47 protein-coding genes, 1 tRNA gene and 1 pseudogene (1 of these 49 running past the window's edge) are annotated in these 50,534 nt (G+C 48.2%); 25 read left to right on the forward strand and 24 right to left on the reverse strand.

Translation table 11 applies throughout. The annotated features are described in order from the left end of the window. On the reverse strand, nt 1-863 hold the 5' portion of the coding sequence (pstS, locus tag AC5JLB_RS14320) for a phosphate ABC transporter substrate-binding protein PstS (RefSeq protein WP_495874501.1). It extends 250 nt beyond the left edge of the window; the window shows 863 of its 1,113 coding nt (coding positions 1-863); the start codon lies at nt 861-863; its stop codon lies off the left edge, out of view. A gap of 510 nt (nt 864-1,373) precedes the next feature. Between pstS and rbp the strand changes: the two genes are divergently transcribed. Beyond that, nucleotides 1,374-1,670, forward strand: a complete 297-nt coding sequence (rbp, locus tag AC5JLB_RS14325; RefSeq protein WP_495874502.1) for an RNA-binding regulator — start codon at nt 1,374-1,376, stop codon at nt 1,668-1,670. A gap of 94 nt (nt 1,671-1,764) precedes the next feature. Here the strand turns inward: rbp and AC5JLB_RS14330 are convergent, their stop codons facing one another. Next, nucleotides 1,765-2,283, reverse strand: coding sequence for a DUF937 domain-containing protein (locus tag AC5JLB_RS14330; protein ID WP_495874503.1), 519 nt, complete (start codon nt 2,281-2,283; stop codon nt 1,765-1,767). A gap of 229 nt (nt 2,284-2,512) precedes the next feature. Between AC5JLB_RS14330 and AC5JLB_RS14335 the strand changes: the two genes are divergently transcribed. Beyond that, nucleotides 2,513-4,156: a YcjF family protein gene (locus AC5JLB_RS14335; RefSeq protein WP_495874504.1), complete on the forward strand. Its 1,644-nt coding sequence runs from the start codon at nt 2,513-2,515 to the stop codon at nt 4,154-4,156. 334 nt (nt 4,157-4,490) lie between these two features. Here the strand turns inward: AC5JLB_RS14335 and AC5JLB_RS14340 are convergent, their stop codons facing one another. The 6 genes from AC5JLB_RS14340 to AC5JLB_RS14365 form a co-directional block, all read right to left on the reverse strand. After that, the gene (locus AC5JLB_RS14340) at nt 4,491-6,143 is read right to left on the reverse strand and encodes a heavy metal translocating P-type ATPase (protein WP_495874505.1); all 1,653 of its coding nucleotides are present in this window, start codon (nt 6,141-6,143) and stop codon (nt 4,491-4,493) included. Next, the gene (locus tag AC5JLB_RS14345) at nt 6,143-6,415 is read right to left on the reverse strand and encodes a hypothetical protein (protein WP_495874506.1); all 273 of its coding nucleotides are present in this window, start codon (nt 6,413-6,415) and stop codon (nt 6,143-6,145) included. The genes AC5JLB_RS14340 and AC5JLB_RS14345 overlap by 1 nt, the downstream gene beginning before the upstream one ends. 241 nt (nt 6,416-6,656) lie before the next feature. Next, nucleotides 6,657-7,580, reverse strand: a complete 924-nt coding sequence (locus AC5JLB_RS14350; protein ID WP_495874507.1) for a cation diffusion facilitator family transporter — start codon at nt 7,578-7,580, stop codon at nt 6,657-6,659. Nucleotides 7,581-7,614: 34 nt separating this feature from the next. After that, nucleotides 7,615-8,019: an ArsR/SmtB family transcription factor gene (locus AC5JLB_RS14355; RefSeq protein ID WP_495874508.1), complete on the reverse strand. Its 405-nt coding sequence runs from the start codon at nt 8,017-8,019 to the stop codon at nt 7,615-7,617. Between the two features lie 319 nt (nt 8,020-8,338). Continuing rightward, on the reverse strand, nt 8,339-9,646 hold the full coding sequence (locus tag AC5JLB_RS14360) for a S41 family peptidase (protein WP_495874509.1): 1,308 nt from the start codon (nt 9,644-9,646) through the stop codon (nt 8,339-8,341). 82 nt (nt 9,647-9,728) lie between these two features. Beyond that, complete coding sequence (locus tag AC5JLB_RS14365; protein WP_495874510.1) at nt 9,729-10,514, reverse strand: tetratricopeptide repeat protein; 786 nt, start codon at nt 10,512-10,514, stop codon at nt 9,729-9,731. 333 nt (nt 10,515-10,847) lie between these two features. Here AC5JLB_RS14365 and AC5JLB_RS14370 point away from each other — a divergent pair, with 333 nt between their 5' ends. Both AC5JLB_RS14370 and AC5JLB_RS14375 read left to right on the forward strand, forming a co-directional pair. After that, nucleotides 10,848-10,997 carry a hypothetical protein gene (locus AC5JLB_RS14370; protein ID WP_495874511.1) on the forward strand — a complete coding sequence of 50 codons (150 nt, stop codon included), beginning with the start codon at nt 10,848-10,850 and terminating at the stop codon, nt 10,995-10,997. 441 nt (nt 10,998-11,438) lie between these two features. Continuing rightward, nucleotides 11,439-12,422, forward strand: a complete 984-nt coding sequence (locus tag AC5JLB_RS14375) for an ABC transporter ATP-binding protein (protein WP_495874512.1) — start codon at nt 11,439-11,441, stop codon at nt 12,420-12,422. A 116-nt stretch (nt 12,423-12,538) separates the two neighbouring features. Here the strand turns inward: AC5JLB_RS14375 and msrA are convergent, their stop codons facing one another. Next, complete coding sequence (gene msrA / locus AC5JLB_RS14380; RefSeq protein ID WP_495874513.1) at nt 12,539-13,204, reverse strand: peptide-methionine (S)-S-oxide reductase MsrA; 666 nt, start codon at nt 13,202-13,204, stop codon at nt 12,539-12,541. A 617-nt stretch (nt 13,205-13,821) separates the two neighbouring features. Between msrA and cimA the strand changes: the two genes are divergently transcribed. Together cimA and AC5JLB_RS14390 are read left to right on the forward strand one after the other, a co-directional pair. Then, the gene (gene cimA, locus AC5JLB_RS14385) at nt 13,822-15,522 is read left to right on the forward strand and encodes a citramalate synthase (protein ID WP_495874514.1); all 1,701 of its coding nucleotides are present in this window, start codon (nt 13,822-13,824) and stop codon (nt 15,520-15,522) included. 289 nt (nt 15,523-15,811) lie between these two features. Next, nucleotides 15,812-16,030: a DUF4327 family protein gene (locus AC5JLB_RS14390; RefSeq protein ID WP_495874515.1), complete on the forward strand. Its 219-nt coding sequence runs from the start codon at nt 15,812-15,814 to the stop codon at nt 16,028-16,030. A gap of 278 nt (nt 16,031-16,308) precedes the next feature. On the opposite strand, the gene AC5JLB_RS14395 is transcribed toward AC5JLB_RS14390, so the two are convergent. Next, nucleotides 16,309-18,198 carry a serine/threonine phosphatase gene (locus AC5JLB_RS14395; RefSeq protein ID WP_495874516.1) on the reverse strand — a complete coding sequence of 630 codons (1,890 nt, stop codon included), beginning with the start codon at nt 18,196-18,198 and terminating at the stop codon, nt 16,309-16,311. Nucleotides 18,199-18,403: 205 nt separating this feature from the next. Between AC5JLB_RS14395 and gatB the strand changes: the two genes are divergently transcribed. Beyond that, nucleotides 18,404-19,909: an Asp-tRNA(Asn)/Glu-tRNA(Gln) amidotransferase subunit GatB gene (gene gatB / locus AC5JLB_RS14400; protein WP_495874517.1), complete on the forward strand. Its 1,506-nt coding sequence runs from the start codon at nt 18,404-18,406 to the stop codon at nt 19,907-19,909. Nucleotides 19,910-20,158: 249 nt separating this feature from the next. Here the strand turns inward: gatB and AC5JLB_RS14405 are convergent, their stop codons facing one another. Beyond that, the gene (locus tag AC5JLB_RS14405; protein WP_495874518.1) at nt 20,159-20,530 is read right to left on the reverse strand and encodes an NDH complex assembly factor CRR9; all 372 of its coding nucleotides are present in this window, start codon (nt 20,528-20,530) and stop codon (nt 20,159-20,161) included. Between the two features lie 6 nt (nt 20,531-20,536). Continuing rightward, the gene (gene sufR, locus AC5JLB_RS14410) at nt 20,537-21,181 is read right to left on the reverse strand and encodes an iron-sulfur cluster biosynthesis transcriptional regulator SufR (protein WP_495874519.1); all 645 of its coding nucleotides are present in this window, start codon (nt 21,179-21,181) and stop codon (nt 20,537-20,539) included. Between the two features lie 274 nt (nt 21,182-21,455). On the opposite strand from sufR, the gene AC5JLB_RS14415 reads away from it, so the two are divergent. From AC5JLB_RS14415 to AC5JLB_RS14450, 8 genes are all read left to right on the forward strand, one after another. Further along, nucleotides 21,456-21,818, forward strand: coding sequence for a ferredoxin thioredoxin reductase catalytic beta subunit (locus AC5JLB_RS14415; RefSeq protein ID WP_495874520.1), 363 nt, complete (start codon nt 21,456-21,458; stop codon nt 21,816-21,818). Between the two features lie 50 nt (nt 21,819-21,868). Continuing rightward, nucleotides 21,869-23,305 carry a Fe-S cluster assembly protein SufB gene (gene sufB, locus AC5JLB_RS14420; RefSeq protein ID WP_495874521.1) on the forward strand — a complete coding sequence of 479 codons (1,437 nt, stop codon included), beginning with the start codon at nt 21,869-21,871 and terminating at the stop codon, nt 23,303-23,305. A 229-nt stretch (nt 23,306-23,534) separates the two neighbouring features. Further along, nucleotides 23,535-23,684, forward strand: a complete 150-nt coding sequence (locus AC5JLB_RS14425; protein WP_495874522.1) for a hypothetical protein — start codon at nt 23,535-23,537, stop codon at nt 23,682-23,684. 26 nt (nt 23,685-23,710) lie between these two features. Continuing rightward, complete coding sequence (gene sufC / locus AC5JLB_RS14430) at nt 23,711-24,481, forward strand: Fe-S cluster assembly ATPase SufC (protein ID WP_495874523.1); 771 nt, start codon at nt 23,711-23,713, stop codon at nt 24,479-24,481. Next, nucleotides 24,481-25,812: a Fe-S cluster assembly protein SufD gene (gene sufD, locus AC5JLB_RS14435; protein ID WP_495874524.1), complete on the forward strand. Its 1,332-nt coding sequence runs from the start codon at nt 24,481-24,483 to the stop codon at nt 25,810-25,812. Before sufC ends, sufD begins: the two co-directional genes overlap by 1 nt. A gap of 66 nt (nt 25,813-25,878) precedes the next feature. After that, nucleotides 25,879-27,141, forward strand: a complete 1,263-nt coding sequence (locus tag AC5JLB_RS14440) for a SufS family cysteine desulfurase (RefSeq protein ID WP_495874525.1) — start codon at nt 25,879-25,881, stop codon at nt 27,139-27,141. A 55-nt stretch (nt 27,142-27,196) separates the two neighbouring features. Further along, nucleotides 27,197-27,772 (forward strand): Uma2 family endonuclease, encoded by a 576-nt coding sequence (locus AC5JLB_RS14445; protein ID WP_495874526.1) that lies wholly within the window; start codon nt 27,197-27,199, stop codon nt 27,770-27,772. A 131-nt stretch (nt 27,773-27,903) separates the two neighbouring features. After that, nucleotides 27,904-29,064, forward strand: coding sequence for a glycosyltransferase (locus AC5JLB_RS14450; protein ID WP_495874527.1), 1,161 nt, complete (start codon nt 27,904-27,906; stop codon nt 29,062-29,064). 60 nt (nt 29,065-29,124) lie between these two features. On the opposite strand, the gene AC5JLB_RS14455 is transcribed toward AC5JLB_RS14450, so the two are convergent. Continuing rightward, nucleotides 29,125-29,256 carry a hypothetical protein gene (locus AC5JLB_RS14455; RefSeq protein ID WP_495874528.1) on the reverse strand — a complete coding sequence of 44 codons (132 nt, stop codon included), beginning with the start codon at nt 29,254-29,256 and terminating at the stop codon, nt 29,125-29,127. A gap of 469 nt (nt 29,257-29,725) precedes the next feature. On the opposite strand from AC5JLB_RS14455, the gene AC5JLB_RS14460 reads away from it, so the two are divergent. The 5 genes from AC5JLB_RS14460 to AC5JLB_RS14480 all read left to right on the forward strand — a co-directional run bounded on the left by AC5JLB_RS14460 (nt 29,726) and on the right by AC5JLB_RS14480 (nt 33,131). Next, a complete protein-coding gene (locus AC5JLB_RS14460; protein ID WP_495874529.1) occupies nt 29,726-30,658 on the forward strand; it encodes a hypothetical protein in 933 nt (310 codons plus the stop codon). 77 nt (nt 30,659-30,735) lie between these two features. Continuing rightward, on the forward strand, nt 30,736-31,677 hold the full coding sequence (locus AC5JLB_RS14465) for a TIGR04168 family protein (RefSeq protein WP_495874530.1): 942 nt from the start codon (nt 30,736-30,738) through the stop codon (nt 31,675-31,677). Nucleotides 31,678-31,768: 91 nt separating this feature from the next. Further along, nucleotides 31,769-31,852: transfer RNA gene (locus tag AC5JLB_RS14470), tRNA-Ser, on the forward strand. Nucleotides 31,853-32,021: 169 nt separating this feature from the next. Then, a complete protein-coding gene (locus AC5JLB_RS14475) occupies nt 32,022-32,543 on the forward strand; it encodes a GNAT family N-acetyltransferase (protein ID WP_495874531.1) in 522 nt (173 codons plus the stop codon). Nucleotides 32,544-32,735: 192 nt separating this feature from the next. Beyond that, on the forward strand, nt 32,736-33,131 hold the full coding sequence (locus tag AC5JLB_RS14480; protein WP_495874532.1) for a DUF1824 family protein: 396 nt from the start codon (nt 32,736-32,738) through the stop codon (nt 33,129-33,131). A 207-nt stretch (nt 33,132-33,338) separates the two neighbouring features. Here AC5JLB_RS14480 and proC read toward each other — a convergent pair whose 3' ends face one another. From proC to pipX, 4 genes are all read right to left on the reverse strand, one after another. Continuing rightward, on the reverse strand, nt 33,339-34,151 hold the full coding sequence (gene proC, locus AC5JLB_RS14485) for a pyrroline-5-carboxylate reductase (protein ID WP_495874533.1): 813 nt from the start codon (nt 34,149-34,151) through the stop codon (nt 33,339-33,341). Between the two features lie 100 nt (nt 34,152-34,251). Continuing rightward, a complete protein-coding gene (locus AC5JLB_RS14490; protein WP_495874534.1) occupies nt 34,252-34,884 on the reverse strand; it encodes a cell division protein SepF in 633 nt (210 codons plus the stop codon). Between the two features lie 962 nt (nt 34,885-35,846). Further along, nucleotides 35,847-36,572 carry a YggS family pyridoxal phosphate-dependent enzyme gene (locus AC5JLB_RS14495; RefSeq protein WP_495874535.1) on the reverse strand — a complete coding sequence of 242 codons (726 nt, stop codon included), beginning with the start codon at nt 36,570-36,572 and terminating at the stop codon, nt 35,847-35,849. Continuing rightward, on the reverse strand, nt 36,569-36,838 hold the full coding sequence (gene pipX / locus AC5JLB_RS14500; RefSeq protein ID WP_495874536.1) for a transcriptional coactivator PipX: 270 nt from the start codon (nt 36,836-36,838) through the stop codon (nt 36,569-36,571). The genes AC5JLB_RS14495 and pipX overlap by 4 nt, the downstream gene beginning before the upstream one ends. A gap of 217 nt (nt 36,839-37,055) precedes the next feature. Between pipX and AC5JLB_RS14505 the strand changes: the two genes are divergently transcribed. Further along, on the forward strand, nt 37,056-37,577 hold the full coding sequence (locus tag AC5JLB_RS14505; RefSeq protein WP_495874537.1) for a dihydrofolate reductase: 522 nt from the start codon (nt 37,056-37,058) through the stop codon (nt 37,575-37,577). 143 nt (nt 37,578-37,720) lie between these two features. On the opposite strand, the pseudogene AC5JLB_RS14510 reads toward AC5JLB_RS14505, so the two are convergent. Next, nucleotides 37,721-38,332: pseudogene (locus tag AC5JLB_RS14510) on the reverse strand (DUF8166 family protein); the annotation flags it as partial. A 293-nt stretch (nt 38,333-38,625) separates the two neighbouring features. Between AC5JLB_RS14510 and AC5JLB_RS14515 the strand changes: the two are divergent. Further along, nucleotides 38,626-38,937 (forward strand): hypothetical protein, encoded by a 312-nt coding sequence (locus tag AC5JLB_RS14515; RefSeq protein WP_495874538.1) that lies wholly within the window; start codon nt 38,626-38,628, stop codon nt 38,935-38,937. Between the two features lie 200 nt (nt 38,938-39,137). On the opposite strand, the gene AC5JLB_RS14520 is transcribed toward AC5JLB_RS14515, so the two are convergent. Then, entirely contained in the window at nt 39,138-40,109 is a 972-nt protein-coding gene (locus AC5JLB_RS14520) for a hypothetical protein (RefSeq protein WP_495874539.1), read from the reverse strand. A gap of 721 nt (nt 40,110-40,830) precedes the next feature. Between AC5JLB_RS14520 and leuC the strand changes: the two genes are divergently transcribed. The 3 genes from leuC to AC5JLB_RS14535 all read left to right on the forward strand — a co-directional run bounded on the left by leuC (nt 40,831) and on the right by AC5JLB_RS14535 (nt 43,630). Continuing rightward, nucleotides 40,831-42,234, forward strand: a complete 1,404-nt coding sequence (leuC, locus tag AC5JLB_RS14525) for a 3-isopropylmalate dehydratase large subunit (RefSeq protein ID WP_495874540.1) — start codon at nt 40,831-40,833, stop codon at nt 42,232-42,234. 52 nt (nt 42,235-42,286) lie between these two features. Continuing rightward, nucleotides 42,287-42,943 carry a class I SAM-dependent methyltransferase gene (locus AC5JLB_RS14530; RefSeq protein ID WP_495874541.1) on the forward strand — a complete coding sequence of 219 codons (657 nt, stop codon included), beginning with the start codon at nt 42,287-42,289 and terminating at the stop codon, nt 42,941-42,943. Between the two features lie 186 nt (nt 42,944-43,129). Then, the gene (locus AC5JLB_RS14535) at nt 43,130-43,630 is read left to right on the forward strand and encodes a hypothetical protein (protein WP_495874542.1); all 501 of its coding nucleotides are present in this window, start codon (nt 43,130-43,132) and stop codon (nt 43,628-43,630) included. Between the two features lie 29 nt (nt 43,631-43,659). Here the strand turns inward: AC5JLB_RS14535 and AC5JLB_RS14540 are convergent, their stop codons facing one another. The 5 genes from AC5JLB_RS14540 to AC5JLB_RS14560 form a co-directional block, all read right to left on the reverse strand. Further along, nucleotides 43,660-46,965 carry an efflux RND transporter permease subunit gene (locus AC5JLB_RS14540; protein WP_495874543.1) on the reverse strand — a complete coding sequence of 1,102 codons (3,306 nt, stop codon included), beginning with the start codon at nt 46,963-46,965 and terminating at the stop codon, nt 43,660-43,662. A 32-nt stretch (nt 46,966-46,997) separates the two neighbouring features. Continuing rightward, the gene (locus tag AC5JLB_RS14545; RefSeq protein WP_495874544.1) at nt 46,998-48,428 is read right to left on the reverse strand and encodes an efflux RND transporter periplasmic adaptor subunit; all 1,431 of its coding nucleotides are present in this window, start codon (nt 48,426-48,428) and stop codon (nt 46,998-47,000) included. Nucleotides 48,429-48,981: 553 nt separating this feature from the next. After that, the gene (locus tag AC5JLB_RS14550) at nt 48,982-49,608 is read right to left on the reverse strand and encodes a precorrin-8X methylmutase (protein WP_495874545.1); all 627 of its coding nucleotides are present in this window, start codon (nt 49,606-49,608) and stop codon (nt 48,982-48,984) included. A 163-nt stretch (nt 49,609-49,771) separates the two neighbouring features. Continuing rightward, the gene (locus AC5JLB_RS14555) at nt 49,772-50,293 is read right to left on the reverse strand and encodes an aspartyl/asparaginyl beta-hydroxylase domain-containing protein (RefSeq protein ID WP_495874546.1); all 522 of its coding nucleotides are present in this window, start codon (nt 50,291-50,293) and stop codon (nt 49,772-49,774) included. Between the two features lie 61 nt (nt 50,294-50,354). Continuing rightward, nucleotides 50,355-50,534 (reverse strand): hypothetical protein (locus AC5JLB_RS14560; RefSeq protein WP_495874547.1); only part of this gene is annotated, 180 nt, incomplete at its 5' end.

Here is a 50,534-nt window from a genome sequence, read left to right on the forward strand (position 1 = left end):
GCCGGAACTTGAGCGCCGCCTAACGCTTTTGCGGCCGAATCAGGAGTCGGCGTGATGAAGTCGCCTGCCTTGTTCTGGATGGACGCCATTTTCAGCTTCGTCTCGTTGGCATAGGAATACTCGGTATAGCCGATTGAACCTCTGGTTTGCTGAATTTGAGCTGACACCCCTTCGTTGCCTTTTGCCCCCGTTCCAGTGGGCCACTCAACTGTTTTTCCTGCTCCCGCCTTCCAGTTCGGGCAGGCTTTAACGAGGTGCTTGGTAAAGATATCTGTGGTTCCACTTCCGTCTGAGCGGTGAACAAATGTAATCGGATCAGCAGGCAGATTCACCCCCGCATTGTCTTTGGTAATCTTGGCATCGTTCCACGTCTTAATCGAACCGTCCGTGATGCCGCAAAAGGCTTCGCGCGATAGTTTGAGATTATCGACGCCATCCAAGTTATAGGCGAATACAACAAATAAACCTGTTGAAGGGACTTGAACAGCTTGACCACGAGCAGCAGGAATCTTTTGACGCTCCTCTGCTTTTAGAGGAGAATCTGTTGCCCCAAAATTAACAGTTCCGTCTAGAAAGCGCCTGACACCCGCACCACTGCCCACAGAGTCATAGCTAATTTGAACCGCGGGGTTTTGTCTGTTGTATTCTTGGAACCAACGCTGATAGAGCGGATTAGGAGCAGTTGCACCCGCACCACTTACCGCTACCGTATTTCCTCCTGCCGCAGGTGCAGCTCCGGGGCTGCCGCCTGCTTGAGGGGGAGCGGTTGGGGTGTTGGGAGTACAAGAGGCAAGACCAACCACTAGCGCGATCGCAGAGGTGGAGAACAGCGTCCGACGAGTTTTGCTCACTAGAAAAGACATAAAAAATAATGCAGGGCAAGTGATATCCCTCTCAGGGTACACCGCGACCTTAAAGACAAGGTTAAGGCGGATTTATTCTTGCCTCAGCCTATATTTAATCTACAGTGTTTTCCTTGAGCTATATCAAAACTGCGGCTATTAACGATTCAATAGCTCCCGGCAGTTTTCACCAGAATGCCCTAGATCATTTGTGCTTTTTTTGAATGTTAAGGTTTCTAACTTAGGTTAAGTTTAGGTAAACACTCATTTTTAACTATGAAACGATTTCAACTTGAAAATTGTTCAGCATAAACACTTTAGCTTCTTCCATAAGAATCGATTGAACAGAAATAGGAATTCCTATTTTTATAGCTAGACGAAATGCATCGAGTATGCTTCTCAGGATCGAAAGAGTCAGTTATAATAATCTCCAAACCAAGAGTTCGGCTGGGCTATTTTGAGTAGTGCCAATGCCCCTGCTCCCACAGCTTTAACCGAGTTCGCCCTCACAAGATTTGTTTGGAGAGAAGCGTGACTATTTATATTGGAAATCTGTCCTTTCAGGCAACTGAAGAGGATTTAAAGGAAGTCTTTGCTGAATACGGTGAAGTCAGCCGAGTCAGCCTTCCCACTGACCGAGAAACGGGCAGGAAGCGTGGATTCGCCTTTGTTGAGATGGTGGATGATACGCACGAAGATGCGGCGATCGCCGCGCTGGATGGAGCCGAGTGGCTCGGTCGCGAATTAAAGGTAAATAAAGCAAAGCCGCGCGAACCTCGGGCAGGGGTAGGCGGTAGTGGCAGAAATTTTAGCCGGGACAACTACTAACACTCACAAAATGATGCGCGCCTATCTTGTTCAGATAGGCGCATTTACTATGGAGTGCGATAGGACTGAGACACTACTTCTAACGTCGCTGGTTCTAACGTCGCTGGTTGAGGAACTGTCCCGCTAGCCCCATCGCATCCCCCAAATCAACGTTTCCATCCCGGTTAGAATCCAAAAATGCATTCAGAACAGGGTTACCGGATTGCTGCACTCCTCCAGTAGAATTTCCGCTCTGCAACAGGTTTAGAGCTAAGGGTACTAAAACAGGCAGCATTGACAAAATTGTATTGGCGTCAAACCCGGTGCGCTGCGAAATATCTTGAGCAACTTGTTGCTGCTGTCCTCCTGGAAATAGAGACTGAACAGCTTGCGGATTGCTGCCCAGTCCAGCGAACTGATTGACAACATCTTGCGGATTATTGCCTTGCTGGTTTTGCAAAGACGATCGCACGTGTCCGCCTAAAATAGACATGATTGCTTGAGTTGCATTACCATCCATGCCATGATTGCCTGCAACTTGTTGGGCAACACCCAAGATGCTTCCCAATTGATCTGGAGAAGCTTGCTGCTGAGGATTGCTAACAGCGCCTAGAATTTGGTCGAAAAGGCCCATAGATCTTTATTCCAAAACGATTTTAGAGAGTGATTAACCTCTAAACGGTAAAAACTTTGCTTTGTAAAGTCAAGAGTGCTTCGTTACCATCACTTGGGCGTCCGAATATAGCAAGTCAGCCAGCATAATCAAGCTTTCATTCTCTAGAGGCTGTCGTAGCTGAAGGAATAAAGGAGAATAAGACAGTACATCGGGCGTTCCGATCTTTTCTCTGTGTTGAGTAGTTTCCATGCCTCTGTCACGACTTCTAACGCTAATTTTTGGGGTTGCGCTGATCTTAGGGCTGGTGATTTGGCTAATCGATTCGCTAAATCGCTTGTGGTATTTGTTGGCGTATTACCCGTTTTTGGGTGCGATCGTGATTCTGCTGATCATTGGCCTGTTGGGAACCTTGGTCGCGGCATTTATCTATTACTTTTTCTTATTGCCAAATCAGCAGCGCAAACGAAGTCGGCGACGAGTTGCGCCGAGGGTTTCACAAGACAAAGTTGAAGCGGCAGGAGAAAACCTGCAAGCGGTACGACAGCAGGTCGCTCAGATTCAAGATGAGGTGACGAAGCAAGAACTGCTGATGCGATCGCGAGAGATTGAACAAAATTTGGCGCGCGGGGAAGTCATGGTTGTCGTGTTTGGCACGGGATCATCGGGCAAAACCTCCCTTGTCAATGCGCTGATGGGCCGGATGGTCGGGCAGGTCGGCGCACCCATGGGCACAACAGAAGTTGGAGAAACCTATCGATTGAAACTAAAAGGCGTCGATCGCGAGATTCTCATCACTGATACGCCTGGAATTTTAGAAGCGGGAGTTGCGGGAACAGAACGAGAAAAGCTGGCGCGGCGATTGGCAACTGAAGCAGATTTGCTGATCTTTGTTCTCGATAACGATTTGCGGCAATCGGAATACGATCCGCTAAGGATGCTGGCGGAAATTGGCAAGCGATCGCTCGTTATTCTCAATAAAGCTGATCTCTATACCGAGCAAGATTTAGAAACGATTCAGGCGCGATTGAGAGAGCGGGTTCGTGGCATTGTCAATCACAATGATGTAATTGCGATCGCGGCAAATCCTCAACCCTTCCGGATGGAAACGGGCGAAACGCTGCACCCTGAGCCAGATGTGATGCCGTTGATTCGCCGACTTGCTGCTGTCCTGAGAGCTGAGGGCGATGATCTGTTAGCCGATAATATTCTGCTTCAGTCGCAGCGCTTAGGAGAAGAAGCACGGCGACTGATTGACGGACAACGGCGACGACAGGCCGAAAAAATCGTAGAGCGCTTTCAGTGGATCGGGGCGGGCGTAATTTCAGTGACGCCGCTTCCAGTGGTGGACTTGTTGGCAACAGCGGCGGTTAATGCTCAGATGGTAGTTGAGATCGGGCGAGTGTATGGCTGTGACATTAATATGGAGCGGGGGCGAGAGTTGGCGTTTTCGCTCGCAAAAACGCTGGTTAGTTTAGGCGTTGTTAAAGGTGCGATCGACCTTTTAAGTAAGGCACTTCAGCTTAGTGTGGCAGGTTTTCTAGCCGGAAGAGTGATTCAAGGCGTGAGTGCAGCCTATCTGACTCGGATCGCAGGTAAAAGCTTTATTGAATATTTCCGCCATGATCAAGATTGGGGCGATGGCGGTATTACAGAAGTAGTACAACGTCAGTTTCAACTGAATCGACGGGACGAGTTTATTAAGTCATTTGTGCAAGACGCGATCGCAAAAGTGGTGAAGCCATTGCAACTTGACATTCGTGGAGAAAATGAAGTTGATCCGGGTGAAATGGAACCACTAGAAATCCGGCAACCGATGAAACCGATTCAAGCACCGGAGCGGGTTGAGATTCGGATTGATTCAGATGAAGAAACGCTTGATGATTGGCAGTAATTAAAGTTGTTGTATCTAATTTTTTATTGTGTTGAGGCAGTACTTTACTTGCAAAACAAATCTCGACTCAGCTACATCGTGGATATGGACATTTGAGGTAATCACCATTGAGCTGCTGTAAACTCCATTGGTAAGGCACGCAGTCGAGCTTTGAGAGAATTTAAACAGAGTGAGATAGCCTGCCACGATCGCTCAGATCATTGGCAACATTGTCATGATCAGGCGTAATCAGCGTAAATCCGTGGGGTCGATCGTTTGCGGACATAAAGCTCCAAACCTCCTGAAAGAATCAATAGACTGAGCGCATTCGTCTCGGCCTGTTGCAGAAAGCATGTTACTTGACTACTCGGCTAGCGTTCAAAATGGCGAGGAGGGCAACCCCCACATCAGCAAAGACGGCTTCCCAAAGGGTAGCGACTCCCAACGCACCAAGCAGGATAAAAAACGCTTTGATCGTCATTGCCATGACAATATTTTGGATCACAATCTTATGAGTCTTTCGCCCAATTTGAATGGCTTCCGCAATCTTAGAAGGGGCATCGCTCATGATCACCACGTCAGCCGTTTCGATCGCGGCATCTGATCCCAATCCACCCATTGCCATGCCGACATCGGCTCTAGCAATCACCGGAGCATCATTAATCCCATCCCCGACAAACACAACTTTGCCTTTGCCTGCTTCGCGTAAAATTTGTTCGATAGCCTCTACTTTCCCTTCCGGTAATAGTTCAGCCCGATAGTCACTTAAGCCCAACTGTTTCGCAACTCCATCCGCAACGTTCTCATTGTCGCCCGTGAGCATGATCGCTTTAGGAACATTGATTTTTCTCAGCGATCGAATTGCCTCAACCGCATCCGGCTTCAGTTCGTCAGCAATGATAATTCGTCCAGCATATGTTCCATTCACCGCAAGATGAACAACGGTTCCATCGACATCACAAACGTCATGAGCAATGTTTTCACGATGGAGGAATCGATCGTTCCCTGCAATCACAATCTGATTACCGATTTTCGCTTGAATGCCATGACCCGCAATCTCCTTATAGTCTTGCACTTGAGAATCATCGATCGCTTGTCCGTAAGCCGTACGAATCGACTGAGCGACCGGGTGATTAGAATGAGATTCCACTTGCGCTGCAAGAGCCAGTAACTTTGCTTCAGTAAAGCCGTTTTGCGGCACAATTTGAGTGACTTTGAATATGCCTTGTGTCAGTGTTCCAGTTTTATCAAACATAACGGTATTCACTGCTGCCAGCGTATCCAGGTAAGTTGATCCTTTGACCAAAATGCCGCGTTTCGCCGCTCCGCCAACTCCACCAAAATAGCCAAGCGGAATGCTAATCACCAATCCACACGGGCAGGAAATAACCAGTAAAACTAAAGCGTTATAGACCCAACGGAAGCGATCGGCATCGGTTGGATTATTCATGAATAGCGGCGGAATGATCGCTACGGCTAATGAAAGGAAAACCACGATCGGGGTATAAACTCTAGCGAACTTGCGAATAAACTTCTCAGTTTCTGCTTTCTTGCTGCTGGCATTTTCCACCAGTTCTAAAATTCGAGCGATCGACGACTCACCAAACAACTTAGTCGTCTTAATGGTCAAAACACCCGATTGATTGATCATCCCCGCTAAAACCGATTCTCCGACTTTCACAGTTCGCGGAACCGATTCACCCGTCAGGGCAGAGGTATCAACTTGAGAGTTTCCATCCAGAATTTTGCCATCAAGCGGAATCTTTTCTCCTGGCTTGACGAGAATAACGTCGCCAATCTTGACCGACTCTGGAGAAACTGGTTTGACTTCGCCATTCACTTTCAGATTCGCGGTGTCAGGACGAACCTCTAGCAGCGCACTGATTGATTTGCGCGATCGCCCCACCGCATAGCCCTGAAATAGTTCTCCGATTCGGAAGAACAGCATCACGGCAACCGCTTCCGGTAAAAGGTGAATCGCGATCGCGCCCAGCGTGGCGATCGCCATCAAGAAATTCTCATCGAACACCCGCCCTTTAAGAATGTTGCGCCCAATACTGCATACTCCGCGATCGAGAACGGTGTAGTGTGCAGTTGCTTTTCAAAGAGGATGCCGACCAAGAATAGAGCGACCACGATCGCCACAACTTTAATTTCTTGTTTTAGACCACCATCGCCGTGATCATGATCGTGGTCATCCTCATTGTTGTGAGAGCGTACTGGCTTAGGGTCGTCATCACAACCACAGCAGCTTGATTGAGGAGATCTCTGTGCTTTCATTAGGTTTTTTGAAGGATGGTGACTTTTGAGCTTCTGAGCATAGACTCAGATATTAAGCAGAAAAAGACGATAGACGGATCAGGTTTTTGCTGGGTCAAGATGATCTGCAACCTCTCGGTAGCCGTTTCGACCTTGCGATAGCTCACTAAACGAGTCGATGGGCATGGCTTTAATATATGAACATTAATTCAGATGTTTCTCACTCTAACTGACGGTTGCGGTCTTGATCAAGCGTTTTTAACTAATTATGAGTGCTATTTCCAGAAGTGCGATCGAGCGTCTGATCGTCCCACGATGCCGGATCTTCTGATGGCTCTAAGTGGGTAATCACATGACTTCCGGGAAGAGCGTGCGAGATCGCTAACTCGATCTCTTCACACAGATCATGCCCGTGCTGTACCGTCCATTCCCCTGGTACTAAAACGTGAAAAGAGATAAAGCGGCGCGATCCGGCAACTCGTGTGAGCAAAGCATGAAACTGAATCCCTTTTTCTTGATAAGGCATGAGCAGATTCATAATCGTTTGTTGCTCATTTGCTGAAAGGGAGCGATCGAGCAACCCCGAACCTGTTTCACGCAGCAGCCGAAATCCTGCCCAAATAATGTTTGCTGCCACAATCAGCGCAATGATCGGATCAAGCACCAACCAGCCCGTTAATTTCACAATGAGGATGCCAATCACTACTCCGGCGGATGTCCATACGTCGGTCAATAAATGGTGGGCATCGGCGCGTAAGGTGATGGATCTCAATCGTTTACCCGCTCGAAATAAAACAAAGGCAACGCCGCCATTAATCGCAGTCGCAACCAGAGAAAGCGCGAGTCCTAATCCAACTTGCTCGATCGGAAGAGGATTGAATAGCCGCCCCCAAGCTGCAACAGCAATGCTAATTGCAGCCACCATAATCAGGGCACTTTCCAATCCACTTGAAAAGTACTCCGCTTTAGAATGCCCGAAGGCGTGCTCGGCATCGGGAGGTTTAGTCGCGAAAGAGAGCGCCCAAAATGCTACCACTGCCGCAATTAGATTGATGCCCGATTCGAGTGCGTCTGAGAGCAATCCAACTGAGCCAGTGAGGAAGTAAGCACCTGCTTTTAGAGCAATCGTGATAATCGCGGCAACGATCGAGAGAATGATGTAAGAACGGGCAGATTTTGCACTCATTCCAGCATTCTATCGTCAGACTTGCCAGCAAAAATCAAGCTTCTGATTCATCTAAATGTTCTGCCACTTCGCGATAGAGATTGACCACATGGTGGTCTGCCAAACTGTAATAAATGTTTCGACCTTCTCGGCGATAGCTCACTAGACGCATCGATCGTAAGGCTCTAAGTTGATGAGACACGGCAGATTCGCCCATTTTCACGACTGCCGCCAAATCGCAGACACACAACTCTTGCGCTGCGAGAGCAGACAAAATCCGCAACCGATTCGGGTCTGCCAGAATTGCGAAAAACTCAGCCATTCGCTGTGCCTGTGGGGTTGACAACATTTCTTGCCGCACCTGGCGAACGTTATCCAACTGAATCGGACAGTCAGTTTCGCAACCGAGTACATCAGAATCTTGACAGGATGGCTTTTGGGGATCAGCAGGCTTAGTCATTGCAAACGTGGAGTTTGGCGTATCAGGGTCAAGAGAAATCCTCAACTGGTTTCAGTATAGAGGACGAAAGTGGGAATCATTCTCTGTTCCACGAATGAGTTTATGTTCCTCAATGATAGAGATTTGGGCGTTGCTGAATCCCGGAATGAGCGTAGAGATTCTCAGAAATCGGAGTCTTTGAAAAACTTCAATTTCTTACCCACAAAAATCTTGAAAAACACCAAATTCATATCAAAATTCAGCATCGTCCCAGTCGAACTTAGCAACGTAGATGATCCTTGCGCTCTCGGGTCCGAAAATGCCGTTTGAAAGCTCCTTTTTACTTCTGCTTAGAACGATTTAGGCGTTGAGTTAATACCTCTAACGCTCTAGCATATTGGCGATCTGCTTCAGTGCCGACCTTACCAGGGTCAGTCATTAAGGTTCTTTGTTGTTCAAAAGTCAGATCAACTTTGACATCAGGCTGAAGTCCCTTTTGGTAAATATCTTTGCCTGATGGGGGCAACCACTTTGCCACTGTGACAGCTACCCCTGAGCCGCCTGGTAATTGACGTAACGCTTGAATTCGGTTGTTCCCAAAGGTGGGCTTTCCGACTAGAATCGCCCGATGCTGATCTTGAAGTGCAGCTGCCAGAATTTCGCTGGCATTCGCTGTACCGCTATCAACTAAAATCACAAGGGGTTTATCTGTGAGAACTTTTTGATTTGCTTTTTCCTGCTCAGCTTCACCTCCACGCCGAACTGTTGATAGAATCGTTCCGTCACGTAGCCACATTCGGGCGATGTCGAGACTAGCATCCAAGGAACCTCCAGGATTGAATCTTAGATCGAGAAGATAGCCTCTGACGCCCTGTTGTTCTAAAGTTTGAATTGCTGTTTGCACGTCAGACGATGCGCTCCCTGAAAATTGCAGTAAGCGAATGTAACCGATCTTGCCGTTTGACGTTACTTCAACGCGATCGCGCACCGGATTGATATCAAATTGTTTTCTTGTGATGTTGAATTGGTGTTCTTGATCTCCGCGCTGCACCACGACCTTAACAACAGTGCCGGGTGTCCCTTGAATTAACCCAGCAGCTCTATAAACATTCATTCCCCCAAGCGATTGATCATCAATACGTTTCAGCACATCTTTGGGCAAAATGCCTGCGATCGCGGCAGGGCTTCCTTCAATCGGTGCAACGACAACAATCTGTTGAGTAGTTGCTTCAACAATTTGAAGTCCGATCCCAGCTTTCGAGGAACCCGCTTGCAGAACTGCAAATTCTTGCGGGGAGATGAAGCGGGTAAAGGGGTCTCCTAGACGCCCAAGCATTGCTCGAATTGCCTGATAGGTCGCTTCTGAAGAGGAATAAGATCGCTTCAAGTACTGCTGACGCAGGGCTTGCCAGTTTTGCCCGTTGAAGCTGCTGTCTAAATACTCACGCTCAACTATGCTCCAAACTTGATCGATGATGTCAGACCTATTCTGAGGCTTTGAAACAGGACTGGTTGAAGTTGGAGATGGCGCTGAGTTAGTCGGAGCTTGATTTGCAAATGCTGATCCTTCAGATCTCAATAAAATGGCACTCGCGATCGCAAGTACTCCTACAACCGAATTACATCTCCGAATTGCTCTAAGTTTCATGCTTTGATTCTGCACACTTCTACAACAGCGTGGAATTGTCTCCTAGCAAGTAAGGTTCCATCACATCACGTTTCAAGACCGCCTAGTTACCTGTTTGCACTTGTTGAATAAAACCAAGTGTTTGCTGGTAGCTTTCTTGGTCTCCCTGCTGTTGAAAGAGTTGCGCTGCTTTCCGTAGATCAGCGATCGCAGTGGCTCGATTGCCAGATTGAGCATAAAGCAGGCCTCGGCTACCATACGCTTCAGCCAAACTGGAATTGAGCTGGGTAGCTTGTGTGAAGTCTTGGATTGCACCTTTGACATCCCCTACCGCTGCCCGTGCTTTACCTCGGTTGTAAAAAGCATCTGTGTAGTTGGGTCTAAGCTTAACGGCTTGACTGAGATCTGCGACTGCCATTGGTAGGTTTCCCAGCCCAGCGCGAACGACGCCTCGATGGTTGTAAGCTTCTGGATAATTGGGTTTGAGTTGAATGGCGCGATCCAGGTCAGCGATCGCGCCCCGCAAATCTCCTTGGTCAGAGCGGATTTCACCCCGGTTATAAATCGCTTTGGCATTTTTCGGATCAAGCCGAACCGCTTGCTCAAAGTCAGCGCTTGCTCGCTCCAAATTACCCGCATCGTGATGCGCTAAACCTCGATAGATGTAAGCGTCAGTGTGTTTAGGATTTGCTTGAATGGCTTGGTTATAAGCGACGATCGCGCCCTGGTAATCACCCCGTTTTGCTTTTTCCTGCCCCTGGTTGAGCAAATCTGTCACTCTGGCTTGAGCTACGAAAGATTGCACTGGTCGGGCTTGAACGATTGGAGCCAAGCCGAGCAGGGCAGTCATTAGACCCAAAGAAGCTATCAATTTGTAAAATGGGTTCATTGCTTTTTCTCCTCTCCACGTCGCCTTCATCCTAAAGCAGTAGAAAGCGAGAACGCCAGTAAAGCTTGTTTTCGCATCGTCATATTAGAAAGTGAAGGGGGATATTCATCGTGCTTGATTTGCACTGCTCTTGAGGCAAAACTCACCTGCCCTAAAGTTCGTCTTTTCACCGCTTGATCCAGTGAGCATCGGCACATTGAAGGTTGTCTCAGGCTATAGTGCAATGAGCTACAGCCCAGACAGTACCCTACTCAATCCAATAACCGTCCACCGCGCCGTTTCTAAGAGCTGACTTCTGTACCACTCATTTGTTGGTTCGTGTAGTAATTCCTTGTGCAAGATGCTTCAGAGGAGCCGGAGTTTGATCCAGATGATCCTCCTGTAGATGCAATTAAGGAAAGCTTGCAGAGGGCACTGCATCAAGGGAAGGTAGGACAAACGATTCCGCTATCTCAGATGTGGGATGAGATCGAGGCAGAATAGATTGAGGTTGAGTGGTACAAAGTTAAAAAAGCTGAGAGGTTTGTGTCTCCCAGCTTTTTGTGTGAATAACTTTATCTTCTACACTTAATGGACAAAAGCTCTAGACATCAGAAGAATAGCAAAAGCAATCCAACTGGAGCAGGAACCATTTCACCGCGTAGATCCAGCAGTTGAACCAGCATTAAATACGCGATTCCTAGAATTAGAGAAATAACGCCAGTCAGAATAGCGACAAACTTTGAGCGATTCATAAATAGAATTAGAGCCAAACGTCCTTACATTCAGTGTAAGCAAAATTTCACGGCGGCGATCGTTCGGAGTTTGGCAAAGCCGTTTTCTCCGAAGTTGCGCTTTGCGCTAATCGCACTTAACCCAAAAATCCATTCATCAAAAATCGGATTGGATGTTTTAATGGCAACACGCTATTCTGTAACCTTCCGTATGGATACTGCTGTTGATCCTCTAACTTCTACTACCGATGCCAACCGGGCGATCGCGCTGCAAACCTACGAACTGAGTAAGACTTATCGAACCGGATTTTGGCTGAATCAGAAGGTGACATCGCTTAAGAAAGTGACGCTAACCGTGTATGAAGGCGAAACCTTCGGATTGCTAGGACAAAATGGAGCAGGTAAAACAACGCTGCTCAAAGCGCTGCTGGGAATCGTACGCCCAACAGCAGGACGGGCAACTCTGCTGGGTCAGCCATTAGGCGATCGCAGTGTCAAGCAAAACATCGGATACCTGCCCGAAAATCCTTATTTCTACGATTACCTCACGGGGTGGGAAATTCTTGAATTTACCGCAGGGTTGTTTCGTTTACCGCGATCGCATGTTCGTAAACGCATTCCTGAACTATTGGATCTCGTTGGCTTAGCGAAATCAGATGCGAAGAAAAAACAATTACGCCGCTACTCGAAAGGAATGCTGCAACGCATCGGTCTAGCACAAGCGCTGATCAACGATCCAGAGCTTGTGTTTTTAGATGAACCGATGTCAGGACTCGACCCGCTTGGTCGTTATCAGATGCGCGAAATCATTGGCTCACTTAAAGGACAAGGCAAAACGATCTTCTTTAATAGTCATGTGTTGTCCGATGTCGAGAAGATCTGCGATCGCGTAGCATTGCTGGCTGGCGGCGAATTAATTGCGATCGGCTCGATGCAAGAGTTGTTGGGCGTAGCCGAACAATATCGCGTCGTCGTCAAAGGTGGCAATCCTGATTTACTGCGTCAGCGCGTCCCCGATGTGGAGTTTCAAGACGGGTTGTGGATCGGGCATCTGCTTGGAGAGCCGCAGGACTTTATGGCGAGCGTGCGCCTCATGAATGCTCAACTGGTGTCCATCCAACTGGCACGACCGTCACTAGAAGAATTTTTTGTGAAGAAACTGCGCGATTCACATCGCGAAGCTCCTAGCGATTAGCGTAGTGCGCAACGTTGAAGGACACTCAGTGCTCATGCCAGTTGTTAACCAAAAAAATACGGGATGAAATGTCCATCCCGTCTCAAAACTTTAATTCAACACTTTAATTCAGTTTCTTACTGCTTTTCGCTCACCTCAGCCGTCTCGGGATAGCAAACTTTAGTCCCGCCCAAACCACAATATCCACCAGGATTCTTTGCCAGGTATTGCTGATGGTAATCTTCCGCATAGTAAAACTCAGGAGCTTCTAAGATCTCCGTCGTGATTTCGCCATAACCCGACTTCTGGAGTTCTTTTTGATAGGCATCACGAGAGGCTTCTGCCTGTTGACGTTGCTCATCGGAGTAGACATAAACGCCCGATCGATATTGCGTCCCGCGATCGTTGCCTTGGCGCATTCCTTGAGTCGGATTGTGACTTTCCCAGAAGATCTTCAGCAGTTGCTCGTAGCTGACCACATTGGGATCAAACACAACCAAAACAACTTCATTATGACCCGTCATTCCAGAGCAAACTTCCTGGTAGGTCGGGTTTGATGTCACGCCTGCTGCATAGCCAACAGCCGTTGTAAACACGCCATCTTGCTTCCAAAAGACTCGCTCTGCGCCCCAAAAGCACCCCAACCCAAACATCGCCATCTGCATTCCGGCAGGGAAGGGAGGCTTGAGCGGATTACCATTGACAAAATGCTTTGCGGGAACGGGCATTTGAGTTGCGCGTCCGGGCAATGCTTCTTCTGGTGTCGGAAGCGATGATTTTTTGCCAAATCCAAATAGCACCATGGCTTTAAACTCTTCTTTTCAGACTGCTTTACTTTTCTTTATGGTAGCTCAATCCACGATTTGATGGCTTCCAATACTCGCTATTCTCGCGCCCAAATCTGAGAGGAATCTAAACGTGATATTAGAGTTTCCATAGAGTTCTTTAACAGGTGGGCAAATAGTTACTTAGTAGTCAATCGTATTTGTTTGAGATTGTTCTTGTGCTTAGACGTTGGTAACACAATACACAACTGTAGATTTTGGTGTTTACCTTAGCAATGTTAGTAGCGTTTGCACCCGCGTTGACAATATTCGCAAATGTCCTCAAATCGTGAAGCCGCGATCGTGGCTTCACGAGAAGCAAGAACCAACAATCTAAAAAACTTGGAGTGTTTGGAGCAATGTGGCTATCGAAAATGCAAGAAGCATTTTCGATAGCCACATTGCCACCAATCCATAGCGTGGAATCTTGCCCGTACAGGGAAACCTGAGTAATAGATTGGGCATCGCTACAGATCCAACCCAATGACATTATCGTAGACAATTTTTAACAAGGTTTTTAACAATAAGTTGAGAGAAAGCGCTCTGTTTCGCCTTCCTTGGTGACAAGCAATGCTTTAGATTGAATAGGAAGCACCGTGAATAGGAAGCAACAGGTTGCATTCACTGATCTTCACGCCTCTCTCACCGCAAGAATTTCCTTTATGACTGCCCAATCGACTCACCAGATCTGCATCTACGACACCACCTTGCGTGATGGCGCTCAGCGCGAAGGCTTGACGCTATCTATTTCAGACAAGCTGCGGATTGCGCGGCAGTTAGATCAATTGGGTGTGCCCTTCATTGAGGGAGGATGGCCCGGTGCAAATCCGAAAGATGTGCAGTTCTTCTGGCAACTGAAAGAAGAACCGCTCAGCCAAGCAGAGGTTGTTGCCTTTTGCTTTACTCGTCGCCCCGGTAAAACGGCGGCAACCGATCCAATGCTGCAACCCATCCTCGCTGCTGGAACTCGGTGGGTGACGATCGTTGGTAAGTCCTGGGATTTACAAGTTACAGAAGGACTCAAAACCTCCCTAGACGAAAACCTAGCCATGATTCGAGATACGATTTCGTATCTACGCAGTCACGATCGGCGAGTCATATACGATGCCGAACACTGGTTTGATGGGTTTAAGTACAATCCAACCTATGCATTAGAAACGCTGAAAGCCGCTCATGATGCTGGAGCAGAGTGGCTAACCCTGTGTGACACGAATGGCGGGACGTTGCCCCACGAAATCGCTCAAATTATTCATGCGGTTCTAGAGTATCTTCCTACCTCTCAATTCGGCATCCACACTCACAACGATGGAGAACTTGCAGTTGCAAATGCGATCGCAGGGGTACAAGCTGGGGCACGAATGGTGCAAGGCACTATCAACGGCTATGGTGAGCGCTGCGGCAATGCCAATCTCTGTTCGCTCATTCCCAATTTGCAGCTTAAATTAGGCTATGACTGCTTAGCGCCCGCACAGCTTGCACATTTGACCGCAACCAGTCGATTTGTGAGCGAAGTGGCCAACCTTGCCCCTGATGATCATGCGGCTTTTGTCGGATTATCTGCTTTCGCTCACAAAGGCGGATTACACGTCAGCGCGGTCGAGCGAAACCCAATCACGTATGAACACATTGCACCAGAATTAGTGGGCAATGGTCGGCGGATTGTGATTTCTGAGCAAGCGGGCATGAGTAATGTCTTAGCGAAAGCGCGATCGCTAGGCATTGACCTCGATAAGAACAATCCAGCCTGCCGCCAAATTTTAGAGCGGCTGAAGCATTTAGAACACGAAGGCTATCAGTTTGAAGCGGCAGAAGCGAGCTTTGAACTCCTGATGCGCGAGGCATTAGGACAACGGCATTCCCCGTTTGAGGTCAAAGGATTTCAGGTGCATTATGATATGCTGCCCGGAATTCCACTGCCCGTGTGTTCGGTGGGAGATTGGCGCAGTCAGTCGTTGGCAACGGTAAAAGTTAGAGTGAATGGAAACAACATTCTTGAAGCGGCGGAAGGAAACGGTCCGGTCTCTGCTCTCGATGCGGCGTTGCGGAAAGCGCTCGTAACGTTTTACCCAGAAATTCAAGCGTTCCATCTCACCGATTATAAAGTCCGAATTTTAGATGGCGCTGCCGGAACATCGGCAAATACTCGCGTGCTGATTGAATCGAGCAATGGCTTTCAGCGGTGGCGAACCGTTGGAGTATCATGCAATATTCTGGAAGCGTCTTACCAAGCAGTGGTCGAAGGATTGGAGTACGGATTGTTTTTACAGCACCGAGCAAAGACAGCGCTGACCACGTAGGATTGCGCTGATGGTGAGAGGAATATCTTCATCCCAACCTGAAGATGCTTCCGTTTCAACCAAGCTCCTGTAGCGCTGAAGTTCTTTCAGATGTTGCGGATGGTTTTGAGTATAACTACGGGCAAAAAAATTAGACTATAGGCAAAAATATTATTTGCCACAACAGTAAGAAAGTACGCTAACATTAGAAGCTGTAAGGTCTTGGATAGCCACGATACACGTTGCGATGCTATCACCAAGATGCTCAATTTAGAAATTTCAACAATTTAATTCTTAAAAAAGGAATCGTATGAGCCAACAGGTCGCACACCCAATGGAGAAATTGCAGCGTCAAGTTCAAAAACTTGTTGATTCTAAACTCATAAAATCTACCGATGGTTTATGGAAGATTGCGCTCCTTTACGGAGATGAGTGGGCGTATTGGAAGCAAGAATTGCTCTCGTTTGAATTCTCAATGAAAGATCCAGTGAGCGCTTTACTTGCTGTTGATACGTGGGAAGAAGACTAGGGATGAGGGATGAGGGATGAGACAAGAGCTTTAAAGCGCTTCTTGTAAAGCCTTGTTGAAGGTATCTTCATATCAGAATTAGACAAATTTGAAATGACAAACTGTAGTCTTGGGCTAAGAAGTAGTCTTGGACAATGCGTTAGGAACGCCTGCAACGCTGCTTTGTAGTCGAGAATTATCTACTAACGTCAGAGCGCTGAATTACAGCGATCGCACTAAACAGCCGAATTTCACCTCAAGGTACGAGTGATGCTATTTCAGAATCCTGGCGCTTTAAGTTAGCGCAACTGTCCTAAATTAGGGCGTACTTTAGCTCGAATCGCGATCGCGGTGATGTTATCGTGCCCATTGTGCTGATTAGCTAAATCAATCAGCTTACTTACGCCTTGATCTAAATTGGTCTGCGAACTCACCAGCGGATCAATGTGGGTTTGCCAATTTTGTTCCAATAGATTGTTATCGGTCAGTCCATCCGATGCCAGAATAATCACCGCATCTTCGTTGATCTCAAAATACTGAACGTCTGGGTGAATGAAGTGTTCGTCTCTCGGTCCCAACGCTTGCGTTAACTGATACGCATCTGGTCGACTATAGGCAATTTCAGGTTCAACCCCGCGCAGAATTTCACGCTGCCCTACTTCGTGGTCGAGCGTGAGTTGCTCTAAGCCACGCTTGCGCGTGTAGCGGTAGAGACGACTATCGCCCACATGCGCGATCGCAATTTCCGTATCTTGCAACAGCAGCAGCACCATTGTCGTTCCCATTCTGCCGCTCCCAGACCGAGCGTTGGTTTGATTCACATCATAGATTGCTTTGTTAGCACGCTGGACCGCCTCTCGAATGATGTCTGCAGGCGGAATCTTAGCATCTGCTCCGGTTTCTGCTGCCTGTTGCCAATACTGCTGAAAATAGCTGCGTAACGTATCTGCGGCTAATTGACTCGCCACTTCACCACTTGCATGTCCGCCCATACCATCACACAACACATACAAGCCCCGCGCTCGTACCGCTTTGCCAGAAGATAAATGAGTTTTTGCAACTTGCGTATCGATGCTAAAGCAATCTTCGTTGTGATCGCGCTGCCGTCCAATATCTGTTTGTCCAGCATCATCTAGGCTGAATAGCTGCATCGGCAAAACGACGGTGGGCAAGTCGTCGGCGTCAACTGCGGCGTCTATCGGTTCAGTTGTCGCCTCTGCTGAAGAGGCAGTTTCAGAATTTGGAGGTAAGTCAGACATAGATTCAGACATGGTGATGGCTGGAGGGGGAGTATCTTGAAGCTCTTCGGCAAGCGTTCTGAGCCGCGATCGCAGGTCTTCAACCGTCACGACTGCCTCTACTAAAACATCTGCAATCAGTAAATGCAGATCAGCCGATTGAGTGTGAGACAGACGAGCTAGCAGCAATTGCCAAATTGTACCCAAGTTTCTCAACGTCAGTTCGCTCGGAGGATCAGGATACAACCGCTGTAAACACAGTACCTGATCTTCATCTAACCGAAGATTGGGCAACTCTAAAAGACTTTGCCGCATTCGCCACGGATCTAGCATTTCCCACAGGTCTACCATTTCGTAGAACCAGTGCAAGATTTGCAGCATGGGTACAGTGCCGTTGTTCTGGGTCATGAAGTCTGTGAGTTGCAGCAGGTGCGATCGCTCTTCTAGCAGCAAAATATTAGCGCCGCTCACAACTCCAGAAGAATCGCTCTGCTGCCAAGCGTCATAGACTGCAGGTAATACCTGATGCAATTCAGGTAAATGAAGATAGGGACTAGCAAGTTCGGATAAGGGTTTGGACTCGTCAAAAAAAGGCGGCTGGAGGGGTTGAGTATCCAATGCCAGACATTCGCTGCCTAAGTCAGTTTTTTGAAACGCTGACAAAACCTGATATCGATAGGCAGGATCTAAATACTTCAACGCTGCCGAATCTTTTTGGACTCCTTCGGGGTTGCGACAATCGCTAATCGCAGTTGCTTTGAGAGGATGAATATCACAGATTGCTAACAAGAGCGTTCCCGTCACAGTACCGCACTGAGAACATTTTTCAGCACCAAGCAGTACCAACTCACCACAGACTGGACATGGTTTTTCCGTGAGAGACATTCCGCACACCTGACAGAATTTGTGAGCGTCTGGATTTTCAGACTGACACTGAGAGCAAACAAGCATTGATCTCTACTTCTCACCGGGATGGAGACATTCCAATCTTACGCACATTTTCAGCGATGGTACTTTGATTTTTGGAAGGATTCATCCTCCATCCCTTGCAAAGGTTCGGCTTTCATCCTTCGTCCCTCCTCGCGAAGCGGGTCGAAGACCTCCTTCATCCCTGTACAATAGAAATAGAGCCAGACTTTGCAGATGCAATGAATCTATGACCACTGCGATTACAAAAACTCAGTACGAAGCTGTTATCGGACTTGAAACTCACTGTCAGTTAAGTACCGAAACCAAGATCTTCTCAGATAGCTCTGCGAAATTTACAGCTGATCCAAACATTAATATTGATCCGATCTGTATGGGGCTGCCGGGAGTGCTGCCGGTTCTCAATCAGAAGGTGCTGGAGTATGCTGTGAAAGCAGGGCTGGCGCTTAACTGTCAGATCGCGCCTTACAGTAAGTTCGATCGCAAGCAATATTTTTATCCTGATCTACCAAAAAATTATCAGATTTCGCAGTTCGATCTGCCGATCGCAGAACACGGGTGGCTAGAAATCGAAATTACCGACAGCACGGGCAAGCCATTGCTCGATGAAAACGGTCAGTCGATTACGAAGCGAATTGGGATTACTCGCCTCCATATGGAAGAGGATGCCGGGAAACTGGTGCATGGAGGAAGTGACCGTTTATCTGGCTCGACCTATTCCTTGGTCGACTACAATCGCGCTGGAGTGCCCCTCGTCGAGATCGTGTCTGAGCCCGACATGCGAACCGGACAAGAAGCCGCCGAATACGCTCAAGAATTGCGCCGGATCATGCTCTATTTGGGTGTGAGCGATGGCAATATGCAAGAAGGATCGCTGCGCTGCGATGTGAATATCTCAGTGCGCCCGATTGGGCAGAAAGAGTTTGGCACAAAGGTCGAAATCAAAAACATGAACTCGTTCAGCGCGATTCAGAAAGCGATTGATTACGAGATCGAGCGACAAATTCATGCGATCGAGACTGGGGAGCGAATTTTGCAAGAAACTCGGTTGTGGGAAGAAGGCACTCAGCGCACAATCACAATGCGGATTAAAGAAGGATCGAGCGATTACCGCTATTTTCCAGAACCCGATTTGGGTCCGATTGAGGTGTCCGCTCAGCAACTTGAAGCGTGGCGCTCAGAGCTTCCGCAACTTCCCTATCAGAAGCGTCCTTACTATGAGAAAACTTTGGGGCTTTCACCGTATGATGCCCGAGTACTGACCGATGACCGTGCGATCGCAGACTATTTTGAAGCAACCGTTGCCGCGAAAGCCAATCCCAAACTCGCTGCTAACTGGATTATGGGCGACATCAGCGCCTATCTTAACAATGAGCGGCTCAGCATCACGGAAATTCCGCTCAAGCCAGAACCCCTGAGTGAACTGATTGGTCTGATTGAAGCAGGAACGATTAGCAACAAAATTGCGAAAGACATTCTGCCGGAACTACTAGCAAAAGGCGGTTCTGCAAAAGAACTCGTCGAGAGCAAAGGCTTGATCCAAATTTCGGATACGGGCGCGATCGAAGCTGCGATCGAGGCAGTGCTAGCAGAAAACCCCAACGAGTTAGAGCAGTATCGCGCTGGGAAAACCAAGCTCCTTGGCTTCTTTGTGGGAAAAGTCATGAAGCAAACAGGAGGACGGGCAGATCCAAAGCTGACCAACCAGCTCTTGGCAAAAAAGCTCAACGCATGAGGCTTAAAATTCAGTAGCACTGCGTTGGATAGGTGAGCCAAACCCTACTACCGAGAAAATACTGATTTTTATGAATTTCTGACAAAAATTCAGTGTATTTTTGACGAAGAAGGGGGAAAGGGGTTACTCCCCCCACCCCTTCGATGGCATACTGTGATAAGTAGATGCACCCTGATGACAGGGGGAGTCGTGTTAGTACGACGCCTCCTTTTTTTCTTTTTAAAGCAACTGTTTTCGCCGTCCGAAGAACTACCCTAAACGAGATTTCGCTTCTTTCTCGAACCAAGCCACAACTTGGGGAACGGTGAGATTTTCAATCGCAATTCCGCTATCCTGCGCAGCTAACGTCAATGGTTTGTTAGAAGAAATCACAAGCTGCGTAAAAAATCGTTTGAACTCATTATCAATTGCGCCCTGTAAACTCTCGTCTTGGTAGATCCAATCTTCAATTTGATTCGGGTTGAGATTCGCGATCGCTTGTCCCGACTCGGAGGAGATTTTTTTAAGCGATCGCAGTGAGTAAAGCGCAACTCGCGTCGCAAACTTATCTTTCGAGGTCAACAACGCCTTATCGACTTCAGCCGATTCTTCAGGAGTTAAAAATTCTGTTGGAGACTGCATACCAAATTATTTTGCTTGAATTAAATACCCGCAGCGGTGCTCACCATCTACCAGCCAATGCGTCCGCTCAACTGTACATCCTTGTAGTGCCAACGCAAACATTTCCAGTTCATGACCGCAAACGCTCGGAAACGACTCTGCGATGTGAGAAATCGCACAATTATACTCAGTCAGAATATATTTTAGAGCCGCACCTTCCGACTCGACCGGATGACACTCTGCCATGTAACCTTCTTGCTTTCTCAGTTCGACTAATTTTGCGACTCGTTCTGCTAAAGAGCCTGTACCGACGCGATCGCGATACTCTATTGCCTTACGCTCCCACTGTTTTCGTAAAATCGTTTTCATCTGATCCTGGCTCACCGTTTCTGCCAACGTATCAAGTAGCGAAACGGCAAAATCATCATAGCGATCGGGAAACTGCGATCGCCCGTCGCGGCTTAACTCGTAGACAAAATTGGGACGCCCCATTCCAGCCTGCACCACCTGATGCAAAATCAATCCTTCTGTTTCCAAATCTTTTAAGTGACGCCGAATGGCTTGCGGGCTGACCTGCAACTGCTCCGACAACTCTTGAGCCGTTGCCTGACCCTGCTTCAAAAGGTGTTGCAGGATGTCCTGTTTTGTGGATTGCTGCTGAATTGGGGTCATCCTTGTGTTCTCACAACGCTGGCTCACACTTGGCAAAAGTCGATGCGATCGAGACGGTAGCTAAAAGGGGGATAAAAATACTGTGCTTTAGTTATAGCGCTGTTGTGTCTAGTGCAGTCTAGCTTGACCTACCGGATTTCCCTACACATTCCCTACGTCCTGGAAAGATGACTTTGACAACATCTAAGTTGTTAAAGTATCCTACAATGGAAGTTGCGCAACAAGTGTGTTGTTTTAATTATAAGATCTATCGGATGTACTGTTGTTTTGGCTCATGAATACAGATCCTCAATCCAACCAAGCATCGGATAAGAACCTCGAAGCAATGCGGCATTTCTCAGAGCAGTATGCGAAGCGAACAGGAACTTATTTTTGCGTCGATCCAAGTGTCACCGCCGTCGTGATCGAGGGACTCGCTAAGCACAAGGATGACTTAGGCGCGCCGCTTTGCCCTTGTCGGCACTACGAAGACAAAGAAGCCGAAGTTGCCGCCGCCTACTGGAATTGTCCCTGTGTGCCGATGCGGGAGCGCAAAGAATGCCATTGCATGTTGTTTTTGACGCCAGACAATGACTTTGCAGGCGAACAGCAAGAAATCTCTTTCACTGAGATTCGTACTGTCACCAATCACGGCTAACCATTTCTTTTTAACAGACCTCTCTAGACCCGAGAACACTACCTTTAACCATGAGTGCAACCGTTCAAAGCCTTGTTAATCAGCCCTACAAGTACGGATTCGTCACCAATATTGAATCCGATACTCTTCCTCGTGGGCTCAGTGAAGATACCGTCCGTCTGATTTCTGCCAAGAAAGAAGAGCCAGACTGGATGCTCCAGTTTCGGCTAAAAGCGTATCGCCAGTGGCTCAAGATGGTAGAGCCAACCTGGGCATTAGTCGATTATCCAGCGATTAACTATCAAGACATCATCTACTACTCTGCGCCTAAAGTGACAGAGAAGAAGAAGAGCCTGGACGAAGTTGATCCAGAGCTTCTAGAAACCTTTGAGAAGCTCGGCATTTCTCTGTCTGAGCAAAAGCGTTTGACCAACGTTGCGGTCGATGCGATTTTTGACAGCGTTTCTGTCGCGACCACGTTCAAGGAGAAGCTAGCAGAGAAGGGCGTGATTTTCTGCTCGATTTCAGAAGCGGTAAAAGAGCATCCCGAACTCGTGAAGAAGTATTTGGGAAGCGTCGTTCCGGCTGGCGACAATTTCTTTGCGGCTCTGAATGCAGCAGTGTTTAGCGATGGCTCCTTTGTGTTCATTCCTAAAGGCGTCGCTTGTCCAATGGAGTTGTCTACTTATTTCCGCATCAATAATGGAGATTCTGGTCAGTTTGAGCGGACATTGATTGTGGCCGAAGAAGGCAGCCAAGTGAGCTATCTCGAAGGCTGCACTGCTCCGATGTATGACACTAACCAGCTTCATGCGGCTGTTGTAGAGTTAGTGGCGCTAGATAATGCCGATATCAAATACTCAACGGTGCAGAACTGGTATGCCGGAGACGAAAACGGCAAAGGTGGGATCTACAACTTCGTGACCAAACGCGGGTTGTGCCAAGGCGTGAACTCTAAAATCTCTTGGACGCAAGTAGAGACAGGTTCTGCTATTACCTGGAAATATCCAAGCTGTGTGTTAGCTGGCGATAATTCGGTTGGCGAATTCTACTCCGTGGCTCTAACGAATCATTATCAGCAAGCCGATACCGGAACCAAAATGGTTCACGTTGGCAAGAATACTCGCAGCACAATTATTTCTAAGGGAATTTCGGCGGGAAATTCAAAGAATAGCTATCGCGGCTTAGTGAAGATCAGCCCTAAAGCAGCAGGCGCACGCAACTACTCGCAGTGTGACTCGATGCTGATTGGCGACAATGCCCAAGCCAATACCTTTCCTTACATTCAAGTGCAAAACAATGGAAGCAAGGTTGAACATGAAGCCTCGACCTCCAAAATTGGCGAAGACCAGTTATTCTACTTTGCTCAACGCGGCATCTCCCAAGAAGACGCCATCTCGATGATGATTAGCGGGTTCTGCAAGGATGTGTTTAACCAGTTGCCGATGGAGTTTGCAGTTGAAGCCGATCGTCTGTTGAGCCTCAAGCTAGAAGGCAGCGTAGGTTAAGACATATGATTCCTGCTTCAATCAGGGGGAACAGGTGGAATCGCCAAGCATGGGATTTGGATTCGCAGAGATCCAATTAGTACGGGGCGCAGATGTCATTCTGGTGAAAGAAGGGTTTCTTCAAGAGGATCAGGTGCTGCCATGCTGGTGATTCCAAGCTTTGTGAGACAGCAATTATCGCCTTCGTAAGCTCAGCAGTATTGAGGCAGAGCTTGCTGATAGTTCCAGCGTGACCGAAGGAACCGTCACTCCCGAATCAAAACAAGTATTGCTGGGCGCGATTCCAATAGAAGGCATGGATGTGTTAATCGACCCTAAGCGGGAGCGGTTGATCGTGAATCCAGAAAGTCCAGACATTGCCAAAATGATGTTGATGTAAATAGCTCAGCAGGTAGCGAGGTTGAAATGAGTGACGTAATTTTATCAGTAAAGGATTTGACCGCTGAGGTCGATGGTAATCCTATTCTTAAAGGCTTCAATTTAGAGATTAAAGCCGGGGAAATTCACGCCATTATGGGGCCGAATGGATCGGGCAAAAGCACGTTCTCTAAAATTTTGGCGGGGCATCCTGCCTACACGGTGACTGGCGGCGAGATTGTCTTTCAAGGGCAAAATCTACTGGAATTGGAGCCAGACGAACGCGCCAAATCTGGAGTGTTTTTGGCATTTCAATATCCGTTAGAAATTCCAGGGGTAAGTAACGTTGATTTCTTGCGCGTCTCGTACAACGCTAAGCGCAAACACGAAGGGTTAGACGAATTAGATGCCTTTGACTTTGATGAAGTGGTGCAATCTAAACTGACCTTGCTGAAGATGGATCCTTCGTTTCTCAACCGCAGTGTGAATGAAGGCTTTTCGGGTGGTGAGAAGAAGCGAAATGAAATTCTGCAAATGGCATTGCTAGAGCCGAGGCTAGGCATTCTCGATGAGATTGACTCGGGTCTTGATATTGATGCCTTGAAAGTTGTGGCTAGCAGTGTAAACGCGCTTAAAAAGCCAGAGAATGCAACGCTAATTATTACTCACTATCAACGCTTGCTAAACTACATCACGCCAGACGTTGTGCATGTGATGGCAAAGGGACGCATTCTTAAGAGTGGCGGTAAAGAATTGGCTCTAGAACTAGAAGCGAAAGGGTACGACTGGGTGTTAGACAGTCAAGCGGTAGGTGCGTAATGACAATACAATCTACCCTGTCTGACGTTGGAAATCTGGGGCTGTCTACGAAGGTCGATCGCGCGGCTTACCTTTTGGGATTGCTGAGCTTGCGGAGTGAGTTGCCATCGGAGTTGGCTGGGCTGCAGGAGATCCGCGATCGCGCCTTCTCCGTCGTTCGCGATCGCGCCATTCCTAGCACCCGCGAAGAAGAATGGCGCTTTACCGATTTATCGGGGCTGCTGCAAGTTCAGTTTCAAAACAGTGCGCCGTCTGAGATCGGATTTCCTCAGATCGAATCGTTTCTACTGCCTGAATCTACTAATAGCCGTTTGGTTTTTGTAGATGGCGTTTATGCGCCTGCCTTATCTGCTGTTGATGATTTGCCGGACGGCGTGTTAGTGGGAAACTTGGCCGCTGGAGTGCAACTGTTTCCAAAGCTGTACGAGCATTTGGCACTGCATCCAGGCGGTGAGGAAATTTTCACGGCGTTGAATACGGCGAGCTTTACCGATGGCGCGATCGTACGGGTTTCCCAGAATCAAGCGATCGCATCTCCAATTCATCTTCTATTCGTCTCAACCCAAGAAGCACTTTGTCATCCCCGCGCTTTGGTTGTGGCAGAGACAGGCAGTAGCGTAACGCTGGTCGAGGAGTATGTCAGCTTGGCTGAGGGTGCATACTTCACCAATCCAGTTACGGAAATCTGGCTGGGGGAAAATGCTGAGGTTCGCCATACTAGAGTTCAGAGGGATAGCGTTGCCGCGTTCCACATTGGCAAGACGGCTGTCTCTCAAGCGCGAGATTCTCGCTATGACTGTACGGCGGTAAGTTTGGGCGGGAAATTGTCTCGCCATCATTTAGAGGTATATCAGACGGGTGAGCAGACCGATACTAAGCTGAATGGACTGACGATCGTCGATGGCGATCGCTTGGGGGATACTCACAGCTTGATTGCACTGAGTCAGCCCTACGGAACTGCGAATCAGGTCAATAAGACGATTGTGAGCGATCGCGCTCATGCTGTATTCAATGGCAAAGTGTTTGTGCCGAAAGCGGCTCAGTTAACAAATGCGGCTCAGTTAAGCCGGAACTTGTTGCTGTCACCAAAAGCACGAGTGGACACTAAGCCACAGCTAGAGATTACGGCTGACAATGTGAAATGCGCTCACGGAGCCACAGTGAGCCAGTTGGAAGATGATGAAGTGTTCTATTTACAGAGCCGGGGCATTGAGGCAGACCAGGCGCGGAAGTTGTTGACCTATGCTTTTGCGATCGAGGTCATCGATCGGATCTCGGTGGCGTCACTACGCCATGCATTAACTCAATTGGTGCGGATTCAGAGTGCATAATCTTCGACCAAGACGCGGAGTATGGCATCTCTACAGGTTTATTGATCCTTTATTTCTTCTTGAACGATGACTATCATCCAGGAAAAAACGCTCTCTGCTCTGACTCGACCTGATTTCCCAATTCTGAATCAGACGATTCACGACAAGCCACTGGTTTATCTTGATAATGCAGCGACTTCGCAGAAGCCGATCGCGGTGCTAGATGCGATCGAGCATTATTACAGGTATGACAATGCGAATGTGCATCGGGGTGTGCATACGCTCAGTTCACGGGCGACAGATGCTTATGAAGGCGCTCGCGATAAGGTTGCGGCGTTTGTAAATGCGGCATCACGTCAGGAGATTGTCTACACCCGTAATGCGAGTGAGGCGATCAACTTGGTTGCTTACTCTTGGGCGTTGAATACGCTAAAGCAAGGCGATGAAATTGTGCTGTCGGTGATGGAGCATCATAGCAATCTGGTGCCGTGGCAAATTATTGCTGGTCGGACAGGCGCAGTACTGAAGCATGTTGAACTGACCGAGACTGAAGAGTTTGACTTTGAGCAGTTCAAGTCGCTGTTGTCGGACAAGACCAAGCTTGTTTCGGTTGTGCATGTTTCAAATACATTGGGTTGTATCAATCCCGTTAAAGAGATTTGCGCGGAAGCTCACAAAGTTGGCGCACGGGTGCTGATCGATGCCTGTCAGAGCGTGCCGCACATGCCGATCGATGTTCAAGAGATTGATTGCGATTGGTTGGTTGCATCGGGTCACAAGATGTGTGCGCCTACCGGAATTGGCTTCTTGTACGGCAAGTTAGATTTGCTGCGATCGCAGCCTCCGTTTATGGGCGGCGGCGAAATGATTGCTGATGTGTTTCTTGATCATTCCACCTATGCTGACTTGCCTCATAAGTTTGAAGCGGGTACGCCTGCCATTGGAGAAGCGATCGCGCTTGGGGCAGCGGTAGATTATCTCACCAATATTGGCATGGACAGGATCCATGCTTATGAAGAAGAACTAACTGATTATCTGTTCCGACAGCTTGCGACAATTCCAGAGCTTCGCCTGTATGGACCCAAGCCGAATGCCGATGGCAGCGGGAGAGCGGCGCTTGCTTCGTTTACCGCAGGCGATGTTCATCCGCACGATTTGTCTACGATTTTGGATCAAGCTGGAGTTGCGATTCGGGCAGGACATCACTGCACGCAGCCTTTGCATCGATACCTTAAAGCTCAATCAACCGCACGGGCGAGTTTGTATTTCTACAACACCCGCGAAGAGATTGACGTGTTTATTGTGGCGTTGAAGGATGCCGTTGAGTTCTTTGGCAGTATTTTTGGCTAGGAAGCTGAAACGTCCACTCATAGAACTTTGCTCATAGAATTTCGCAGGAACGGCTATGACTACGGAACTACTGGACAAACCAACTGACCAACGCATCACCCTATACGGAACCTGGCAGCATTTTAAGCTGATTCAGCAGGGGCTTGAGGAGTCGCATAGTGCAAGGCTGTCTTATTTGAATGGGACGATCGAAATACTCATGCCAGGGGAAGCCCACGAAATTTTCTCGCATGTCATTGGCTTTTTGCTGACTACGTTTTTCATCGAGAAGGGCATTCGCTTTCAGGCAACGGGTGCGATGGATCAGGAGAAGGAAGGGGAAGCATCGGCACAGGCAGATCAGTCCTACCGGATTGGCGAATCGAAGACGGCTCCTGATCTCTACGTCGTTGTTTTCTCCAGTGGTAACACTAAGCTTGCCAAGTATCGAGTTTTAGGCGTTCCTGAAGTATGGTTTTGGGAAGACGGTGCATTAGCGCTCTATCACTTGCGAGGCGACGGCTACGATCGCTTGAATCGCAGTGAGTTACCAGGATTAAAAGATTTGGACTTCGCTTTACTGAAGCGCTGCATCTTGATTGGAGAGACTGACTTAGGGGAAGCGGTTCGACAGTTTAGGGCAGAAATCTAGGAAAATAGAGGCGCAGCTCCAAAGGAAACTTTCTTGAATTGCGTAATCAATTTCTATATATAAAAAGCAAAAAGACCAATTTTTATAAAAACTAAGCCACGATCGCACCTAGTACAGACCTTAAACTCAGCATGTTAGCGATTCAAATTGTTTTGGGAGTTTTGATTCTAGGTTCGATTGTGTTCTATCTGGCGTGTGCTTGGTTTACTCATCAGTTCTTCTCAACTGTCGTCCCAACCCTCGCTACAACAGTTGATGCAACAAATGAACCCGTTTCGATCTTAGTCCCGATTTGTGGCTTAGATGAAGGAGCGTTAGAGAACTGGACATCGCTCTGTGAGCAAGAATATCCCCGTTACGAAGTATTGTTTGGGGTCGCTGACACAACTGATCCAGCCATCCCAACACTCCGTAAATTGGAAGAAACTTACCGCGATCGCTTGGAGCTTGGAGGCAATCGCGTTCGCGTTTTTGTCGATTTGGCTCCTCGTGGCATTAATCATAAAGACAGCACGTTGAGCTATCTGCTCAAAGAGGCGCAATTTGAAACTCTAATTTTTGCGGATAGTGATATCTGTGTGAATCCAGATTACATTCACACCGTTACCGCTCCGCTTTCTCAAGTCGATGTGGTCACATGCGCTTACATTGCCCACAATCCACAGTTTTTAGGGGCAGCATTAGCGTCTTTGGGGCGATGCTGCGATTTTATTCCGAGTGCGCTGATTGCTCGTGCCCTAGATGGCGGCTTGAAGTTTGCGATCGGAGTGACGATCGCAACTCGCAAAACTACACTCCAAGGGTTTGGCGGGCTGCAACTCAATCGCATTGGGTCTGATTACAATCTCGGCAAACGAGCCGCTCAAGCAGGCTACCAAGTAGAACTTTCTCATTTAGTGCTTGAATCCGATACGGGGCGCGAAAGCATTGGGCAACTGTTTCAGCGAGAATTGCGATGGGCAAGAACGATTCGCTTTAATCGGGGTGCAGTTTACTACACCATGATTTTTTGCTATGGCACGGTGCTGTGTTTGCCGTTGTTATTGCTTTCGGGTTTTGCAAATTGGGCAATTGTCCTGACGGGGGTTACTTTTGGAATTCGGTTTGGTCAAGCCGCGATCGCGGCCTTGAGCATGCAGAGTCCTCATCTTTTGCGGTGGTTTTGGACGTTACCCCTACGAGATGGATTAAGCTTCGTCATTTGGGTCATGGGAGCGTTTGGGCGACAAGCTTATTGGCGCGGGCGACGACTGCAAATTGAAGGGGACGGAATCATTCGTCAATTGGAGTAATCCTGATTAACGTCAATTCAGGTTAAGCCATCAGTGCCAAAGCCACACTCCAATCCGCCCTCACTTCTCCACCCGTCCCTTCTCATTTCCCTTAGCGAGGGGGTGTCGGGGGACGGCTTCCGTCTCCTGACGAGCGGGGGCGCGGGGGGAAGTCCCCCGAATTGTGGCAACGCCACCCAACCGCTCTAACACATCACGTCTTATCCCGAATTCATATTTATTAAGAGGCTGTTACTGAAGATTACAGATCAAAGGCTGACACTCCAAGCTTGAATCTGCAAACTTCGAGCTAAAAGCTTGACGCTTCAGGCTAAAAGCTCGGAACTCCAGGCTAAAAGCCTCACACATTGACTGAAAAGCTCGGAACTTCAGGCTAAAAGCCTGACACTCCGAGCTAAAAGCCCGACACTCCGAGCTAAAAGCCTCGTACTTTGACTTAAAAGCTCGGAACTTCAAGCTAAAAGCCTGACACTCCGAGTTAAAAGCCTGATGTTTCGAGCTAAAAGCCTCGCACATCCAGCTTGAATCTCCACCTTCCGCCCTCTGTTCTCAATCCTCCGTGTTCAAGCCTTAAAATCTTCTTTTTTCAGTCCCCCTTATCCCCTATCTCCTCCCCTCGTCTATCCTAAAAGAACGTGGTTTGTCGCCTAGGTAAAGATTGATGGTCGGATCGCTCGAACAAATTACCCAAAACCTTGCTGCTCTCGACCAAAAAGTAGAGGCACTGAGAGAAGACCTTCGCACCGCTTACTCCAACTATTTGCAGACCTTAGGAAAAGTCACTCGTCAGCAGTTTATTCTCTCTTGTCACCACATCTGCACCGAAGGGTATCCCCAAGCGTTTTTGGCGCTATCGGTCAGAGGTCGTCAACAGCTTCAAGATGCTCTGCGCGACTTGGCAAAACAGGTAGAACATGACTTAATTGACACGCTTACCCTGGCTGATGAAGCCACCGAAAGTCATAATGACGACTCGATCGACGACTTGAGTGAAGAGCTAGACTTTTCCCTCAGCGACGATGACCTTGAACTCCTCGAAGCCGAGGGTGAGATAGAAGAGTTAGAGCTAGAAGATGAAAACGAACTCGAAGCGCTCCTCTCGAAAGTGGTTTTATCTCCAGCCGAACGCAAACCCCTCACTCCGATCGAGCGGGTCGGTCAGTGGCAATCGACGCTAGAACGCTCGATTACGAGAACGCTGCAAATCACCTCTCAAGCGGCGAACCAGCTCTTGCAACATCATGAGGTTCTGCCCAAACAAGTGCCGCCTCCCGTGTTAGAAGCAGCGGCAAAGGCAAAAGGCAATGAGCCATCGTCCGGCCCTCCAAATCTGCTGAACTTACTGGTCGATGCCAGCGCCGACTCTACTAAATCTAAAAAGCCAAATCCAGCAACGCTAGTGCATGTGATTGCCGTTAACCTGCGGCTTGCCGAAATCGAATTTAACGACATGAGCGTGATGAGCGATCGCAACAAACTCCGCAATCTCAAGAAACAGTATCAGGCTTTGGCAAAGGAGTATGGGCATAAACAGCGCGACCAAGCGATCGCCCAAGCTCGCCTTGCTTGGACATCGACCTGGACGAATGAGTAACGCGTGGTGAAGACAGAAATCAGAAGACAAGGCATGATAGGAGTTATGCTTCATTTTTGGATGAAAAGGATAGACACATGACCAGTCAGGGAATTAGAATCGCCGCGATCGGAGACATCCACGACCGATGGGAGTCGGAGGATGAAGCCGCTCTAGAATATCTAGGCGTCGATCTTGCCCTGTTTGTCGGAGATTTTGGCAACGAATCCGTTGATATTGTGCGGCAGATTGCGGGTATCAATATTCCGAAAGCGGCCATCATGGGCAATCACGATGCTTGGTACAACGCCACCGATTGGGGAATTAGCAAATGTCCCTACGATCGCGCCAAAGAAGATCGGGTGCAGCAGCAGTTAGACCTGCTGGGAGAGGCCCATGTAGGGTTTGGAAAGCTCGATTTTCCAGAGTTAAACCTCAGCGTTGTGGGCACTCGCCCGTTTAGTTGGGGCGGGTCAAGCTGGAAAAATAATCGGTTCTATCGAGAGCGCTTTGGAGTGCAAAGTTTTGAAGAGTCGGTAGAGCGCATCGTCGAGGCAGCGAGTCAAACGCAATCCGATACGCTGCTATTTATGGGTCACAACGGTCCTTTAGGACTAGGCAATGCAGCGGAAGATCCCTGCGGTAGAGATTGGCAACCCATTGGCGGTGATCACGGCGACCCGGATTTTGCAGACGCGATCGCTAAAACTCGTCAACTAGGCAAAACCATTCCTTTTGCCACCTTTGGGCATATGCATCACACGCTGCGCCATACCAAAGACCAAACGCGACGAGCCATCCACGTCGATCCGGCAGGAACCGTTTATCTCAATGCCGCAAACGTGCCTCGCATCGTGGAGCGAAACGGCGATCGCTTCCGCAACTTTTCGATCGTCACCTTGCAAGATGGTTTGGTGTCGCAGGCGTCGCTGCTGTGGCTCAACCGAGATTTTGAGGTGGCTTCAGAGCAAATTCTATACAATGCTCCAGATGCGATCGCTGTGGACGATCCAGCGCTACATGCTGCTAACCGCAAGTAACATCTGTGCGATCGTAGTAATCCCGCATAGCACTTTCAGCGATAAACATTCTCCTTTTTGCCCAACTGAGCTAATATAGGATTTGTCTCCTGGAGAGGTGGCAGAGTGGTCGATAGCGTTCGACTTGAAATCGAATGACCCAAAAGGTCCGTGGGTTCGAATCCCACCCTCTCCGTTTTCAGTGCTAGCAAATAAAGTGGCGTTTCTGACGAGTGATGCTTGCTAGGAACTACCGTTCACGGTACACGGAAATTGTAGCTTAGACAATTGAGCTTGTCTTGCTGCCCTTAAGAGAATCAGTATCTGTCTAGCACTTAAAACCGATCAAGTGAGAAGTTTTAATCATGGATATAGAACTGGTTCCTTGCTCTGTTGAACACCTTGAAGCTCTGATTCAAGGCACAGATGCTTTTCGGGCAGCGTTTGGACTTCAAGTCGTTGATGGCTACTTGCCGTTTGAAGGAGCACTTCAATACTCGCTGAACCTGCTGAGATCGTCACAAATTTGGCATCCTTGGCTGCCTTATCTATTTATTTTTTCAGGCGATAAAGCATTGGTCGGTTTTGGCGGATTCAAATCAGTTCCCGATCCTAGTCGTGTTGTTGAGATTGGTTACTCGGTTGCGCCCGCCTATCAAGGTCGAGGGTTTGCAACTTCTGCAGCGTGTCAATTAATCGAAATTGCAGCGGCTTCAGCTTTAGTTGACAAGGTGGGCGCCCATACGCTGGCAGAGCGCAATGCATCCACCACAGTATTAGAAAAAAGCGGAATGATGAGAGTAGCGGAGATTGTTGATCCTGAAGACGGAGAATTGTGGCAATGGGAAATCAACGTGGCACAATCGAGCATTGAAGCAGGCAGTTAAAAGACCCTGCGCTTTGTTCGGTTTGACTCGCCACTGTTCACAACAGCCGTTATGCTGATGAATGGCTGTGTTGTGAACGCACTAGATTTACTGTGATTTTAAATTTTTTAGTTGCTAATCAATAATCCATAGCTGTTGAAGATTATTTTCTAAAATTCGCTCTTCCATAATCATTTATCTGCTCTAACTAACGTGGCTATTTTGACAAGAAAAGACGCTGAAAAGTTGTTGCAACAATTTATTTGTAATGATGCATCTCCTCAACCCTCTGACTCTGCGCTGATTCGCGAAGCGTTGTTACTCGTTGCCAGTTTATCGGATTATCAAATTTTAGGAATTTGTGCCGACAACGCTGAACAAGGACTGCGATCGCTGTATTCCTACTCGAAAGCGCTGGGCTACGAAACGATTCCAGAAATTGCTACCATTCCAGGCGCGACATATATCAAATACAATCCGGTACGAGGACGCGCTTACATGGAACCTTATTTAGGAAAGCATCGTGGTGTATTAGTGTCCTGTCAGTCTGACTACACCGATGGCGTTAACGAAACTTTTGGACATCTGCCGCTCGATTTGTTTGACTAAACCTACCCATGAAATAAGCCCAGATCGAATACTGATCTGGGCTTAGCATTTATAGACCAACCTTAATAAAACCGGTGGCGTTTTCATTCAACAGGGATAAATAGCTGCTGTAAATGTGAGTCTACGTCTTCAGATAGAGAAACGTTAAAAAAACACAAGGTTCTTCAACTTTCTTTAGAATTAGTTACACGAAAGAAATAAGGGGTTCTAGCGTCCTAATTCTTGCGATCGCAACCATGCCGCTTTAACCGCCTCCATGATCGCCGATCGAAATCCCGCTTTTTCAAGCTGAGCGATCCCCGCGATCGTCGTTCCGCCCGGACTCGTCACCCGATCTTTCAGTTCTCCCGGATGCATTGCCGTCTCCTGTAAAAGTTGTGCTGTTCCGCGCACGGTTTGCAGCGCGAGTTTCATGGCCACCCCTCGCGGTAATCCGGCGGCAACCCCGCCATCTGCCAAAGCTTCGATCATCAGCGCTACATAGCCGGGTCCTGATCCCGACAGCCCTGTGACTGCATCCATTGACGATTCTGGAACTTCAACGACTTCGCCAACAGTTTGAAGAATGTGAGTGGCAAGGTCGAGGTGCAATCGTTCGACCTGCTGACCTGCCGCGATCGCGGTTACACCTGCACCCACAGCAGCAGGCGTATTAGGCATAGAGCGAACCACAGGTTGTCCTGGAAATGCCGCTTCTAATTGGCTAAGCGATGTACCTGCCAGAATCGAGATCACCAACGCCGAAGGCTGGAGGTGACTCGATATTTCTGGTGCGACTTGGGGCAGGATTTGGGGTTTGATGGCAAGCAGCACAACTTCCGAAGCGATCGCAGCGTTCTGATTGTGCCCCGTCACCCCGACCTTATAGGTTTGCGCTAAAAACTCCCGTCGCTCAGCAGATGGCTCACTTACCACTATTTCTGCCGCTCCATACATCTGCTGAGCAACTAGGCGAGACAAGAGCGCTTCACCCATCATGCCACCGCCAATCATGCCAAACCGAACTGACTTGTTATTCATAACTTCAAGGGTTTAGAAAAAGAAAGACCCTCAATGAGGGCCTTTAACCAAACTATTCAAAACGTTTAACCACGTGTAACTTACCGTCGGAGATTATGAACTAGCCTTGAGCTGTTCTCTGCTCTGTCCATGCGGGGGCAGGTGCTGTCGTACGGGGACGAGCAGACTGAGGCTGAGGCACTTCGTGAATTACGTTGCCTGATGTGCTGACCTGAACACAGCTTGGAGTGAACAAGAAAATACTCTCACCAATGCGCTCCTGATGACCATCGATCGCATAAGTGCCACCCGCCACGAAGTCAACCGCACGCTGCGCTTGATCGGGATCCATAATGGTCAGATTCAAAACAACCGACTTGCGTTCCCGGAGGGCTTGAATGGCTTGAGGCATTTCCTCAAACGTGCGCGGCTCCATAACGACCACTTCAGAAATACCGTTCGTTGCACCGGGCATTCCAATTACGTTGTTCATTGTTGTTCCTACTACACCAGTTGTTTCTGAACCTATGACAGCCGCCCGATTATTCCGCAGGCTTCCGTCTGTATCGCGAAATCGGCTTGCTCCTCGACGCGCACGAGCCTCATCTTCGGTTGCAGGAACCGGGGCTGGAGTTGGGGCTTCTTCCTGGTACAGGGTTTGATAATCCTGTCCATCCATCTCGTCATACTCGTATTCGTAGTCCATTGGTTCGTTTAGTCCTACGAAATCCCGCAATTTACTGAAGATACTCACTGTGTCACGCTCCGTCACAATCTATCGAGTTTACTTGAGGTTAGTTGAAAGTCATCGAGAGTAGCAGAAAATCCAGCTAAAGATCTTAATATTTTAGATGGAGAAAACTCTCCTAACTAATCTTTTGTTGTAGTTAAGCAAACGTCTGTTTGCTAGGGGTCAGCTTAGATAAGTTAGCTGACTAAATGAGACTACATTGATTTGAAGAAATAGTATACCTCCAACTTTATAGAGTTGGAATATCTATTTTTTCTAGGTTTCGGCAGCAATTGTATCGGTAGTTTTGAGAAATGGAACATCGAATTGAAACTTTGTTAGCAATTCAAAAAATTCCATCTCAGAATCTTCCTCTCAAATTGTTTTTTTGTAGACGACTGCCCCCAATTATTTCGGTGAAGTCATTAGCCGCAAACCATTTTTGTGTTTTTAGCCGCTACAACAAACCTAGCTAAGAAGAAATCCTCGCGGATCTCCGCTATGTGCTTTACCCAGCCGAGTCCTTTAGAAACAGTCGCACTGTTTGCAACTCTGACTCCTCCGTGTTTTGCAAGTGTCCAATAAAAGCTAGATAAATCTAGGTTTGAACACTGAATCCAGGTCGAAATCCTGTTACAGGTAAACAACCTTATCACTTTTCCTCGAAGATGTAACACCCTTTTTTCTAAGGTTGAAGGTTTTTTAAGACCCCATTTTCTGAATCATTACCTTTAAATCATGAAATCAAGTTTAAGCTGCCACAACCTATAACCAGAATTACGCACATTAAGGTAGTTTTTTATACTTTAATTGTGTGACTTAATGCAAAAATAGGTTTTTAAGGTTCCATCGAAGTCTATCGTTCTACATTTTCTTTAACTAAGCGCTATTTTCAATGCTGAATTCTCACTTTAAAGAGGCTAGGCACGAGCGTTGCAAGGAGTGTCAGCACAGCTATAGATAGACATTGCACAACCGTTTACGTGCTACTGGTCAACTTTATGTAGCTCTGGGCGATCGCCAAACAGCACTCGTCCCGGACGAATCATTGTTGCTCCTGCCTCGATCGCTAGTAAATAGTCGTTCGACATTCCCATCGAAAGCTGATCCATACAGATTTGAGAGAAGCCTTGTTGCTGAATCTTCTCCGCAAGCCGATGTGCTTCTTTAAACAGAGCTAATACTGCACGATCATCTAGTTCTAAGGGGGGGATCACCATCAGTCCTTTGATGCGGACATGAGCGAGTTGATTCAGATGCGGAAGTTCTTTCAATAGATCCGATACGTTCCACCCTGACTTGCTTGGATCATCGGTCAGCTTCACCTGCAAACAGAGATGAGGAGTGCGATTGGCTTTGCCAAGCTCGGAAGCATTGCTTTCTGCGGCAAGCCGATCGATCCGTTGGGCGAGCTTTAGACTATCAACCGACTGAATCCAATCAAAAAGCGCGATCGCTTTTTGAACTTTGTTACTCTGCAAATGTCCGATCAGATGCCACGTCACATCTTCTAGATCACTTAATTGCGCCTGTTTGGCTTCTGCCTCTTGGATGCGGCTTTCACCAAACTCCCGAAAGCCAGCTTGATAGGCGGCTCGCATTGCTTCTACAGAAACTTGCTTTGTCACCGCAATTACCCGCACCGATGCGGGAATCGTGTTGCGGAAGTGAATAAGACGATCAACCAATGACTCAGAAGCAAACTTACTCATTGAAAGGTACGTTTGTGGACTTTCTGAACTTGATCGTACTCCTGAGACATGCCCGATCGCCGCAACATCCGCATTCGGTTCTCGACCATTGCTTTTGCATCACTGCGCCCAATCGGTTGAAAATCTAGCCCATCTGACTCTGCTGTAACCACAAAAAACAGTCGCTGAGCGTAGAGAGTACTAAACAGTTCGCGATTTTTCTCAACCAAACACACTCGAAATAACAAGCCAAATGTCGGGTGATTTAGATAATTCTCGTTGTCCATCTAAAGTTGCTCAGCAGGGAAATGAATATGTCGATTGAATTCTGGAGTGCTTTTGAAAGGCACAAGTTGAAAATCGTAAACGGTATTTGTAGAAGGCAAGGAGTTAGTTATTGTCAGCAATCCTTGTTTACAATGTTTCTCGTTCAAAATTTTCATTTGGTGATCATTTCATGACAATTCATACTGCCAAATGTGTCGTTTGAATTTATTCTGTATCATGCCCAAATTAATTGTGATTGCCGCATTAGCGTCCTCAAATCAAGTAGTTGGCAACCGTGGAAAACTGCCGTGGTCAATTCCGGAAGATTTGAGGCGATTTCAGCAATTGACGCTTCATCATACCGTTATTATGGGTCGCAAAACGTGGGAATTTGATTTGGAGAAACGCCCGTTAAAGCATCGATCACTCATCGTAGTGTCTTCGGGACTATCCGAGTCAACGCCGGGAATTGAAGTAGTGCGATCGCTAACGGATGCGATCAAGCGTTGTCAGGAGTGCGATCGCGTGTTTATTGCTGGAGGCGCATCGCTCTATGCTCAAGCGTTGACCATCTCGGAGGCTAATGTACCGATCGCTGATCAGCTAGAGCTAACCCTAGTAGATGGTCAGTACGAGGGAGATGTCTTCTTTCCGCCTTTTCGGCATTTGCTTGGCACGCACTTTGAGTTGGTTAAGGTAGAGCCGCGAGATGGGTATCGATTTGAAACCTACGGTAGGAAAGGGAGGGATGAGGGATGAGGGATGAAGTAAGTAAGGCTATTCTTAAGTTTGTTGAAAACTTTGTGTCTCATTGGGTTTCCATCTGACATTGAAGAAATTGAGATTGCAGCGCAAGTCAAACAGACTGACAAAACTAACAAAGCCTCATTGCTCCCTCATCCCTACCTCATCGCTCCCATCGTGTTCTTCCAGGCAAGTTCTCTACACAACACAATCAGGGCGCGTTCTTCGGCTCCCTTAAACAGCTTGGATTGGATCAGTTCTTCTAACACTTGATGGGTCAGTTGCACAGAAAATGTACCGCCACAGCGCAACAGATGGCTGTAATAGCAGAACTGCGATCGCCCGTCTTGATTGAGGTGAAACTGGTGAATTTCATCCATTGTCATTCGTCGCACTTCTGTATTCACCGGAACCACCACTCGCGGAATGCCCTGAACACCGTACTTTCTAGCGTTTGGTGCGGTTTCCACTGCCCCCACTAATACTGTCCAAAGCAGCGTTCGCACCTCCTGAATTTGGTCAGGCGTAAACAGGGGATCAGGTTCGCTCGTCAGCCGAACACCTGAGTTGAGAAACGCTGGATTGAGTAACTGCGAGTTGTATACTACGCCGACTGCCCAGTGGCGCTCGTCTTCCAACTTCACGAATGTGCCAAAGCCATAGTCGTCTGCCTGTGGCGCATCGATAAAATCCATCTGGTCATCGACTTGCACAATGTAATCACAGTGAGAATTTGACTTGACGACTTTGCCTAAGCGCATAGCAGTTCTCCATCCCTCAGAGGCATTCTACAGCGATGCGAGGGTTTGTACTACAAGTAAGAGAGAAACGTCTATGTTTTTCAGCTGTTTCTTCAGATAGACTGTCGTGATTTTCAGATTGCTCCAAGGCTAGAGGAGAAGAGATTTTTGCCTGTTTAATCTAATGAACGTAAGTTGAGGAGAACGCGAATCTGGTTGACGCAAGAGTAACTGCGATCGCAGATCAAGCCCGCAGAGGCTACGCCGCGATCGCGTCCTAACAAGCGGTGAAATTAAACGCATAACGTTATTCAAAGAAGACTATGCCTTGGTACGTGTACGTTGCTCACTTCTTTGCGGGAGTATTTTTAGCGAACGGGGTTCCTCATTTTGTGAATGGGATCTCTGGACATCGATTTCAAACTCCGTTTGCGTCTCCGCCTGCGGTAGGTGAATCATCGCCTATTGTGAATGTTGTGTGGGGAATGACCAATTTTGCGATTGGTGCTTGGCTTCTGTTAGGGATTGAAGCGCTAAGAGTGGGTTTCAATCCCGATACGATCGCGGTCTTCCTAGGTGCATTCATCATTGCCATTACGCTCGCATGGCATTTCGGTCGCGTTCGCAATCAATAGCTTTCGATGATCGTGCAATCTGAGATCAATCTATTTAGGACGGCTCCTTCGTTAAGGCGATCTCTTCAAGTTACCCGCAAGGGGTCACATCTAAAACTTAACTTTGCTTTCGGGTCTAACGAGCTAACCATGAAGTTGTGCGGCGATAACTGATTTTAATCACTCACAAATAACTTTTATTTCGCCGCACCAACGCCATGTTAGCCAACTCTCCAATAACGAGCGACAAGTTCCCGAATTGATTCTTGATCTAGGAATAGTAATGATCCATGAATACCACAGGGGATTTTGTAAATAATCTTTTCCTTTGCGTTTGACGTAAATCGTCCACTAATAGCAATAATGAAAGTCGAAATGTAGCGCGGTTCTGTGGATGCTACATCGTAGTAAGGCATTTTGAAAGCGTCGTCTGCTTGTCCAACAAGCTCATCTATAGCTGAGTTCACCCCTCCGCTGACATCACCTGCCTTTGCTTGAAGACCGTAATGACGTAAATTACCAAATGGTGTCAATTCAGAAAAAGTAAAATCTTTACCATATTCTCTTGCTCCTTGTATATACCTAACTGATAAAAAACCCATACGTCTCAGCAAGGGAGCAAGTACTTCCTTACAGAAGGCACGTTCATTACTGAAATACTCTGGTTTCCAAAGGATGCCACCTAATGCAATCTCAGCATCACGCATCAATTTCTTAAGAGTATCTGCACTTCTATGAATTGCCTCAGCTGCTGAACCTTCAATAAGAACTGTCCGTAATGTCAACCTCTTCCAATCATCCTCTAATTCAATATCACCTAGTGTAAGGGTACGAAAAAAAGGAAGCTGATCTTTGATTGCATTAAGGTATGTAGCTAAGCCCCAGGTTCCTTCCCAATATTTATTGGGTTGATGGCAAATATATTCGGCCACGAGTTGACCCGCACCTTCTCTATAGAACTCGATCTCATAGAATAGGAACGTACCAAATCCATTCGCACTATGAACTCGAAGTGTTAGCTCGTTTGGGAAACCATCGAAACAAGCTGTAGTAATCAAGTGTTGCTCACACTCAGCAAACACATGCATTTTCTCATCAATATCTACGATATCAAGTTCAATGTCATCAAGCAGAAGGGTTGGGTCTTCGCCTGATATATCAAGAGTAAATTTGGCAAGTGCAGGCTGTATCACGGTAATTTTTAAGAAAACTGGATTAGTGTGGCTAACTACTATTTCTGCCGTTTGAACTCCTTACAAACAGGATAAATACCCCTGGAATTATGCCGTGTGCAAACCGGATAACTCCCGTTTGTTTCGAATTTAGCCTGAATTCGTGCTGCATAGCTCCCTTATTTCGGGTAGTTACACGGAGTGACGCTCAGATTTTTCGATTCTAAGGTACTTCACCTTAATGAGTGTTCTTGATTAGTACTTGATGCAGACGCCCTAACCCAAAACTACTCTGTGATCGCTGGCACTCAATACCCTTGTACCTGCATCAAATGACCTTCGTCCCTCATTCAAATGACCTGGCACTAGAATCGGATGACGTTGGATCTCATTTAAACGACCTGAGCGCCCAATCAAATGGTCTAGCACCTCATTTAAATGACCTTCGCACCCCATTTGAATCATTCGGCAACTGAATCAAATCACCTGGAAACTGAATCAAATCACCTGGCTACCCAATCCAATGACCTGGCAACTCATTTAAATGACCTCGCAGATCAATCAGAGGCACTTCAAACAGAAAAGAATGTTCGCCTCAGCCTTGCCTATGCTTTGATTGCTCGCAATTTTTGATGTGACGCTCTGGCTCATTCCTAACTTCTCTAGCTGAACCCCCCTAGTTGTGCGATAAAATTTAAGCTCGCTTGCATACATCACTACGCCACCACACTACGCCATCGCCATGAGTAAGGGAACGCTATTTGATAAAGTTTGGGATTTGCACACGGTTGGAACCTTGCCGTCGGGTCAGACTCAGCTATTCATTGGGCTGCACCTGATTCATGAAGTCACTAGCCCACAAGCGTTTGCCATGCTAAAAGAGCGCGGATTGGAGGTGATGTTCCCAGACCGAACCGTAGCGACCGTTGATCACATCGTTCCGACTGACAATCAGGCGCGTCCATATGCCGATAGTATGGCAGAAGCGATGATGCAGGAATTGGAGAAAAACACGGCGGCAAATGGCATCCGGTTCTATAACGTTGGGTCTGGAAGTCAGGGCATTGTGCATGTGATTGCTCCAGAGCAAGGGTTAACACAGCCCGGAATGACGATCGCATGCGGCGATAGCCATACTTCGACGCATGGAGCCTTTGGCGCGATCGCATTTGGCATCGGCACGAGTCAAGTCCGGGATGTCCTCGCCTCGCAAACGCTGGCGCTGGCAAAACTGAAGGTTCGCAAAATTGAAGTGAACGGTACGCTGCAACCTGGCGTTTATGCTAAAGATGTCATTCTACACATCATTCGGGCACTCGGCGTAAACGGCGGCGTCGGATACGCTTACGAATTTGCCGGGACGACATTTGAGCAAATGAGCATGGAAGAACGCATGACGGTTTGCAACATGTCGATCGAAGGCGGCGCACGCTGCGGCTATGTTAATCCCGATCAGGTCACACACGACTATTTGCAAGGACGCACGTTTGCTCCTAGAGAGGAGGCGTGGGACAGCGCGATCGCATGGTGGAATGATCTCCGCAGTGATGCTGATGCAGTTTACGATGACGTGGTTGTTTTTGATGCCGATAACATTGCCCCTACCGTCACGTGGGGCATTACTCCGGGTCAAGGCATTGGCATTAACGAAGCTGTGCCTACCGCCGATGTGATGCCAGAAGCAGAACGCGCGATCGCAGAGGAAGCATACCGCTATATGGATTTGGAGCCGGGTCAACCGATCCAAGGCACCAAAGTAGATGTGTGCTTTGTCGGAAGCTGCACCAATGGTCGCATCACCGACTTGCGGGAGGCGGCTAAGTTTGCTCAAGGTCGCCATGTGGCAAAAGGCGTGAAAGCGTTTATCGTGCCCGGTTCAGAGCAGGTCAAAAAACAGGCGGAAGCAGAAGGTCTCGATCAGGTTTTCTTGACGGCTGGGTTTGAATGGCGCGAAGCGGGTTGCTCGATGTGTCTGGCCATGAATCCCGATAAGCTAGAGGGTCGTCAACTCAGCGCGTCGTCTTCTAATCGAAACTTTAAGGGGCGTCAGGGTTCATCGTCGGGGCGCACGCTGTTGATGAGTCCAGCGATGGTCGTTGCGGCAGCCGTGACCGGAGAAGTGACAGACGTTCGGGCGCTTATTTAGCCGTAGACACCTTTACTAATGCGCTCAGCGCTATCGTGAGGAGAAAAAGCTAGTGATCAAGGTGTTGCAACATTGCCAGGAGGTTGAGGCGGCGACGCAGCAGCTCCAGAAGTCCGGGCTGCCGACTCACATCACGACCGAGAAGAATTGGGATCAGTGGTGGCTGTATCAACTGCTGCACGATCAAGATCGGCAGTCTAGCCTTGTCGATCTGGGCTGCGGTGATTGCTGCACGCTAGACTTTCTGGCGGCGATGGAGTTTGAGAATTTGCACGGGATTGATCTACTCATTAAGCAGTCGCTACAGGATCGTCCCTATCAACTCCATGAAGGGGATTTAACAGCCACTCCGTTTGCAAATGAGCAGTTTGATGTTGCCGTTAGTGTTTCTGTAATTGAACATGGCGTCAATCTCGATCAATTTTTTAGGGAGGCACATCGGCTGCTGAAACCGAGTGGGCTGTTGTTTGTCACGACGGACTATTGGGAGGACAAAATTGCGGTGGAGTCGTATATTCAACCGTTTGGGCTATCTTGGACGGTGTTCTCGCAAGCCGAAATTGAGCAAGCGATCGCATGTGCCTCCAGTCACGGTCTGGTCTTAGATCGCCAGGTAGAAATTCCAGCTTGTGCCGAATCAACGGTTTCTTGGTACGACAAGCACTATACGTTCATTGCGCTCGTGTTTAGGAAATCTACGGAGCTATAGGAGTCCTTTTCTAGGTCAGAGCGATCGCTGAATAGATATTGAATGAGTTTTTCAGCCCTCAATTCTCAGACTGCTTTCATTTATCTATCAGTTTTATCTCAGTGTAGTAAGTCAATCTATTGATCAATGGCCGTTGACAGTCATTCAGTCAGACCATCATTGATTTATCTACTCTGAGGAGCTTCTATGAAAGGCTTAATCTATAGCGGGTTGTTTGCTCTTATGCTCACTACAGCGCCCGCAGCATTGGCTCAATCTACCAATGGGACTCAGGCACAACTTGCTCAAACTGAATCATCAATGGTGTTTAACTTCAGTGCGCCAATGATCACCAATTCGGGTGTACGAGGTAGCACTCACTTTATCCGAGTTGCCGTGATTGGAATGTCATTGGAAAACCTAATAATTTCCATTCCCAGCCAGATGGAGAAATTTAATGGAGTCCGGGTGATCGACCAGTCGGGTAAGGAAGTGCCATCCAAGATCAACTTGAGTCAGAATCGATTGGCGATCGCGTTCGATCAGCCCGTGGCTCCGGGAGGTTACTTACAAGTAGAGTTCAGAGAAGTGCAGATGAAAACCTCAAACGATGGAATTCTGCTTTACGGCGTAACGGGTCAACGGGTCGGACTGCGCGGCGATATTCCAATTGGCACAGCCAGGATTCAGCTTCCCAGTAGAAGCTAGTGAATTGTTGGGCGTCCCTCATGTCGCATCTAGGGCGTATGTCCATCCCCGTCAGAGGAGGAGTGGCTCGTTGCGGTTTCTCTGCTCGGTTGATTGCTGCCATGTCCATCTCGCGTTTCATCTACACGAATAGGTCTTGGAGATCGCTTAAACCGAGCCTCGGTTGACTTGATAACAATGTACAGCACAGGAACAATAAACAAGCTGAGAAACGTTGCTACAACCATTCCACCTACGATCGCGGTTCCCAACGATTGACGAGCCGCCGCTCCGGGACCTGTGGCAATCACGAGCGGAACCGCACCGACTGTCGTTGAAATCGCCGTCATCAGAATTGGGCGCAATCGTTCTCGTCCCGCCTCAACCACAGCACTGGCAATCCCCTTTCCTCTTTCTCGTTCTTCATTGGCAAATTCAACGATCAGAATAGAGTTCTTACTGGCCATGCCGATCAGCATGACAAATCCAATTTGGGTATAGACATCGTTTGCTGTGCCGCGCAGCACAACTGCTAGCAGTGCGCCTAAAATGGCGAGGGGCACCGTCAGCATAATAATGATTGGATCGATGTAGTTCTCATACTGCGCTGCCAACGTTAGGAAGACAAACACAATCCCCAATCCAAAAATAAAAACCGCAGCCCCGCCCGACTCTAATTCCTCTAGCGATAGCCCTGACCACTGGAAATCAAATCCGCGCGGCAACGTTTCTTGAGCAACCGCTTCCATTGCCTTGATAGCCTGTCCTGAACTCGATCCGGGGGCGGGCGCTCCGTTAATTTCAACAGAGCGAAACAGATTGTAGTGATTAATAATTGACGGACCGTTAGTTTGGGTGATCTTCACCAAGTTGCTCAAAGGAATCATCTGTCCGGGAGCCCCGTTTGTGCCAGCGCTGCGAACATAGAGCCGTTTAATGTCCTCAGGATTTGAGCGAAACTGGCGATCGGCTTGCACATACACCCGATAAGCGCGGTTGAACTGGTTGAAATCGTTAACGTAAGTAGAACCTAAAAAGATTTGCAGCGTGTTGAAGATATCTTCGAGTGAAACTTGAAGCTGAGTGGCTCGAACGCGATCGACCTCAACGGAGATCTGGGGTGTATTTCCATTGAAATTGGGTCGCAAACCAGCGAGCTGAGGATTTTGCGCCGAAGGATACGCAGTTGCTCGTGTGATAAATTTGCCCAGCGTCTCCCCGAGAGCATCAAACCCTAGACCCCTGCGATCTTGCAAGTGAAACTCGAATCCGCCAAAACTGCCAATCCCTGGGACAGCGGGCAAGTTAAAGGGAAGCACCGTTGCCTCCTGAATTGAGGCCATTTTAGGAAACAGTCCAAAGGGTTGCGGAAAAAATCCACCAATGATCGCAGCAAGCGTTTGATTCGCGCCTGTTCGTTCTTCCCACGGCTTTAAGGTTGTGAAAATCAAGCCGTTGTTAGGAGTTGCGCCTCCAAAACTAAATCCGCCCACCGCAAAAATGTTCGTCACTTCGGGCTGTTCTTTCAGGATAGCTTCAGCTTTCTCCAACACTTTTTCTGTGTAATCGAGCGATACGCCTTCTGGTGCCTGAACGACGGTAATAAAAATGCCCTGGTCTTCATCGGGAATGAAGGCTTGAGGAACAAAGTTATACACAAAATAGGTCAGCGCCAGTGCGCCTGCAAAAACGGTCAGGACGAGTCCTTTCCGACGAATTGCTCGGTTGAGATTCCGACCATAGCTTTCGCGAGTTTTATCGATCGCCCAATTAATTCGATTGAAAAACCAATTATCACGAATCGGCATTTGCCTTGGTCGTAACAGCAACGCTGACAACATCGGCGTGAATGTGAGCGCATTAAACGTGGATACCGTAATTGAAAACGCGATCGTCAGCGCAAACTGTCGGTAGAGTTGCCCCGTTGTTCCCGGAAAAAAGGCAACCGGGACAAACACGGTAATCAGAACCAGCGATGTCGCAATTACAACACTAAACAGCACGTCCATCGAGGCGATCGCGGCTTCCCTCGGTCGCAGTCCCGCTTCAATCCGGCGAGTAATGTCTTCGATGATCACAATGGCATCATCAACCACCAATCCAGTCGCCAGCGTCAATCCAAATAATGTCAACGTGTTGATCGAGAAGCCCAGTAGTTTAACAAAGATGAATGTGCCAATAAATGCAATTGGAATCACAATCGAAGTAATGAAGGCAGCTCGCCAATCTTGTAAAAATAAAAACAAGATGAGGACTACCAGAATCACGGCTGCAATCAGTGACTGCACCACCTCTCTAGCGCCCGCTTCAATGAATGTAGTGGTGTCAAATGCAATCGCATACTTCATCCCCGGCGGAAAATTTACCGCAAGCTGCTGCATTTCTTCTTTAACTGCTTTGGCAACATCTAGCGCATTACTGCCAAACTGCTGGTTGACGCCTAGCCCGACTCCTCGGTGAGTGATTCGATCGTTGGGCGTGAACCGTAGCACCGAACCATAGTTTTCTGCACCCAGTTCTGCCCGGCCCACATCTCTCAGCCGAACGAGTGTTCCTGTGTCAGTCGTTTTGACTACGACATTATTAAATTCTTCGGCGGTTTTGAGTCGTCCTTGGGCAGTCACCGAATATTGATACTGCTGTCCGGACGGGGCAGGCGGCTGTCCGATTTGCCCTGCCCCCACTTGTAGGTTTTGCTGCTGGAGTGCCGTTACGACCTCTTGCGGTGTAATAGCTCGGCTAGCCAGTCGCTCAGGATCGAGCCAAAGTCGCATGGCATAGGTGCGCTCGCCAAAAATCTGCACTTCGCCCACGCCTTTAATCCGCCTAACGGCATCGGCAAGGTAAAGGTCAGCATAGTTGCTCAAGTAGATATCATCGTAGAGATCCTGTCCCGTTTTCTGGTCACGCTCGGCATACAGCCCGATCGCTAACAGAAAGTTGTTATTTGTTTTTGTCACCTGCACGCCTGTTTGGTTCACAGGCGCTGGCAATCGCGACAGCGCAGTAGAGACGCGATTTTGAACATCAACGGCGGCGAGGTCTTGGTCGCGCCCTAAATCAAACGTCAGGGTAATGTTGCTCGTTCCCGTGTTGTCACTCGTAGATTTGATATACCTGACACCGGTAATGCCGTTCAATTCCCGCTCTAGAATATTTGTCACGGTCGATTCCACAACTTCCGCATTTGCGCCGACATAGTTTGAGGTAACCGTGACTTGAGGGGAGGCAATCTCTGGGTATTGCGCGATCGGCAACGTTGGAATACAAGCAATTCCCAACAGCATGATGATGATCGAACAAACGGTCGCAAAAACGGGACGCTTGATGAAGAAATTAGAAATTGACAGAATCATGATGCCAGTGCCTGTAGAGACAACTCCAATCCCTATTGAGCTTGCGCTCCATCCGAGATCGGCGTACAGTTTTGCAATTGCAGAATGCCAGCCGTTACAATGCGATCGCTCTCACGAATCCCTTCTAAAACTTCTTGATTGTTGCCGACAATCTTGCCTAGCTGGATCGGCTTTTGGGCAGCAACGAGTTGATCAGGACTTACTTCAGCGGCTGGGCCTGACGGCGACTGAGCCGGTGCGGTGCAGCCCGACTCCTTAAACGGAGCCGCAACGAACATGAAATCTCTTCCGCCTAAGCGAGAAATCGCGGTTGTCGGCACGAGGATGCCCGGGCGCTTACTCCACACCACTCTGGCGCGAACAAATTGCGACGTGCGAAATTTGTCTGCGCCATTCTCAAACCGTGCCTTAACCTGCACCGACTGAGTAGCCGGATCGACATTCGGCGCAATAAACGAAATCCGCCCGGTTTGAATCTCTCGGCTTTGATCGTCTAGCAGTTTCACAGGCAACCCCAGCCGCAAAGCAGAAGAGCGCTCCAATGGAATCTGAATTTGAATGTCTAACTGCTCATTTTGAGTAATGTTGAAAAGCTGGGTGCTGTTGCTGACTGTGTCTCCCACCTTGACCGGAATATCGCTGACCGTCCCTGAGAAGGGGGCAGTAATCGTGTAGTACTGCAGTTGGGCTTGTCCTTCGGCAACATTTGCCTGGGTTTGCTCAAAAGCGCGTTGATTCCTCAGCACTGTTGTCTTAGCGCGATTGATCGCGGAGCGTTGTGCTTGAAGTTCTGCTTCTGCTTCTCGTAGGGCGGCTCGCGCCGTTTGCAGAGCATTTAGCCGCTGGTCTAGAACTTGCCTACTGGTTGCCCCTTGGCGCTGAAGCTCTAGATACCGATCATACTCTCGCTGATTTAACTGCACGTTTGCGACGGCTGTCTCGCGTCGAGCAACAAGCGATTGTAAGGTTTCGTTGGCGTTGTTTACATCTGCTTGAGCCGATTCAATCTCAGCCGCCGCCGTCTGAGTGGCAGCTTGACGACTCGCAACCTGGGCACGTTGTTCAGCCGCGTCAATTTGCAGGATCGGTTTCCCTGCTTCCACTCGATCGCCAGGTCTTACATAGATGGCTGAAATTTGCCCTGAAACGCGGGGTTGTAGCGTCACAGACTGTCGCGAGTCTAGATTTGCGGCATAGTCTGAACTATCTTCGATGGTGGCTGTTTGAGGATTGGCGAGCGGTACGGGGGTGGGCTGAGCCTTCATTTGGCTTGCCATTATCATCGGCAGAATGAGCCGGTTAAACACAATCCAGCCGACTCCACCCACGATCGCTAACCCAATTAGGGCAGGAAGGAGAAATCGCCGCCAGCGTGGAGGCGGAGTTCCCTGCTTGGAAGACGGGATGTCTACCTCAGTAGGAGTTTGAACGGTCAATTTTTGATTGGTTTCTTCGCCATTCATGAATTGTCCAGCCTGGTCTGGTGTGGAAGTACAATCGGAGCGTTAGAAATTGAACCCTTTAACTGAGCAACAGGACTAATGTAGCAGTACGGCAACTGTTTGTAGTACGACAACTGTTTATAGCGAATTGGCTGCTACCGGCAAAAACTTCTCCTCATGTACAAGTCAGGTTTAAGGCGAACCTAGACAAACATTACCCCATCTAAGACACTATCGTGAAGTACCCACCTTGCTTCGCTGAAGTGCAACTGCCAACTGAAGCTAACAAGAACGGTCTTATTCATCTTTTGGGGTTTTCGCTTCCTTTGCTGCTACCACGTTGCTCTACACTTATTACGAGCAGCGTGTTACAAGTTTTTTTCAGCCGTGCGAGTGGGTAACCAATACAAGCTTACCAGGTTCATGCGCTGGTTCAAAGAGGGAGGTTCAAAGAGGAAGTGGCAATCCACTTCGTTGCCTTGCCCTTCATCCCTTTCCCTACTGAATTCCGCATTGGCGCTTCACTGTTGCTCCCTATGCCGTCGAAAGGAATTTTTAACTCAATCTGTTCCAGTTACCCACCATTTCCTTCACTACCGTAGGCTTGCCATGCTAGATCGACTAAACCATTGACGATCGCAGCCGCAACCACGGCGCTTCCTTTACGCCCTTGCGTCCGAATATGCGGAACTAACGATTCTTCTAATCGAGCTTTAGCGAGATCGGCATCAATAAATCCCGCAGGAGTCGCAACAACTAGGGCAGGCTTAATTTCTTCAGCGTCAATCAATTCAACCAAAGCAGACAAGGCAGTCTGCGATTGTCCGACGACAAAGATTCCTTCAGGATAGCGACGAGCTAAGGTTTGAATGCCCCATGCGGATTTTGTTTTTTCTTTCTGAGGCCGAGTAATTGCCTCTATGCTGCAATAGATTGGATTTGAAAACGTGGTTTGAATTGTGGTATTAATGCCAACTTGCACCGTGGGCACATCAACAATGATGGTCGTCCGCGCGGCGAGAGCGGCAGCCCCAGACTGCAATGCCAAGTCAGAAAAGTGAATTAGCGACTTGTACTCAAAGTCTGCCGTGGCGTAAACGACTCGCCGCACAATCTCATATTCTGCGGGTGAAAGAACGTGATCGCCAATTTCGCGATCGATGATTGCCAAACTTTGCGCGTCTGTTACGTGCCACTCCATATTGTTTTAGATGATTTGTTTTAGATAGGGCTTAACCTGTAGTCTGAATCGCAAAAAAGAGGGTGCACGCGATGAAAGTACCCTTAGTTTGTGATTGACAGTTTGTGATTGACTTTCTCAGTTTACCCGTGGCGTCTCAACTTAATGCATTGATGAGATTATATTAATGTTGCGAAGCGCGAATTACCTCGAAACCTTCAGGAATTCTGAAATCTAATAGCAAAATATCTCTGTGTCGATCGCTGAGATTCCAAGCTTCATGCTCTGAGGTGTCATCAAACACCATCCCCTTTCCGTTGACCCACTGCTTGATCTCTGTTGCGACTCGCATGGCACACTTTTCAGGTACATCCAACCCCAAGTGGCAGCGAAACACATTAGTCGGTTTACCTGCATGAGGAACAATATGTGCCCCAGGAGCAAGCCGGGAAAAGCCTGCCGTAATCATACCTGGAACAGACTTAACCAGTTTCGCAGTCTCCGGGCAAAGCTCGCAATTGACATCAATCTTGACGCCGAGAAAGTAGATGCCAAAAATTTCCCATCCAGTCCTCTTTTGAAGAAGATATTTTTCTGGATAGGGAACGAAATCGTTAGACCCCAACCGATCTAATTCGGCTCTAATTGTCTGCCAATTTTCTTCAAGTCGCGATACAAAGTCAAATTGATAGGGGTCGTAATACACTATGTTGCTCCATCACACAGACAGGGGTTAGGAGTAAATCTCCTCTACAGATTGCAATTGTCTACGAATCGCGATTGGCTGTGCCAAGCTCCGAAGGATCGTCGGGTAAAAACGGTTTCCAAAAAATCAGACCCACCACAAACCGAAACCGATTCCAGCTACCTCGAATGCGACTGGAGATGCGCCAAACAAACCGCACGAACTCTAGCCCTTGCGCAATGTCGTCTCGTAGAGTGGTTTT

It is taken from the genome of Myxacorys chilensis, assembly GCF_059505265.1.

What these genes read in the sequence shown, in the direction of transcription:
- pipX (WP_495874536.1), bottom strand. Translation starts at nt 36,838, where the DNA reads ATGGACAACGAGAATTATCTAAATCACCCGACATTTGGCTTGTTATTT.
- AC5JLB_RS14350 (WP_495874507.1), bottom strand. Translation starts at nt 7,580, where the DNA reads ATGAGTGCAAAATCTGCCCGTTCTTACATCATTCTCTCGATCGTTGCC.
- AC5JLB_RS14505 (WP_495874537.1), top strand. Translation starts at nt 37,056, where the DNA reads ATGCCCAAATTAATTGTGATTGCCGCATTAGCGTCCTCAAATCAAGTA.
- AC5JLB_RS14390 (WP_495874515.1), top strand. Translation starts at nt 15,812, where the DNA reads ATGAGCCAACAGGTCGCACACCCAATGGAGAAATTGCAGCGTCAAGTT.
- AC5JLB_RS14405 (WP_495874518.1), bottom strand. Translation starts at nt 20,530, where the DNA reads ATGCAGTCTCCAACAGAATTTTTAACTCCTGAAGAATCGGCTGAAGTC.
- AC5JLB_RS14415 (WP_495874520.1), top strand. Translation starts at nt 21,456, where the DNA reads ATGAATACAGATCCTCAATCCAACCAAGCATCGGATAAGAACCTCGAA.
- AC5JLB_RS14535 (WP_495874542.1), top strand. Translation starts at nt 43,130, where the DNA reads ATGAAAGGCTTAATCTATAGCGGGTTGTTTGCTCTTATGCTCACTACA.
- AC5JLB_RS14445 (WP_495874526.1), top strand. Translation starts at nt 27,197, where the DNA reads ATGACTACGGAACTACTGGACAAACCAACTGACCAACGCATCACCCTA.
- msrA (WP_495874513.1), bottom strand. Translation starts at nt 13,204, where the DNA reads ATGGTGCTATTTGGATTTGGCAAAAAATCATCGCTTCCGACACCAGAA.
- sufD (WP_495874524.1), top strand. Translation starts at nt 24,481, where the DNA reads ATGACAATACAATCTACCCTGTCTGACGTTGGAAATCTGGGGCTGTCT.
- AC5JLB_RS14495 (WP_495874535.1), bottom strand. Translation starts at nt 36,572, where the DNA reads ATGAGTAAGTTTGCTTCTGAGTCATTGGTTGATCGTCTTATTCACTTC.
- sufR (WP_495874519.1), bottom strand. Translation starts at nt 21,181, where the DNA reads ATGACCCCAATTCAGCAGCAATCCACAAAACAGGACATCCTGCAACAC.
- sufB (WP_495874521.1), top strand. Translation starts at nt 21,869, where the DNA reads ATGAGTGCAACCGTTCAAAGCCTTGTTAATCAGCCCTACAAGTACGGA.
- AC5JLB_RS14365 (WP_495874510.1), bottom strand. Translation starts at nt 10,514, where the DNA reads ATGAACCCATTTTACAAATTGATAGCTTCTTTGGGTCTAATGACTGCC.
- leuC (WP_495874540.1), top strand. Translation starts at nt 40,831, where the DNA reads ATGAGTAAGGGAACGCTATTTGATAAAGTTTGGGATTTGCACACGGTT.
- AC5JLB_RS14460 (WP_495874529.1), top strand. Translation starts at nt 29,726, where the DNA reads ATGGTCGGATCGCTCGAACAAATTACCCAAAACCTTGCTGCTCTCGAC.
- AC5JLB_RS14550 (WP_495874545.1), bottom strand. Translation starts at nt 49,608, where the DNA reads ATGGAGTGGCACGTAACAGACGCGCAAAGTTTGGCAATCATCGATCGC.
- AC5JLB_RS14475 (WP_495874531.1), top strand. Translation starts at nt 32,022, where the DNA reads ATGGATATAGAACTGGTTCCTTGCTCTGTTGAACACCTTGAAGCTCTG.
- AC5JLB_RS14330 (WP_495874503.1), bottom strand. Translation starts at nt 2,283, where the DNA reads ATGGGCCTTTTCGACCAAATTCTAGGCGCTGTTAGCAATCCTCAGCAG.
- proC (WP_495874533.1), bottom strand. Translation starts at nt 34,151, where the DNA reads ATGAATAACAAGTCAGTTCGGTTTGGCATGATTGGCGGTGGCATGATG.
- AC5JLB_RS14360 (WP_495874509.1), bottom strand. Translation starts at nt 9,646, where the DNA reads ATGAAACTTAGAGCAATTCGGAGATGTAATTCGGTTGTAGGAGTACTT.
- gatB (WP_495874517.1), top strand. Translation starts at nt 18,404, where the DNA reads ATGACCACTGCGATTACAAAAACTCAGTACGAAGCTGTTATCGGACTT.
- AC5JLB_RS14465 (WP_495874530.1), top strand. Translation starts at nt 30,736, where the DNA reads ATGACCAGTCAGGGAATTAGAATCGCCGCGATCGGAGACATCCACGAC.
- AC5JLB_RS14355 (WP_495874508.1), bottom strand. Translation starts at nt 8,019, where the DNA reads ATGACTAAGCCTGCTGATCCCCAAAAGCCATCCTGTCAAGATTCTGAT.
- AC5JLB_RS14540 (WP_495874543.1), bottom strand. Translation starts at nt 46,965, where the DNA reads ATGATTCTGTCAATTTCTAATTTCTTCATCAAGCGTCCCGTTTTTGCG.
- AC5JLB_RS14375 (WP_495874512.1), top strand. Translation starts at nt 11,439, where the DNA reads ATGGATACTGCTGTTGATCCTCTAACTTCTACTACCGATGCCAACCGG.
- AC5JLB_RS14515 (WP_495874538.1), top strand. Translation starts at nt 38,626, where the DNA reads ATGCCTTGGTACGTGTACGTTGCTCACTTCTTTGCGGGAGTATTTTTA.
- AC5JLB_RS14440 (WP_495874525.1), top strand. Translation starts at nt 25,879, where the DNA reads ATGACTATCATCCAGGAAAAAACGCTCTCTGCTCTGACTCGACCTGAT.
- sufC (WP_495874523.1), top strand. Translation starts at nt 23,711, where the DNA reads ATGAGTGACGTAATTTTATCAGTAAAGGATTTGACCGCTGAGGTCGAT.
- AC5JLB_RS14335 (WP_495874504.1), top strand. Translation starts at nt 2,513, where the DNA reads ATGCCTCTGTCACGACTTCTAACGCTAATTTTTGGGGTTGCGCTGATC.
- AC5JLB_RS14395 (WP_495874516.1), bottom strand. Translation starts at nt 18,198, where the DNA reads ATGCTTGTTTGCTCTCAGTGTCAGTCTGAAAATCCAGACGCTCACAAA.
- AC5JLB_RS14345 (WP_495874506.1), bottom strand. Translation starts at nt 6,415, where the DNA reads ATGAAAGCACAGAGATCTCCTCAATCAAGCTGCTGTGGTTGTGATGAC.
- AC5JLB_RS14340 (WP_495874505.1), bottom strand. Translation starts at nt 6,143, where the DNA reads ATGGCGATCGCCACGCTGGGCGCGATCGCGATTCACCTTTTACCGGAA.
- AC5JLB_RS14450 (WP_495874527.1), top strand. Translation starts at nt 27,904, where the DNA reads ATGTTAGCGATTCAAATTGTTTTGGGAGTTTTGATTCTAGGTTCGATT.
- AC5JLB_RS14545 (WP_495874544.1), bottom strand. Translation starts at nt 48,428, where the DNA reads ATGAATGGCGAAGAAACCAATCAAAAATTGACCGTTCAAACTCCTACT.